This window comes from Niabella aurantiaca DSM 17617, from assembly GCF_000374125.1.
GTDB classification, from domain to species: Bacteria; Bacteroidota; Bacteroidia; order Chitinophagales; family Chitinophagaceae; genus Niabella; species Niabella aurantiaca.
In genome coordinates this window covers 230,687-288,357 of the sequence record NZ_KB893647.1, presented here as the reverse complement: position 1 = coordinate 288,357, position 57,671 = coordinate 230,687, and the positions used below count along the sequence as shown (strand labels likewise).

Annotated in this window: 48 protein-coding genes (2 of these 48 running past the window's edge); 31 read left to right on the top strand and 17 right to left on the bottom strand. The window is 50.0% G+C overall.

The features are described 5' to 3' along the window. Positions 1-402, bottom strand: partial view of a ParA family protein gene (locus tag B160_RS0125790; protein ID WP_018630859.1) — the 5' portion only. Its footprint begins 399 nt before the window's first position; 402 of the gene's 801 nt are visible here — the first part of the coding sequence; it begins with the start codon at positions 400-402; its stop codon lies off the left edge, out of view. 652 nt (positions 403-1,054) lie between these two features. On the opposite strand from B160_RS0125790, the gene B160_RS0125785 reads away from it, so the two are divergent. From B160_RS0125785 to lon, 3 genes are all read left to right on the top strand, one after another. Beyond that, positions 1,055-2,314, top strand: a complete 1,260-nt coding sequence (locus B160_RS0125785; RefSeq protein WP_018630858.1) for a metallophosphoesterase — start codon at positions 1,055-1,057, stop codon at positions 2,312-2,314. Between the two features lie 72 nt (positions 2,315-2,386). Next, positions 2,387-2,974: a porin family protein gene (locus tag B160_RS0125780; RefSeq protein WP_018630857.1), complete on the top strand. Its 588-nt coding sequence runs from the start codon at positions 2,387-2,389 to the stop codon at positions 2,972-2,974. Between the two features lie 284 nt (positions 2,975-3,258). Then, positions 3,259-5,658 (top strand): endopeptidase La, encoded by a 2,400-nt coding sequence (gene lon, locus B160_RS0125775; RefSeq protein WP_026310033.1) that lies wholly within the window; start codon positions 3,259-3,261, stop codon positions 5,656-5,658. Between the two features lie 199 nt (positions 5,659-5,857). Here the strand turns inward: lon and B160_RS0125770 are convergent, their stop codons facing one another. Continuing rightward, positions 5,858-6,565 carry a porin family protein gene (locus B160_RS0125770; protein WP_018630855.1) on the bottom strand — a complete coding sequence of 236 codons (708 nt, stop codon included), beginning with the start codon at positions 6,563-6,565 and terminating at the stop codon, positions 5,858-5,860. 46 nt (positions 6,566-6,611) lie between these two features. Next, complete coding sequence (gene rpe, locus B160_RS0125765; protein WP_018630854.1) at positions 6,612-7,259, bottom strand: ribulose-phosphate 3-epimerase; 648 nt, start codon at positions 7,257-7,259, stop codon at positions 6,612-6,614. A gap of 211 nt (positions 7,260-7,470) precedes the next feature. On the opposite strand from rpe, the gene B160_RS0125760 reads away from it, so the two are divergent. The 6 genes from B160_RS0125760 to B160_RS0125735 all read left to right on the top strand — a co-directional run bounded on the left by B160_RS0125760 (position 7,471) and on the right by B160_RS0125735 (position 11,697). Beyond that, the gene (locus B160_RS0125760) at positions 7,471-8,463 is read left to right on the top strand and encodes a PhoH family protein (RefSeq protein ID WP_018630853.1); all 993 of its coding nucleotides are present in this window, start codon (positions 7,471-7,473) and stop codon (positions 8,461-8,463) included. A 100-nt stretch (positions 8,464-8,563) separates the two neighbouring features. Next, entirely contained in the window at positions 8,564-9,112 is a 549-nt protein-coding gene (locus B160_RS0125755; RefSeq protein ID WP_169540137.1) for a YiiX/YebB-like N1pC/P60 family cysteine hydrolase, read from the top strand. Positions 9,113-9,249: 137 nt separating this feature from the next. Further along, a complete protein-coding gene (locus B160_RS0125750; RefSeq protein ID WP_018630851.1) occupies positions 9,250-9,909 on the top strand; it encodes a DUF4878 domain-containing protein in 660 nt (219 codons plus the stop codon). A gap of 35 nt (positions 9,910-9,944) precedes the next feature. Then, positions 9,945-10,355 (top strand): hypothetical protein, encoded by a 411-nt coding sequence (locus B160_RS0125745; RefSeq protein WP_157558227.1) that lies wholly within the window; start codon positions 9,945-9,947, stop codon positions 10,353-10,355. A 115-nt stretch (positions 10,356-10,470) separates the two neighbouring features. Continuing rightward, positions 10,471-11,019 carry an inorganic diphosphatase gene (locus tag B160_RS0125740; RefSeq protein ID WP_018630849.1) on the top strand — a complete coding sequence of 183 codons (549 nt, stop codon included), beginning with the start codon at positions 10,471-10,473 and terminating at the stop codon, positions 11,017-11,019. Between the two features lie 15 nt (positions 11,020-11,034). Continuing rightward, complete coding sequence (locus B160_RS0125735) at positions 11,035-11,697, top strand: hypothetical protein (RefSeq protein WP_018630848.1); 663 nt, start codon at positions 11,035-11,037, stop codon at positions 11,695-11,697. Here B160_RS0125735 and B160_RS0125730 read toward each other — a convergent pair. Continuing rightward, positions 11,690-12,469: a C40 family peptidase gene (locus B160_RS0125730; RefSeq protein WP_018630847.1), complete on the bottom strand. Its 780-nt coding sequence runs from the start codon at positions 12,467-12,469 to the stop codon at positions 11,690-11,692. The genes B160_RS0125735 and B160_RS0125730 overlap by 8 nt on opposite strands. Positions 12,470-12,715: 246 nt before the next feature. Here B160_RS0125730 and B160_RS32040 point away from each other — a divergent pair, with 246 nt between their 5' ends. From B160_RS32040 to B160_RS0125670, 12 genes are all read left to right on the top strand, one after another. After that, on the top strand, positions 12,716-13,699 hold the full coding sequence (locus B160_RS32040) for a hypothetical protein (protein ID WP_169540135.1): 984 nt from the start codon (positions 12,716-12,718) through the stop codon (positions 13,697-13,699). A gap of 13 nt (positions 13,700-13,712) precedes the next feature. Continuing rightward, entirely contained in the window at positions 13,713-16,376 is a 2,664-nt protein-coding gene (locus B160_RS0125720; protein ID WP_018630845.1) for a hypothetical protein, read from the top strand. Positions 16,377-16,403: 27 nt separating this feature from the next. Then, complete coding sequence (locus tag B160_RS0125715) at positions 16,404-18,890, top strand: hypothetical protein (protein ID WP_018630844.1); 2,487 nt, start codon at positions 16,404-16,406, stop codon at positions 18,888-18,890. Between the two features lie 11 nt (positions 18,891-18,901). After that, positions 18,902-21,067: a hypothetical protein gene (locus tag B160_RS0125710; RefSeq protein ID WP_018630843.1), complete on the top strand. Its 2,166-nt coding sequence runs from the start codon at positions 18,902-18,904 to the stop codon at positions 21,065-21,067. Positions 21,068-21,079: 12 nt separating this feature from the next. Beyond that, complete coding sequence (locus B160_RS0125705) at positions 21,080-23,350, top strand: hypothetical protein (protein ID WP_018630842.1); 2,271 nt, start codon at positions 21,080-21,082, stop codon at positions 23,348-23,350. A gap of 21 nt (positions 23,351-23,371) precedes the next feature. Further along, positions 23,372-25,609: a hypothetical protein gene (locus tag B160_RS0125700; RefSeq protein WP_018630841.1), complete on the top strand. Its 2,238-nt coding sequence runs from the start codon at positions 23,372-23,374 to the stop codon at positions 25,607-25,609. Positions 25,610-25,622: 13 nt separating this feature from the next. Continuing rightward, a complete protein-coding gene (locus B160_RS0125695) occupies positions 25,623-27,938 on the top strand; it encodes a hypothetical protein (RefSeq protein ID WP_018630840.1) in 2,316 nt (771 codons plus the stop codon). A 42-nt stretch (positions 27,939-27,980) separates the two neighbouring features. Then, positions 27,981-29,069 carry a hypothetical protein gene (locus tag B160_RS0125690; RefSeq protein ID WP_018630839.1) on the top strand — a complete coding sequence of 363 codons (1,089 nt, stop codon included), beginning with the start codon at positions 27,981-27,983 and terminating at the stop codon, positions 29,067-29,069. Positions 29,070-29,090: 21 nt separating this feature from the next. After that, positions 29,091-30,119 (top strand): GlcNAc-transferase family protein, encoded by a 1,029-nt coding sequence (locus B160_RS0125685; RefSeq protein WP_018630838.1) that lies wholly within the window; start codon positions 29,091-29,093, stop codon positions 30,117-30,119. Positions 30,120-30,430: 311 nt separating this feature from the next. Continuing rightward, positions 30,431-31,006 (top strand): RNA polymerase sigma factor, encoded by a 576-nt coding sequence (locus B160_RS0125680; protein ID WP_245562284.1) that lies wholly within the window; start codon positions 30,431-30,433, stop codon positions 31,004-31,006. After that, complete coding sequence (locus B160_RS0125675) at positions 30,999-31,361, top strand: hypothetical protein (protein ID WP_018630836.1); 363 nt, start codon at positions 30,999-31,001, stop codon at positions 31,359-31,361. The genes B160_RS0125680 and B160_RS0125675 overlap by 8 nt, the downstream gene beginning before the upstream one ends. 149 nt (positions 31,362-31,510) lie before the next feature. Then, complete coding sequence (locus tag B160_RS0125670) at positions 31,511-31,972, top strand: hypothetical protein (RefSeq protein WP_018630835.1); 462 nt, start codon at positions 31,511-31,513, stop codon at positions 31,970-31,972. On the opposite strand, the gene B160_RS0125665 is transcribed toward B160_RS0125670, so the two are convergent. Together B160_RS0125665 and B160_RS0125660 are read right to left on the bottom strand one after the other, a co-directional pair. Continuing rightward, positions 31,969-33,348, bottom strand: a complete 1,380-nt coding sequence (locus tag B160_RS0125665) for a UDP-N-acetylmuramate--L-alanine ligase (protein ID WP_018630834.1) — start codon at positions 33,346-33,348, stop codon at positions 31,969-31,971. The two genes, B160_RS0125670 and B160_RS0125665, sit on opposite strands and share 4 nt — an antisense overlap. A gap of 130 nt (positions 33,349-33,478) precedes the next feature. After that, positions 33,479-33,997 (bottom strand): DUF1905 domain-containing protein, encoded by a 519-nt coding sequence (locus B160_RS0125660; RefSeq protein WP_018630833.1) that lies wholly within the window; start codon positions 33,995-33,997, stop codon positions 33,479-33,481. A 74-nt stretch (positions 33,998-34,071) separates the two neighbouring features. Between B160_RS0125660 and B160_RS0125655 the strand changes: the two genes are divergently transcribed. Continuing rightward, positions 34,072-35,664: an NAD(P)/FAD-dependent oxidoreductase gene (locus B160_RS0125655; RefSeq protein ID WP_040680468.1), complete on the top strand. Its 1,593-nt coding sequence runs from the start codon at positions 34,072-34,074 to the stop codon at positions 35,662-35,664. A 38-nt stretch (positions 35,665-35,702) separates the two neighbouring features. Here B160_RS0125655 and B160_RS0125650 read toward each other — a convergent pair whose 3' ends face one another. Next, positions 35,703-36,692 (bottom strand): zinc dependent phospholipase C family protein, encoded by a 990-nt coding sequence (locus tag B160_RS0125650; RefSeq protein ID WP_018630831.1) that lies wholly within the window; start codon positions 36,690-36,692, stop codon positions 35,703-35,705. 87 nt (positions 36,693-36,779) lie between these two features. Between B160_RS0125650 and B160_RS0125645 the strand changes: the two genes are divergently transcribed. The 4 genes from B160_RS0125645 (at position 36,780) to B160_RS0125630 (ending at position 40,111) form a co-directional block, all read left to right on the top strand. Further along, the gene (locus tag B160_RS0125645; RefSeq protein WP_018630830.1) at positions 36,780-37,715 is read left to right on the top strand and encodes an ABC transporter ATP-binding protein; all 936 of its coding nucleotides are present in this window, start codon (positions 36,780-36,782) and stop codon (positions 37,713-37,715) included. A gap of 5 nt (positions 37,716-37,720) precedes the next feature. Next, positions 37,721-38,992, top strand: a complete 1,272-nt coding sequence (locus B160_RS0125640; RefSeq protein ID WP_018630829.1) for an ABC transporter permease — start codon at positions 37,721-37,723, stop codon at positions 38,990-38,992. A gap of 455 nt (positions 38,993-39,447) precedes the next feature. Next, a complete protein-coding gene (locus tag B160_RS0125635; protein WP_018630828.1) occupies positions 39,448-39,774 on the top strand; it encodes a DUF2752 domain-containing protein in 327 nt (108 codons plus the stop codon). Continuing rightward, a complete protein-coding gene (locus B160_RS0125630; RefSeq protein WP_018630827.1) occupies positions 39,734-40,111 on the top strand; it encodes a TM2 domain-containing protein in 378 nt (125 codons plus the stop codon). Before B160_RS0125635 ends, B160_RS0125630 begins: the two co-directional genes overlap by 41 nt. Here B160_RS0125630 and B160_RS0125625 read toward each other — a convergent pair. Beyond that, the gene (locus B160_RS0125625) at positions 40,108-42,099 is read right to left on the bottom strand and encodes a TonB-dependent receptor domain-containing protein (protein WP_157558225.1); all 1,992 of its coding nucleotides are present in this window, start codon (positions 42,097-42,099) and stop codon (positions 40,108-40,110) included. The two genes, B160_RS0125630 and B160_RS0125625, sit on opposite strands and share 4 nt — an antisense overlap. 163 nt (positions 42,100-42,262) lie before the next feature. Here B160_RS0125625 and B160_RS0125620 point away from each other — a divergent pair, with 163 nt between their 5' ends. From B160_RS0125620 to B160_RS0125605, 3 genes are all read left to right on the top strand, one after another. Then, positions 42,263-43,291, top strand: coding sequence for a LacI family DNA-binding transcriptional regulator (locus B160_RS0125620; protein ID WP_018630825.1), 1,029 nt, complete (start codon positions 42,263-42,265; stop codon positions 43,289-43,291). A 149-nt stretch (positions 43,292-43,440) separates the two neighbouring features. Next, positions 43,441-44,613 (top strand): DUF3298 and DUF4163 domain-containing protein, encoded by a 1,173-nt coding sequence (locus tag B160_RS0125610; protein ID WP_018630823.1) that lies wholly within the window; start codon positions 43,441-43,443, stop codon positions 44,611-44,613. 63 nt (positions 44,614-44,676) lie between these two features. Then, the gene (locus tag B160_RS0125605; RefSeq protein ID WP_157558224.1) at positions 44,677-45,279 is read left to right on the top strand and encodes a hypothetical protein; all 603 of its coding nucleotides are present in this window, start codon (positions 44,677-44,679) and stop codon (positions 45,277-45,279) included. A 383-nt stretch (positions 45,280-45,662) separates the two neighbouring features. Here B160_RS0125605 and B160_RS0125600 read toward each other — a convergent pair whose 3' ends face one another. From B160_RS0125600 to B160_RS0125555, 9 genes are all read right to left on the bottom strand, one after another. After that, positions 45,663-46,526, bottom strand: coding sequence for an outer membrane beta-barrel protein (locus tag B160_RS0125600; RefSeq protein ID WP_018630821.1), 864 nt, complete (start codon positions 46,524-46,526; stop codon positions 45,663-45,665). An 85-nt stretch (positions 46,527-46,611) separates the two neighbouring features. Then, positions 46,612-47,502 carry a hypothetical protein gene (locus B160_RS0125595; RefSeq protein WP_018630820.1) on the bottom strand — a complete coding sequence of 297 codons (891 nt, stop codon included), beginning with the start codon at positions 47,500-47,502 and terminating at the stop codon, positions 46,612-46,614. A 5-nt stretch (positions 47,503-47,507) separates the two neighbouring features. After that, positions 47,508-48,521 (bottom strand): anti-sigma factor, encoded by a 1,014-nt coding sequence (locus tag B160_RS0125590; protein WP_018630819.1) that lies wholly within the window; start codon positions 48,519-48,521, stop codon positions 47,508-47,510. 2 nt (positions 48,522-48,523) lie between these two features. Beyond that, on the bottom strand, positions 48,524-49,009 hold the full coding sequence (locus B160_RS0125585; RefSeq protein ID WP_026310029.1) for an RNA polymerase sigma factor: 486 nt from the start codon (positions 49,007-49,009) through the stop codon (positions 48,524-48,526). A 343-nt stretch (positions 49,010-49,352) separates the two neighbouring features. Then, positions 49,353-50,696 carry a rod shape-determining protein RodA gene (gene rodA / locus B160_RS0125580; RefSeq protein ID WP_018630817.1) on the bottom strand — a complete coding sequence of 448 codons (1,344 nt, stop codon included), beginning with the start codon at positions 50,694-50,696 and terminating at the stop codon, positions 49,353-49,355. After that, positions 50,693-52,825, bottom strand: coding sequence for a penicillin-binding protein 2 (mrdA, locus tag B160_RS0125575; RefSeq protein WP_018630816.1), 2,133 nt, complete (start codon positions 52,823-52,825; stop codon positions 50,693-50,695). The genes rodA and mrdA overlap by 4 nt, the downstream gene beginning before the upstream one ends. Positions 52,826-53,278: 453 nt before the next feature. Next, complete coding sequence (locus B160_RS0125565; RefSeq protein WP_018630814.1) at positions 53,279-53,812, bottom strand: hypothetical protein; 534 nt, start codon at positions 53,810-53,812, stop codon at positions 53,279-53,281. After that, positions 53,809-54,585, bottom strand: coding sequence for a rod shape-determining protein MreC (mreC, locus tag B160_RS0125560; protein ID WP_245562283.1), 777 nt, complete (start codon positions 54,583-54,585; stop codon positions 53,809-53,811). The genes B160_RS0125565 and mreC overlap by 4 nt, the downstream gene beginning before the upstream one ends. A gap of 153 nt (positions 54,586-54,738) precedes the next feature. Beyond that, the gene (locus B160_RS0125555; protein ID WP_018630812.1) at positions 54,739-55,764 is read right to left on the bottom strand and encodes a rod shape-determining protein; all 1,026 of its coding nucleotides are present in this window, start codon (positions 55,762-55,764) and stop codon (positions 54,739-54,741) included. 252 nt (positions 55,765-56,016) lie between these two features. Between B160_RS0125555 and B160_RS0125550 the strand changes: the two genes are divergently transcribed. Both B160_RS0125550 and B160_RS0125545 read left to right on the top strand, forming a co-directional pair. Then, the gene (locus tag B160_RS0125550; RefSeq protein WP_018630811.1) at positions 56,017-56,979 is read left to right on the top strand and encodes a transketolase family protein; all 963 of its coding nucleotides are present in this window, start codon (positions 56,017-56,019) and stop codon (positions 56,977-56,979) included. 412 nt (positions 56,980-57,391) lie between these two features. Next, positions 57,392-57,671: the 5' portion of an RNA polymerase sigma factor gene (locus B160_RS0125545; RefSeq protein ID WP_026310028.1), read on the top strand. Its footprint extends 272 nt past the window's final position; 280 of the gene's 552 nt are visible here — the first part of the coding sequence; the start codon lies at positions 57,392-57,394; the stop codon falls past the right edge of the window.

The following is a 57,671-nucleotide window of genomic DNA, read 5'->3' as shown; positions in this document are numbered from 1 at the left end:
CGTGATCAGCCCCAGCGACGGGGAGCAATCGATCACAATAAAATCATATTCATTTTGTACCACCTCCAGAATATTTTTCAGGACCATTTCCCGGTTGGGATAATTGATCATTTCGATCTCCGCACCCACCAGGTCGATATGAGAAGGAATCAGGTCAAGATTGGGAATATCACTTTTCAGGATCACCTCCTTTGCCGGTGCCTGATTGGCCATGCAGTCGTATAGGCTGTGCGTAACGTTGTGCAGGTCAAATCCAACGCCCGTAGTGCTGTTGGCCTGCGGATCTGCATCTACCAGCAGGGTCTTGTATTCCAGAACAGCAAAACTTGCCGCCAGGTTAATGGCCGTTGTGGTTTTGCCTACTCCCCCTTTCTGATTTGCTACTCCGATAATTTTTGCCATATTTCTTAATTCTGTCTCAACAGGTGCAAAAAAACACTAAAAAAGTTCAATTAAGCAAATGTAAAGTATTTGCTATTCTTAAAACTGATAAAAAAGCGAAAAGCGGGCTGGCCTTCAGCAACCGGTTGTCAGGGGTGGAATTGAGAATCGAGCGTTCAGACGTAGGCATCAGGCAACTTTCAGCGATCAGCCGTTAGCTTTCAGCGGAAGCACCATCCGGCGCTCCCGGATATCCCGTCGTTTTCAGCCTTTAGCAACCGGCTCCTGCGGGCAGAACCGGGGTTCTTACAGTCATCAGCAATCAGCTGTTAGCAGTGCGTGTTTTTTAGTCGCCAACATTTAATCATTGGTGACCAGGGGCCGGCTCCCCTGAAGTTTTGGCTGCTGGATTCCCGATGCAGGATGCCAGCAGCCACTGAAGCGCCGGGCGGTTTGTTCCAGCTTTGAAGCTTTACCTCCGATAGCTGTATCGGGGCCGCCGGGATCATGTTGAACCCGTTTTCATACCAGGCGGGAAATCTCAGGCCTCCCCCGGAATTCCGGGGCCCAAATCTCAAGACTGACTGATCGCTGATAGCGGACCGCTGATTACTGAAAACTGAGCACTGACCGCCGAATTTTACATAGTTTTGGCTGATTAAATCTCCCTGTTATGCGGAATACCTCTTTTTGGTGGGTGATGTTGCTGGTAATGCTGCTCATTGATCTCTACATATTTATTGCCATCCGTTCCTCCCTGTTTGCCTATTCTTCGCAAAAGAACCGGACCCTGTTTGCGGTCAGCTACTGGGGCGTCACCCTGCTTTCCCTGGGTACCCTGTTGCTCATTCCCTATCTGCCCGATCATGAGGGTGGGCGGCTGCGCAGGAGCGTTATCTTTACCATCATTTTTGCGCTGTTCCTCGGCAAAATACTGGCAGCGGTTTTCTTTCTTATGGACGATATCCGCCGGCTGGCGCAATGGGTAGGCGGCAAGCTCTTCTCCGCCAACAATGAAGTAGGTGAGGTTTCCGGGGCCGATCCCGAAACCATCTCCCGTTCCGGCTTCCTTACCTGGCTGGGGGTTGCTGCGGGCGGCACCATTTTTTCAAGCTTCCTGCTCGGGATGAGCAATAAGTACAATTATAAGATCAAAAAGATCGCCCTGACCTACCCGAACCTGCCACAAGGATTCAGGGGGTTCCGGATGGTACAGATCTCCGATATCCACAGCGGCAGTTTTAACAACAAGGCAGCGGTAAACCGGGGGATCGACATGATCCTGAAGGAGCAGCCGGACCTGATCGTATTTACCGGCGATCTGGTGAACAATATCGCCTCGGAAATGGAACATTATATCGATATTTTTTCCCGCCTCAAAGCGCCTATGGGTGTATTTTCGACCCTGGGAAACCACGACTATGGCGACTATCACCACTGGAAAGATGCAGCAGAAAGAGCGGCGAACCTGGAACGGCTGAAATCGATCCACACACAAATGGGCTGGCGGCTGCTGCTGGACGAGCACCTTCCACTGGAAAGGAACGGGGGCCGGATCGGACTGATCGGCGTACAGAATATCAGCGGCAAAGCGCGGTTCCACAGTTACGGAGATATGGCAAAAGCTGCCGCGGGAGCCGCGCAATATCCGTTTAAGATCCTGCTGAGCCACGACCCCTCGCACTGGGATGCGGAGGTCAACACCAAATACCCGGATGTGGACCTTATGCTCAGCGGCCATACCCACGGCATGCAGTTTGGAGTGGAGCTGCCCTGGTTCCGGTGGAGCCCGGTGCAGTACGTTTACAGGCAATGGGCGGGTCTTTATGAAAAGGGGAACCAGAAGCTTTATGTGAACCGCGGATTTGGTTTCATCGGCTACCCGGGCCGGGTAGGCATTCTTCCGGAGATCACTGTTTTTGAATTCCAATAATATTCCTGCTCCGGGTTGATCAACCGTTGGTATTTTTTGTCTAATTTTATTGCTTAAATATTTGACTCCTTTATGCGTGCAATAAAAACTACTGCCGTTTTCGTTTTCTTCCTTTTTGTAACCGGTACGCTGAACGCCCAGTTCCATATAGGCGCCAAAGCCGGTATCAATGCCACCAAGATCACTGGCAAGAGTTTCAAGGAAGAGTTCAACTACAATTACCTCGTGGGCTTTTTTGCCGAAATTGGCGTGGGTCAGAAGGTGAGCATCAATCCGGAGCTGATCTATTCCCAGGCCAGCTCCACCCGCGATACCAGCTTTAAAAATGTACTGCCTGACTTCAATAAGGATCAGACAAAGGCCAAGCTGAACTATATTTCCATTCCCATTTTGCTGAACGTGCAGCTGGCCGGTCCTCTGCATATTGAAGCCGGACCGCAGTTCGGCGTTTTGACCAGCTCCAATAAAACGTTGTTGCAAAACGGGGAAGAAGCCTTTAAAAAAGGAGACTTTTCCATGGTTGGGGGCGTGCAGCTGAAATTCAATGCCTTACGGGTTTCCGGAAGATATGTGATCGGGCTGAGCAATGTCAGCGACATCACCACCCAGGACAAATGGAAAAACCAGGCATTGCAGGTAGCAGTAGGATTTGCGTTATAACACCGGGTCATTGCCGGTGCCCTATATATAATAAATAACTAATTTTCAATACGGTTTACGCATAACAGCGGAAGAAGGGTTTTCGCGGCCATTTTTTTTTGAACCGCCCGGGGTCCGGCTCGCCGCATATTGTCCGGTCGCTGACAGAAGCATTTTTAAACATTAAAAACCGTCAATCTTTCCGCATTTTTGTTTGTGGCATTACAATTGACCTCCTAAAAGTCCTATTTAAAAAACAGGCGTATCCGGAGCGGCTATGCCAGTTTGTCCTGTTAAAAAAGATTATGAAGTTCGATATTAAATTTAGACCCGAGGATGAGATGGATTTTCTGCCAATTATTCCACTCAATGAGAACGAAGGTGATGAAAACCTGGATGAGATACCCGATGAAATTGCCATCCTGCCGCTGAGAAATACGGTTTTATTTCCCGGAGTGGTGCTGCCCATTACCGTTGGGAGGGATAAAAGCATCCTGGCAGTAAACGATGCATATAAAGGCAATAAATTTATCGGCGTGGTTGCCCAAAAAGACAGCAACCAGGAAAACCCCGAAGCGGAAGACCTGGAACAGGTGGGCACCATTGCCAAGATCATCAAGCTGATCAAAATGCCGGACGGAGGCACTACCGTGATCATCCAGGGGCGGAATAAGTTTTCTATCGACCAGATAAGCAGCAACGATCCTTATTTTAAGGCGGTTATCAAAAGGATACCGGACACCGAAACACCCGTGGACGCAGATTTTGAGGCGCATATCGCCAACATCAAGGACCTGGCCACCAATATCATCCAGCAATCGCCCAATATTCCTTCCGAAGCTTCGATCATTCTGAAAAATATTGAAAAGCCTTCTTTCCTGATCCACTTTGTAAGCAGCAATCTGAATACCTCGGTTGAGGAAAAACAGCAATTGCTGGAAATGAACGATATCCGGGAACGCGCCGGCAGCCTGATGCAGCTATTGCAGAAAGAGCTTCAGTTTGTAGAATTAAAGAATAAGGTAACCAACAAGACCCGTACAGAACTCGACAAACAGCAGCGGGAATACTTTTTACAGCAGCAGCTGAAAAGCATTAAAGAAGAACTGGGAGGCGATACCAACAGCCAGGAGATCAAAGAAATGCTGAAGAAGGCCGAGGCTAAAAAGTGGCCCGAAACGGCAAAAGAAGCCTTCAAAAAAGGGATCGAAAAGCTGGAACGAATGCACCCCAGCACCCCGGACTACTCGGTTGTGTACAATCATGTTGACCTGATGCTGGACCTTCCCTGGGAAGAATATACCGAAGACCGCTACGACCTTGGCAATGCAAAAAAAACACTGGACCATGATCATTATGGCATGGCCAAGATCAAGGAACGGATCCTGGAATACCTTGCGGTTCTGAAATTAAAAGGCGATATGAAAAGCCCCATCCTTTGCTTTCTGGGCCCTCCGGGGATCGGCAAAACTTCCCTGGGCAAAAGCATTGCCAGCGCGCTGGGCCGCAAATATGTGCGTTTAAGCCTGGGCGGACTGCATGATGAAAGCGAGATCCGGGGACACCGGAAAACCTATATCGGGGCCATGCCGGGGCGCATCCTTCAATCGCTCCGCAAGGTAAAAAGCAGCAATCCTGTGATCGTGCTGGATGAAATTGATAAAGTAGGGAACGATTTCCGCGGCGACCCCAGCAGCGCCTTGCTGGAAGTGCTGGACCCGGAGCAGAACAACAACTTTTACGATAATTACCTGGAGCTGGAGTACGACCTGAGCAAGGTACTGTTCATTGCAACCGCCAATAATATCCAGACCATTCAGCCGGCCCTGCGCGACCGGCTGGAGATCATCGATCTGAGCGGCTATGCGATCGAGGAAAAGATCGAGATTGCCAAACGGCACCTCATTCCCAAACAAAAAGAATTACACGGACTGACCAAAAACAATATCCGCTTCCCGGATAAGGTCCTGGCGCAGCTGATCGCCGATTATACCCGCGAAAGCGGCGTACGGGAGCTGGACCGGGTGCTGGCCAGCATCATGCGCAACCAGGCCAAAAAAGTGGCCATGAACGAAGTACTGAAATCGCCGTTGACAACCGATACGGTACAGGAAATACTGGGAAAACCCCGGTACACCAATGATCTGTATAAGACCGTAAACCTTCCCGGCGTAGCCGTAGGCCTTGCCTGGACCTATGTTGGAGGCGACATCCTGTTCATCGAATCCAGTCTCAGCGATGGCAAGGGCGAGCTGCATCTTACCGGCAACCTCGGCAATGTAATGAAGGAAAGCGCCACCACGGCGCTCACCTACCTGAAATCAAACGCGGGACAATACCATATTGACAGCACTCTTTTTCAGAAAAAGAACATACATATACACGTACCGGAAGGCGCCACACCCAAAGACGGCCCCAGCGCGGGCGTTACAATGATGTCTTCCATTGCATCCGCGCTGACCGGCAAAAAGGTAAAACCCTACCTGGCCATGACCGGTGAAATCACCCTGCGCGGGCAGGTATTGCCGGTTGGCGGCATCAAAGAAAAGATACTGGCTGCCAAGCGTGCCGGTCTTAAAGAAATCATTCTTTGCCAGCAAAACCAGAAAGACGTTGAGGAGGTGGAGCCCGGCTTTATAAAAGGATTGAAATTCCATTATGTAAGCAGGATGGAAGATGTACTGAAGATCGCCATCGGCGTTTAACAACCTGAACCGGTACTGTACATTAAAAGCGCGTTAAGCTGCCTTCCGCTCACGGAATACATGAGCAGGGAGTTGACGTGCGCACCATGGCCCGGAATGGCGGGCAATAACAAAAAACTACAGGGGCGGGTGAAAAACACTCCCCCTGCAGTTCCTTCTTTGATCCGTTACGCGGTATCCGAACCGGCAAACAGAAAGGCTAAAATTTATACCCTACAGAAAGGCCAAACTGCATATTCTTGATCACCTCTCCTGTTTCCTGGCCGTCAACGGTGGGAGCGATATTCAACAGCCCCAGCTGGCCATTGAGCTGTATTGAAATTTTTTGAGCAAATTCGAAACCGGCGAGCAGGTTGGCACCCAGGTCGAATGGTTTTCCATAAGGAAGCTTTTCAGGCAGGTCTTCGATATTTCCTCCAAACACGGCGCTGTCCAGCGAATAATCACGCTTAAATTCAAGCGATCCGTCCCGTTCAAACGAACTGCTCCCGCTTTCGGCTTTCAGCTTCCACCGGCCGCCTACGCCATAGGCGATATAAGGCCCCGCTCCCAACAGAAGATGACCGTTGCCCAATGCCGGTTTATAAATAAAGTTAACAGGTAATTCCAGGTAGTAAGGATGCTGGTTTAACGCCACCGTTACCGACGATTCCGACTGTTTGTACTGATATCCCTTGGTGTTGAACAACAGGGCGGGTTGCAGGTAAAATTCATCGGCGATGGCCATATCGGCGGTCACGCCCACATGAAAGCCCGGCAGCAGGCTTGTAGACATTTTATTGTCATCTGCATCTTTGGCTGTAACATTAGAAAAATTAGCGCCCGCGCGCACTCCAAATTGCACCTGCGCCATCGCAGTGCCGGCTATAGCAGACAATAGCAGCAGAAAGAGGGTTTTTCTAACCATAAGAGTTCTGTTTTAAAATTGAATAAAAAGATAAAGATATAATTTATTATACATTCTTCAGCTCGTGTATGGCCTTCAACGGATCCGCCGCATTGAAGACCGTGCTTCCGGCCACCAGAGCATCCGCGCCGGCAGCAATGATCTCTGCAGCATTGCCGAGGGTGACTCCGCCATCGATATTGATGAGCGCATGGGACCCTTTTTCCTGAATGAGTTTTTTAATTTCTTTTATTTTGTTCAGGGTATTGGGAATAAACTGCTGGCCGCCAAAACCCGGGTTCACACTCATCACCAAAACAATATCCACGTCCGCAATAATATCGCTCAGCAGGTGGGCGGGATTGTGCGGGTTAAGGGCCACCCCTGCTTTTAAACCCATTGCCTTTATCTGTTGAATATCCTGGTGCAGCCGCGGACAGGTTTCAATATGGATATTAATATGATCCGCACCGGCTTTCTGAAATTGCCCGAAGTACCGGGAAGGCTCTTCGATCATCAGGTGCACATCACAGACCTTTGTCGTCACTTTCTTTACAAACTCAATAACCATTGGCCCAAAACTGATGTTGGGCACAAACGATCCATCCATCACATCCAGGTGCAACCACTCCGCCTCGCTTTGGTTCACCATCTCCACCTCGTGTTGCAAATGAAGAAAATCTGCGGCCAGTAATGAAGGAGCTATAATTGCCATACAGGATTTTTGAGGCAAAATAACACTATTTATCGGTATCTCAGCTATCAGCAATAAGCTGGCCGTTAATGGCTGACCGCTGAAGGCCGATTACTGAAGGCTCCCCCACTTTTTAACAAAATACACACCCTGTGCATAAAATAAATTCATTATTTTACTTTGTGTTATATAAATTTGAGAAGAACGATTTTTAACTAAAACAAGGAAAACATTGACAGAAGCAATCATTAACCTGGAAACCGTGAACCCCATTGATTTTTTTGGGGTTAACAATGGCAAACTGGATATCCTGAAAAAAAAATTCCCGCTCCTTAAAATACTCTCCCGCGGCACCCAGCTAAAACTGAGCGGCGCTCCTGAACAGATCGCAGAGGCAAAAGAAAAGATCAACCTGATCGTGTCATACATTGAGCGCAACGGGCACCTGAGCGAAAACTATTTTGACCAGATCCTGGGCGGCGACGACATGGAAACGATCGATCATTTTCAGGAACGCAATCCCAACGAAGTGCTGGTATTCGGGCCCAACGGCAAGTCGGTGCGCGCGCGTACCGCCAATCAGAAAAAACTGGTGCAGGAAGCAGAAAAGAACGACATCCTTTTTGCCATAGGACCGGCAGGTACCGGTAAAACCTACACCGCAGTAGCCCTGGCAGTAAGGGCCCTGAAGAACAAGCAGGTAAAAAAGATCATTTTAACAAGGCCCGCAGTGGAGGCAGGGGAAAGTCTTGGTTTTTTACCCGGCGACCTGAAAGAAAAGATCGATCCCTACCTGCGGCCCCTTTATGACGCGCTGGACGACATGATCCCCGCGGATAAACTGGGCTACTATATGACCACGCGCACGATCGAGATCGCCCCGCTGGCCTATATGCGCGGACGTACGCTGGACAATGCCTTCATCATCCTGGATGAAGCGCAGAACGCCACGGACCTGCAGTTAAAGATGTTCTTAACCCGTATCGGGGCAAATGCCAAGGCCATCATTACCGGAGACATGACGCAGGTAGACCTGCCCCGTAACCAGAAAAGCGGCCTGCAAACCGCAGTACGGATCTTACGGAACATTCCCGGCATCAGCCATATTGAGCTGGACGAGGAAGACGTGGTACGCCACCGCCTGGTAAAAGCCATCATCAAAGCGTATCATAAGGAACATGAAGAACTGGAGCAGCGCTTTCCAAAAGAGCATACAAGATCGTAAAGGTAGAATATTCCATTTTACCTTTAAAGGGTGGCCTTGGGGCCCCCTTTTTCTTTTCCTGTGCCTGATCAGCTGCCGGCCGGATCCCGCCCGGACCCTTTTGGCCGCAAGGGTATTCCGGCAGCTGGACAGCCTTAAGCCGCTTTTAAAATCCGGCGATCTGGTTTTCAGGAACGGCACAGATGCGGTGAGCCTCGCCACCCGCAGGTTTAACCGCAGGGACACCTCCTTTTCCCATTGCGGCATCATTGCCATTGAAGGAGATACCGTATGGGTGTACCATGCCATCGGCGGCAGCTATAATCCTCCGCAATCATTAAAGAAGGAGCCCCTCGACAGCTTTGCCGTTCCCGGCGAAAACGACAAAATAGCGGTTTACCGCTATCCGCTTACCGGCAGGGAACAGGAACGGTTAACCGTTATTGTGCAGGAACATTATAAGAGCAGGCTTCCTTTTGATCTCTTCTTCAATTTTGATACCGATAGCCGGATGTATTGCTCCGAATTTGTGTTTAAAAGCATGAACCGGAGCATGCACGGCCGCCTTTCGCCAATCATCCGGCAGCAGCCGGAACCCGTCTACATTTCCATTGATGACCTGTTCCTGAACCCATACGCCACTCCTGTAAAAAAGATCGTGTACCGCTGAGGAGCATCCCGGACGCACCCCTGCTGCCTCTGCTTTCCAAACGGGCCGGAAGCCTCTGAAAAAAAATACCTCATATTAGCGAGCCCGGGGCACGGGCGTCTGTAAGTACGTACATTTGTACCCTAAAACCCTTTTACATGATAAAGAAAATAACCCGGCTGCTCCCAGTTGCCCTCCTGCTGGTAGCAGGTCTTATGAGTTGTCAATCCGGCAATGATCCTAAAACAGTACTCATCAGCTTTTTTAAACTGCTTGCCCAAAAAGATATCGACGGCGCAGCCAAGCTGGCTACGAAAGACAGCAAATCCACACTGGACATGATAAAGAAAGGAATGGACATGGCTCAGAAGATGGACACCGCTAACGCTCAGAATGATCCTGCAAAAGAGTTCCGGGATGCTGAATTTGGTGCAACCCGTATCTCTGGCGACACCGCCTATATTACGGTTTCCAGTAAAAGCAAAAAACAGGAATCATCCGAGATCTCCCTGGTCAAAGAAGACGGCCAATGGAAGGTAGATTTTTCGATGGCGGCACTGATGAAAATGGGAATGGATAAAATGAAGGAACCCGGCGGAATGGAAAGCCTCGAACACCCCAATATTTCCCCCGAACAAATGGAGCAGGCACAAAAGATGACCGACAGCCTACTCAAGAACGTTGATCCCAAAAAGATGAAAGAGCTACAGGAAATGATGAACAGCGAGCAGGCACAGAAAACAGCAGACAGCATCCTGAAACATATTGACCCGGAGAAGGTGGAAGCTCTTAAAAAAAGTCTTGAAAAGGCAAAATAAGCCGGGGAGAGCATAAAGTTGTTTATCTTGCAGGAATGAAAAGAATGCATTTTTACTTTTTATTCCTGCTTTTTTTATTGCCGGCCTGTTTGCCCGACAAGGCGGATAAGGATGAGCCGGGCGATTCTGATATAGATGCGGCACGGGGGTTCATACAGGCAGCCCTTAGAGGAAATTTTAAAAGTGCTGCAAACTATATGCTCCACGATTCGGCAAATGATGAGCGCCTCGATGCAGTGGCCCGCATGCCCCGTAGCCCCGATGAAAAGCAGGGCCTTTGGGATGCTTCCATCAACATTCATGAACGCAAACTGCTGAATGACTCCGTAAGCATTATCGTTTACTCCAACTCTTACTATAAAGACAATAAGGATACCCTCAGAGTAGTAAAAAAGGACGGCGCCTGGCTGGTAGATTTCAAATACCTCTTTGACCCCAATAAATAGAAGCAGCCGACAATAAATGGCTGCGGATAAACATTCCGATCAAAAAACTTGTTATTTTTGATTGAATGGAACCGCACGGCAGCGGTTCTTCTCTGACTAAAAATTAATGAACACGATGGCAACGATCACACACCCATGGCACGGCGTTAGTTATGGAGCAGGCGCACCCGAAATTGTAAATACGATCATAGAAATACCCGAAGGGTCGCGCGCCAAATATGAGATTGACAAAGAAACCGGATTGCTAAAGCTGGACAGGGTTATCTATTCATCCTTCCACTACCCGGTTAACTACGGATTTATTCCCAAAACCCTGGGGCAGGATCATGACCCGCTGGATATACTGGTGCTTTGCTCCCAAACCATCCGCTCTTTTTGCCTGGTAAGGGCCAAGGTGATCGGCAATATGCAGATGATCGACAGCGGCGAGCGGGATGACAAGATCATTGCCGTGGCCATCGACGATCCATCGGTGAATCATTACGAGAACATTGATGAGCTTCCGCATCATTTTCTGCTGGAAATGCGCAATTTTTTTGAGCAATACAAGGTCCTTGAAAGCAAAAAAGTAGAGATCGACACTTTCCAGGACAAGGAAACCGCGTTGTCCATTATCTCGGAAGCGATTGACTATTATAAAAAGAAATTTAAAGACATGCCTTAACACCATCCCTCTTAAATGAGATACCTGCTGCTCCTCATATATTTCTTATGCCTGGGAGAACCCGCTTCTGCACAGAATCGGTTTTTTAAGATCGTCAAAGATTATTTCCGGGTTGACCCATTTGCCGGCTCATTTTCGGCCTTTGTTGAGGCTGTTAAAACAGACCCGGAATTAGCCGTTACAGAAATCGTTGCCAAAACAGACAGCAGCCTGTTTTCCGTACAGGGACATTACCGTTCCTTTAATCCGTTTTCCATCCGGACCAGCAAGGTTGAAGTGCTGCTGGCGGAAAAAAAAAGAGTGATCCGGACACTGCAGCCGCGCCTGGATACGATCGTCCTTTACCAGATCACCGGCTTCTTCGATAGCACGAAGCAAACTGTAAAAGCCCTTCAGAAGGAATACAGGCGCATCAACAACAGGATCAGAAGGGACCTGCCGGTTCAGGGAGAAACTTCATTAAGTAAGATCAAAGGGATCCGTGACGGGGCCATCACCAATCATGCAATGCGTACGTCCCTGGCGGCACCGGTATCCGTAGGCTGGTACGTTACCGACGATGGCAGGCTGGCGCTGCTGTTGGTACTCCGCCTGAAATACGCCAACAACCGGGCGCTTGCAAGCGGCCTGGTTACCGACTACTACTATTTCAGCAACCGGCTCCTTGAGATCAACTAAGCGGCGGTATTCGTTTGATGAGCTTCAGCCGGTGGGTACGCTTCCCGGTTTCGCTGCTGGTGATCCCCTTTTTATCGATCATATCGATCCGTACTTTTCCTGATGCATGAATGATCCGGTCGGGGCCAAGCAGGATCCCCACGTGCACGATCTCCTGTTGATCATCAAAAAAAGCAAGGTCGCCCGGCCGGGCATCCTGCAGCTTCTTGACCACCTTTCCTTCCTGGGCCTGCTGCCAGGCATCGCGCAGTAAAGCAACCCCCGCCATTTTGAAAATGGTCTGTGCAAACCCACTGCAGTCCACTCCAAGGATGGTCTTTCCACCCCACAGATACGGAGCGTTTAGCCATTCCCGGGCGTATTTTTCAATCGAGGCCCGGATCTTTTCCGGACTTCCGCCAGGCTTCGTTGCCAATCCCCCGTAGCGGTATTCCCAGTCTCCGATCTTCCCGCTGTCTTTTCCTTCCGGTCCGATAAACGACCCCATCGGTATCTGCATTGGCATAGCATTTACCTCTATGGTATTGAGCAATGCTCCGGCAAGCAGCTGCTGCGGGTGCTTTGCAAGATCCTTATCGATTTCGCGGATCATATGATGGGTAACCCAGCCCTTATAACCATCGTACAGGCTTTTTATTTTATACCACCCCTTTTGTTTAAAGGAAAGGATGGCTACTTTTTCGCCAAACAGCAATTGGTTAACCATTTCATATTTATGATGCGGCTTTTTCCGGGCCGGCGCCGCAGGCACCACCACCATTCCATATTTCATATCTGCTCTTTTAAGAAGGTAAAGATAAACCAGTTTAGGATCGTTTGGAGATTGTTTTCACTCAAATTAGGTATTGACTTCAGCGGCGGATCGAACTAATATTGTACCGGATTACAAAACGATTTTAAAAAAAACTAAATACCTCCCGACGCTCCCGAACCGGTGATCCGCATTGAATCGCTTTGCCGCTTTCAATCATCTGTACCAGCCGGCGTCCTCCGATCAATGAAAATTGACAGCACCATATTGGACCACTTATGCGCAACATTTCATTACAATGTTCAGGCCGCGCCCACAGTTATCTTTGCCGTGCGCGGCTGCATGGCTGTAGGCGGCGCGCAAGCCGGATGGCACTTTGGCGGCGAATACACCTGTTTTCATGCGCAGGCCGTTCCTGTTAATTACACAACGGCCCGGTGCACCATCGGGCTGTGGAACCGGACAGCGGGCCGGATCACTGCATTTCCGGGCAGCACCCTTCCTTCCCTCACCTATTTAGCGGCTCACCCGTTAAAGCAGGCCACCTTCAATATTCTTTGTCCCGGTTTTTATGAATTAAGAAAAGGGCTGCACCCCCGCAGCGGGGGTGCCGGAGCCCATAACGCCCTGCTGATGGACAGCCACGGGATTGTTGAAGTTCCCGCGATCATCACCCGAAATAAGCAGGTCCGGTTTGCAAAGACGCCTAAAAATTACCGGGTGGTGCTCCCCGGCGATAACCTGCATGCCGCACGGAACGAGCCGGCGCCCGGCGGTACCGGCAGCGATATGCTGACGCTTGATTACAGCAGCTCCGGATGCATTACGATCTGCGGCAAGCCCAAAGAACTGGTCACCGGCGCGCACACCCATGTAACCTGGAACTACTGGCAACGCTTCATGGACAGCATCAGCAGCAGCGGGAACCTGTTTCCTTTCCTGCTTTTCAATGCATCGGAAGTACAGCACATGCCGCGCGCCGCGCAGGGCCTGCTGCGCTACGGTTCTTCGGGAAAACAGGTGCGACGCCTTCAAACAGCCCTGACCCGCATCACCGACAGCAAAACAGGGATGCCTTATTACAGCAGTGCCATCAACGACCAATTTACCAACGCAACCGTCCAATCATTTTTCCGGTTCTATAAAGACATTTCGGGGCAGCATGCCGGATATACACTAAAGCCCGACCAGCTATTTGGCAGCATCCGTCATTTTAAAATTGAAGAAAACCTCAATCAGTTAAACAACTAAACCTCTTTTTGCCATGTTATTTATTGATGATAAACGCGTGATCAACGGGATCACCATTTATCGGGACTTTCAAAACCGTAAACAATTCTTTTACCTTCCCTCCGATAAAGCCAAAATTGCCGACAACGGAAAGAAGATCCACTTTGTGGCCTATATAGACGGCGAGGTGATCGAAGGCACCGAGCCGGACTTTTCCAAAGACATCAAACGGGCAGGAGGCTTCCTGACACTGGAAGTAGAGCTCGGTCCCGATGAGAACCAGGTAAAAGATATTGAATCCCAGTTGAGTTCCGCCGAAGGCAGCGACATCATTCTCTCGCAGGTACCCTTTGTAGACGGAGCCGTGGAGCTGGTGCTCTTTGGAAGTGACGGGAAAGATGCCAACGATCCGCTGGAGATCACCATTGCCGGCTCCACCAAACCCTCCTTATACGGAATGCAGACAGCGGTGTTTTCACTGCGCCTGGGAGGTATGGAAGCCCAGATCATGTGGAATCTTTTAAAGAATGGAAAACAGACACAAGCCGCTGTAAAATATGAGCTGGACTACAAGGGGCTGATGCCGGTTTATAACCTTGAGATCACGGTTGATTTTAAAGCGACCGAAGAGTTCTGGCAGCATCACATTGATGCCGATTTCAATCTTACGTCTCCCTCCCTGAAAATCGTTTCCAACAATGATGTGGACCTGATCATGCGCGACCTGGTGAACAAGGGAGCCATTACCATCCGGGAAATCGATTTCACCGGTGGGGCCGGCGATGACGGGGGAAGCACTGCAGCCGGCTCGCTGGAGGATAAAATGAAAATTGTAAAGGAGCTGCTGCTTCCCACACTCTTTAACCCCAGCGCTATCCCCAGTGAAGACTACAATGTACTGAACAACACATTGCCCAGCGAGCGGGATAACCCCAGCCCAACGCCTACTTCCACGCCGCGCCCCACGCCCGCACCTACGCCGCCGCCCGGAACCACCGTTCCGCCGGTAACCACAACCCCGCCGCCCACTGCACCGCCGGAGACCACTACACCACCGGTGACCCATGGTCCGGTTGACCCTACGCCGCCCGACAATGACGGCGGAGAAACCACGGTGCCACCGCCCGCTTCTTCCACACCTCCGCCGCCGCGTACTTCCGCCCCACCACCGGAAACCACGACGCCACCTGAGACAACAACGCCACCGCAAACGACCACACCGCCGGAAACCACGCATCCGCCGGTGACCACAACCCCGCCGCCTACTACCACACCACCACCCACCACTACCCCGCCCCCGGAAAAAGTAGAAACACAGGTGTCGGTAAATGTAGGGTACCAGCTAAAGCACCGGTCCATTTCGCAGCAGGTTAAAAGAACATTTACTTATTCCAAGGCCGGCGCCATCACCAATAAGATCTATCCCGCAGGGTTGCTGACGCTTGAAGGAACGGCCTTTAAAGCGGCAGACCAGGTAATGCTGGTGCGGCTGGGCGAAGGCCCCTTTAAAGAAATAAAAATAGAGATCCGCTCAGCGTTGGACTTTGAAGAATTCCAGATAAAAGAAGCCATTGTACATATTTCGTACGGCTTCCGCAATGCGCAGGGCGATAAAACCAAACGCCTGCACCAGGGAAGCTATGCCGTCAGTCCCGAAAAGCCAAGAACCTTTATTGAGTTCTTCACCGATCAATACGGAACCCTCACTTACGACTACTATGTGGAATTCATTCATAAACCCGGCTCCATTATCGGTTCAAACGAAACCCGCATCCGTTCAAGAGATTTTACCGATGTTACAGAAAGGGATATTGCGGTAAATATTTCTGATCATTCCCCGCTGATCCCCGTTGAGATACAACCGGGCGCCATCAGCTTTTCCGACGACGGTGTTCAGTCCGTACAGGTATTTGTAGCACCCGAAAAAGACACCAATGGCAAAACGGTCATTTTTAAGCAGGACGCCACCGAGCTGAAAAAATTCCTCATTTTTCCAAAAGAGCCCAAAAAGTACGTGTACTACCGGCGGGACCTGTTCTTCTTCAAAGAAGATAAGATCGAGCAGGAGCGCAGCAACCAGATAGACTCCCAGGTAATCGTAAACCGCCCCGAAGCACGCACCTTGGCCATCAGCCCCATACTGGTGAACCCCGGCCAGCTGATCGCAAAAGCCATCGTCAAAGTCATTTACCGGAGTGCCGCCGGCGAGCAGTTTATGAAAGCGCTGGTGCTGAACGGGGAGAGCCAGGACCTGGCGCAGCAAAACTTTACGATCGTGGTAGAAGAAGATGACCCGAGGATATGGTCGGCGCAAACACAATTCATCCTGAAGAATGGAGATATTGTAGAAGGGCTGGAACGGCAGTACACCATCGAACAGCCGCCCATCAGCCTGGAAAACTGTGGCATCAAGGTCCTGAAGATCGCCACACTGCTGGGAGCCGACACTTTCAGCGCCGATATTGCCGCGGTGCAGGTGCAGCTCTTTGATACGGCAGAAGCCGGTGCCAACCCACTGGAGACCATCCTGCTGAAAAAGGACAGGCCCGAGGAGATTGTGGCCCTGCCCAAGGTGGATATTGCCGACCCTTTAACCGCTGTTGCGCAGATCATAAAAAAAGATGGCGGGGAAGAAACCCTGAATATGGTCATCCCGTCAGGGCTTAACGAAGTGCTCCTCCGCATCACCAATATTTAATAAATGAAACCACTAAACAATTGAACCATGATCATGCTATTTCCCACCATCAAAGTACCCGGCCTGGACGATATTGAAATTTTCCGGGATCATGAAAAAAGTGATACCTTCTATGCCCTCAGAGGAAGGCCCCGTATCGCTGAAGACGACAAAGGCACCCCGCAGCTCAGCTTTAACTTTTTTTCGCGCAACGCAGATATTGCCTACGCCAGCAGTGCCAATAAAGAGCTGGTAGAAACCCAGCTGGGCCAGCTGCTCTTTACCACTGACCTATCCATATCCGCAGAAGAGCACAAGACCATAACCGATTATCTTGAAAAAATGCTGGACAACAAAAATCATCTCTTTGTACGGCTTTATTCAAAGCTGGGCGGGGGAAAGAAAACCGTTGCGCCTGCCGCCGCAAAACCGGTAATAAAACTGGGTACCCCCAACACCTGGAAAGACGGCGTGGCCAAGCTGGAGATACTGGAAGGATTGGGCGATACGTTTAAAAAGCAATCCAGCGGCGAGGTAAAGCCCGCCCTGGTAGGCTCAAATGCCGCTGCCTTCTATGCCACTTTTGGCATTGAAGGGGCGCAGCTGATGTTTGACGCGCTCACAAAAGGATATGAAGGGGATAAAGAAAAAGACAATATCACCCCGCTGCAGGCCATTGTGCGCTATGACCTGAAAGGCTTTGCCTTTATTCCCAACCTTGAGATAAAGGTGACTGCAAACTCCACGCAAATTTTTGACCAGATGCAGTCCTACCAAACGGACTACAGCAAAAAGAGACGGGGAGGCATCAAAACAGAGATCGGCTTCTTCAGCTATAAGCGGACAGATACCCGGAGCGTCAGTGCCAGTAAAACAGAAATCGCCCGGATGATCCAAACGCTCATCGACCGGAAAGTGATCAATATAGAAATTACCGACTTTGGCGATGTAGCAGCAAACAGCGAGGAGATCAAGGAAATAGAAAACAGCCTGCGCACTTCCCTGCTCGATATGATCATGCAAACCATCATCCCCAATTTTTTCCAGACGGCATTTATCGGCGACAGCAATCCGCCCGCGGAGGGCACCACCGCTACCGACGGGCAGCCCCACCCCAATCCGGACACAGGCGTTACCGCAGCAGAAAGGGACCGCCCCAATGTTGAAGAGCACTACTACTTCCGTAATGATGTGGACAAAACAAAGATCACCTCCCTGAACTTTCATTTTAAAAAGAACGGGACCGTGGAGTTCCGCCGCTATCCAAATGGTACGCTGACCACCAATCTTTCGCAGGAAGAGCTAAAAGCCCTGGTGCAGGAGATAGACATCAGCAGCCCGAGGGTTCAGATCCTGGAATTACAGATCGGCGTAAATGCAGATTTTGCTGCAGACAATATTCACAGCATCATTGTAAACGTTTCCTACAAACAGCAGGACTCCGCCAGCAAGCAGGTGCGGGAGAACTCAAAATCCTATCTTTTCAAAACCGGTCAGGAGATCTACACCTTCAGGGTAACCATGGCACGCAATGAAAAAGGGGAACTGATCGACTTTTATACCGCCGAGGCAAAAATATCTTACATCGGCACCGCGGAGGCGCCACCTCCCATCCGCCTGGAAAACATCAGCGACCGCTCCCTGGTCGTATCCTACGACAAACTGGGCTTTGTAACGGTGAACTGTATTGCGGGCGATATCGACTGGACACTGATCAAAGAAGCGATCGTACAATTGGTTTATACGGCCGCACCCGATCAGCCAGATACCAAAAAGGAGATCCGTCTTACCAAAGACGCTCCAACCGGCAACTGGAGGTGCTACACGTATGGCAAAAAAGATAAAAGCTACTCCTACAAAGTAAAATACCTGTACAGCGATGGCCGGGAAATAGAGAGTGAAGAAAAGTCCGATACAAAAGGAACGCTGATGATCGATGACCTGCTTACCGGCAGGGTAAAAGCATCTTTTGATGTCATTATGGATACCAACACGGTTAAGACCGCCAAAGTGGAGATCCTGTATGAAGATGCGGCCAAAGGGATCAAAGAGGAATATTCCCACTGGTTCAACGGATCCGAAACCTGGGACTGGTCGGCCCGCACGCAACAGGGCGCCGGCAGCGCCTTCAAATACCGGTACTTTGTACAATACCAGGACGGCATTGTGTTCACCTCTCCCTGGCAGGATTCCGAAAGCGACAACGACATTCCACCCATAACCCTCGGACGCAAGCAAAAAACGCTCACCATTGACGGGGGGCTACTGGACTGGACCAAGTGGCAGGTGGTCTATGTGTCTGTTGAATACAATGAACCAGACCACAATTACCGGGCATCAAAAAACATACGCATCGATGCGAACGCGCCCCTGCAATCGTTTGAGGTAATGCCATTCGCAAATGACTCCGTTCCCTTCCTGTATTCATTACAATTTGCCAAAGCAGGTGCCGCGCCCGTTTCCGTAGCGCAAAAAGAAAACACAACCGGCCTGCTGCTGCTGGAAGATCCGGTAGCTCCTCCCGTTCAACCATAAAACGCTTTACCATGCCCGATCTGAAAGGAATACAACTGATTTCCCGGCGCGTACAGCTGAATTATAAGCCGATGCTGACACAGGTACTGCAGCTGTACGACAACAATAACCGGCTGGGCGAGGCCCCTTCCGACCCGGATAAAATATATAGCTACGAGGGGAAAAAATACGGCCAGCCAAAATTCAGGATAAAAACCAACCCGGCTACCGAGCTACGGCCGGCCAGCGACGCATTCTCATTTGAGAAAGACGAAAAAACCGGAGTGATCACCCTCCGTTGTGTAATCGAGGTGTACAGGGACGAACCAGACGTTATTCCGCTGAAGATAAAAAATCCCGGCATCAGCCTCGAATTTGACGCCGCCGGTAAAAAAATAACCAGGCAGCTGACCATTACGCAATCGCCCGCCATCAATGCCGTAAACCTGCTGCAGGACCTCCACGCACAAACGGCCGTTACCTGGGAAGAGATCCAGGGGCTTTTTACGCACTTGAGAGAGCCGGGTAATACCGCCGCTTTCCAGTTTACCGCAACGGCCGAACTATGGTGGGAGGAGCTCATAAAAACCGGTGGCACTGCGCCTTTCCGGCTGTTAACCGTTCTGGAAACAAGCAGCCTCCTGGCAAAACCCGTTACTACCGTCAAACCCTTTTCAGGTCTTGTGGCCCGTGTACGGGATCACCGGGGTACGGTGATCAGGCCAACCATAAAACCCCGGCCAACCGTCCGGCCCACACCGGGCCCCGCAGACGAAAATCCAAAATTCAAACCGGCCCAGAAACTGGATATAAAAAGCATCATTGTACGGTCCTATACAAAAGACGACACACTGATCTTTGGTCCCTTTGCGGAGCAGCTGAATGTAAAAGATCTCAGCTGGCAGGTTGTCAATATTCCCAAGGCGGGGGAAAACTATACCATTAGCTACCAGCCCACCTACCAGGCGGATGTATTTAATTTTCTGCCGCAGGTATTCCGCATCAAAGCCAAAGAGCAAAGTGGCGAACCGCGCATCTCCATCAGTATGAATGCAGGAGCAGATGAAAAGCCGGAAAACTATAAAATAAATATTGCCCTTACACTGATCCCCTATTACAATGCGCTGGCCAAAAAAGATCTCTACCGCGAGCTGAACCGCATTACAAAGGGGGTGACCCGTTTTTGCGAGCTGCGCCTGGGAGGGTATAAATCCGCGAGATTTGAACTGCGCTCTGCCTATGCCGGGGAAAACGCCGTATTCACCGGCAAAATGCCCGCTTCCATTGATGTGATCGATCCTGTGAACGGCTTTGTCCTCAACGTGGAATGTACCCTGGAGTCCTTTGATTATTTCCGCAGGGAGATCAGCGAAGGAGACGGCATCATCATTGGCGATATTGTTTTTGAGCTGGTATCCGGTAAGGGTGATACGCCCCAGACCAGCCTGCAGCGCATCCCCGTGGAGCTGAACATCGGTAAGCTGGCGGGCATCCCCGTTGCCATTAAACCCGATACCGAAAATGTAGATGATGTGATCGACATAAAAGGATTCACCATCTATAATGAGAACAGTTTCCCGGTTTCGATCAAAGGCATTGATGTAACCCTGCTCTCACAAATAGAAGAAACGGTTTATGAAGCAGAATATGACCCCGATCTGCAGGCCGCCTGGCCGCTGGACCTGCCGGACAATGCCACGCAGCAGGTACTGCTTGTAGGCCAGCAGACCGAAGAGGAAGAAGCTTCTTTCTGGACGCAGGTGGTCTGCGAACCCTATGGAGTATCTATTAAAAAAGAGGCAGACGAAATACTGGAACGCATCATCGACTATGCTACCGGCGATCCCCAGCTATGGAAGCTGGAGATCAGCTGCCCGCTTTTTGAAAAATGGGGCCAGCTGGACGATGCCACCATTACGCCCTTTAAGCAGGTAAGCCACCTGATCGTGGAAATAAAGAACGAAAAGGGAGCCACGTTCTCCGTAAAGCTCGATCAGCAAAAACCGGTGGCCACCCTCGAAATGTCGCGAAGCATCAGCGAAATATTAAAGACCCAGCAACTTACCGGGCGAAAATACCAGTATCGTATAGGCACCAACTACATCATCCAGTCTGCCCACTGGACGGAGTGGAGCGATCCGGAAAGTACCGCTTCCGATTATTTAACCGTGATACCCCACGCATTATCCCAACCATAAAAACCTTTCATCATGATTACGATTCCCAGTGTGCTCAACTATAAAAATGTTTCCGTTTATCCGGACGATGAAGACTGCAATCTTTTTTATACGTTTAAAAACTCGCCGGAAATAACCCTTCAAAACGGGCAGCCGGTCTTCAGTGGCCTGTTCTGGACCGATGCGGCAGATGGGGCTGCGACCAGTGTGGCGGGCATCGCCGGCGGCTGGATCAATTTTGACGCCAACCTTGCCGTGCCGCAGGACCTGCTGAACGAAATTTCCGAAAAGCTGAAGAGCGCCCGGGTACAGGAGAACCGGCGCAGGACCCTGATAAAAAGCGAAAAGGAACGGCTGGCGCTCATTGCAAAAGCCTCCGGGGCAACCACGATCCCGGATCCGGACATCCCGCCCGTGGGTGAGATCCGGTTTGGAGCAGTAAACTTTACCAAGGGCACCGTAACCCTGCTCGAAGAACAGGGCGGCGACCTGGTAGCCTGGTCATCCGCCGGCGGGCCGGCCAGCCTTATCGGCGATAATAATGCTGCCTTTGCACTCCGTTTAAGTCCTACCGGTGCAGCCATCTGGTACAAATCCCTCAAGGAAGGTCAAAAAGCGATCAGCATCCGCTATGAGCTGAAATTCCAGCTAAGGCTGCCCAGTCTTGAAATACGGGCCTGGGCCGGCTCCTCCCAATCCGGGGAGATCAACCGGGAAGTGGAACGGAAGATTATCAACATGGACCAGGGCTGCAGCGATGCAGACGTGGAGCGCATTGATGTAAAGTCCGTTACCCGCACTCTTATGGAGACCGGCCTGGTGAACATCGAAATAAAAAAAGGCGCCACCGAGATCTCCGATGAAAATGTAAGCCAGCTGCGCAGCCTGGCCATCGGCCTAATTGAAGAAAAAGTAAAGGAGATCATCAAAAGCCGCATCCAGGGCATGAGTGAAGAAGAACGGAAGAACTCCCTGCTGCAACTGGTAAAGGAAGAAGTGAACTCCTTCGTGGAACTCCGCTTTACACAACAGGACGTGGTCGAATGGAGCATCAACCCTCAGGGCACCATTATGAACTTCCTCGAAAAAGTTCCGGAGTCAAAAAAACAGGCGATCACCAGGCTGGTCGATATGTCGGAAAAGGAAGTAGAGACCATCTCCTTGCAAACAAAAGTAAACGCCCCCTGGGAGGAAGAACCCTTTGTCAATACGGTTAAGGTAAATATTGCTTATCCTTCAGCCAACGAGCATCATTCCTTAATTTTCAATAAGGACAGCCCCATTGACACCTGGCATTTCAGAAGGCCAAAAAAAGATGACGGCATTGCCGAATACACGGCCGAGGTCTTTTTCAAAGGCCTCTCCCAACCGCTCGTGACCAAAGGGAAAGCGGCATACCAGGACATTGTGATCAATGTGGCCCGCAAAGGCATGTTCGACGTAAGGTTTAAGCCCCATCCCATTTTAAGCACCCTCACCGGCGATAATGAAATAAAGATCATCCAGATAGACCTTTCGTACAAGCAGGAAGGAGATCCGGATCATTTTTCGGAGACCCTTGCGCTGAAAACAGAGACGCCGGACGGCGAGCAATTTAGGCGCCTGATCGGGAAAGAAATTGATGCCCCCCTTGTGTACACAGCCAAATACTATTCAAAAGACGGGAGCTTTATTGAAATGCCCGAGAAAAAATATTATGCCACCGAAAATGCCGGCGCTTCCATCTTTGTAGAATCGCCTTATCAGAATACGCTGAATATTCCCGTAGAGCTGGCACAGTTACCGGATGAGTCCGTGAAAAAGATCATTGTTGAATTTCAATATGATGATGCCGCAAACAAATTTTCCAGCGCCGACAGAATTGAGCTGACAGCTGAAGACAGCTGGGAGGCTGTTACCGCCACCCTGCTCCTGATGAACAAGGACAAAGCCGATTTCCGTTATCAATACAAGATCGTTTCCAATGCAGCCATTGCCAAATCAGCCTGGATCAATGGTTCGGGTGAGGAAACCATCATTCTGCCCTACTTAAAAGTGCGGATCGACCCGTCCCTGCTGCAATTAGGTACCCGCTACGTCAATGCCCTGCTCACGATGGAGTACCAGAACGGGGACGCGGCGATAAGCCAGGAGTTTTTGCTCAACCAGCAATCTGCGGCCGCTCCGGTTAACTGGTACCTGCCCCGCTCCAATACCAATGCCGTGGAATACACCTACAAGCTGGTACTGATGGACGCCGCCGGAGCGGAAACAGAAACAGGTGGAAAAGGAACCGGCAGTATCCTGATGCTGAAAACTGCATAACCTCAATTAATTAACGACCCAATGTTAAGTTACAAACCACCGTTTATTGAAACCGGCCCGCTCACGCTTTTTGGCGATGATGTAAACCCCGATGTATTTTACTATGTGTGTATGCAGCCCAATGTTTTGCGCAACGAAGATCACAACCCCCAAATGGAGGCCTATGCCATCATTCCCGAATCGGGCGTAGGCGAAAGGGACGGTATTCTTGAATCTGCCCTTATGATGGACATAGGGCTGGCGCCGGAGGAAGCGGACCTGAAGGAGGCCGAAAAAGCGATTCAAAAAATAACGGGCAGAAAACCCAAACTGCTGGCGCCGGCGCCCATCCATGATGCCAAAGTACAGCTGATCGTTGCCGCCGCCGGCGAAGAGCCCGATCCCAAAAAATGGTTTGTCACCAAGGAGATCAATGCATCCGTACTGGGCAACAATAATGCAGCACTGGTAGCAAGAGCCACCGGCAATGACGCCAAACTGTTGATCGCTGCGCTGGATGCTGATGTAGTGGCCGCAAGTGTGCATTACAGCCTGACGATGCTCGGCATTGCGCCCGTTTTCAAAGCAACGATGAAAGCCGACTGGAAAAAGATCTATCATCATTTTGAAAAATTTGATAAGACCAATTTCATTTTTTACACCGATGAGATTTCTGAGGCCGTTGATCAGCTCCGGGAAACCAACGCCATAGAGATAGAGATCCAGGAACTGGACCCCGATATCAAAAGCGAAGCCCTGAAAAGCCTGATGAACGAATTGAAGTCAGAGGTCTTCAAAAAGATCTTCCAGCCGGCTGCATCACCACTGAGTGCCGGCAGCAATTGGGAAGACCGGATCGCTTCCGGTGTAAGCCGTGTACTGGGGTCGCTGGCGATCGGCGCCCATCATATCCGCCGCAATATCGACGAGAGTCAGCTCTTCTCCACCGAGATCAACCTGTCGCAAAAAAATGTAAAGACCTATCCCTTTTACCCTCAGGCCCTCCTCAGTTCCCTGTTACAGCGGGCAGGCGGTATCAAAGAGCGTATCCGTTGGATACGCCTGGACGAGATCCCGTTCATCGATCAGAAAGTAGAAGTGAGCCTGGCTGCCGATATCTTTACCAATTCCAATATAAAATCAGTGCAGGTTGCATGCAGGGTGCGGGACGGAAATTCCGGGCAAATAAAGATCCAGCAAAGCCTGGTATTTGATTCCGATGAAAAAAATAAAAGCACCTTCAATTTCACCCGCGAAAAGCTGGTGCCCTATCAATACGAATACAAGGCCACTATTTTTATGCAGCCGGCCGCAACAAGCCTGCCGGACAAACTGGAAACCGACTGGAAAACAGAGGCCAGCCCTTATATTTACCTGAACCCCGCCAGCTATTTTGGAACAAAAGAACTCTCCATAAATGTGGACGACACCGGCATTTTTGATACGGCCCATTTGATCGAAGCCGTGCTGAAGGTTGTAAAAAAAGAAGTGCTCGGTCCCGTGGCACAAAAAACATTTCTTTTCAGCAGCGCCGATTTTCAGCAGAAGGCCTTTACATTGATCGCCGACAAATCCCTCGACCTGCAGTTCAATATTGAGCTCACCTATTTTCTGAAGCAGGCAGCGGAGCACAAGGCGGTTTATGAAAACGTGGATACCGGGCTCTTCTTCATCCCCAACCCCTTTGAAAACAAATGGTCGGTAGACCTGATCTGTCATGCCGACTGGTCGCAAACGCAAAAGGTGATCCTGGAAACCCGGATCAGGGATGCGGAACGGGAAGACCTGCTGACCAATAAGTTCGATTTTACAAAAGACAGCACTGAAACCAAACTGGCAGCCTCCGTAAGCCTGCGCACGCCCAAAGAAACTTTTGAATACCGGGTAACAACGGTGGACGGCAACGGCAATATCGTACAGGGACCGTGGAAAGAGCAGGGCGGGCCGGTACTGGTGATCACCGATAAGATCCAATCGCAACGCATTATCCGGGCCACACTTACCCGTTGTCCCGATTTTGAAAAGAACGAGATCAAACAGGTGACCATTGAATTTGTATATGATGACAAAGCCAACCAGGTACACGCAGAAAGCGGCCGCCTCGCCTTTGCAAAACCCGGCGATGTGGCGGCCTTCACGCACGCCATGCCCGATTTCAACCATAAAGAATTTACTTATATGGTGCGGGTAAGAGGCAAAGGCGGCCAGTCGTACAAATCAGAATGGATGAAGGACACCACCGACAAAATCAATATTGAAATCCCGGACAAGATCTGGTAAACATCAAATAACCATGCTCGATTTATCAAAACCACTGGGGATCCACGAAGGGCTTATTTTTTACGGTGATCATGAGCTGCCGGATCTGGTTTATTATTTCCCCGACGAAGTAGGCCTGGCTCCACAAAAAAACACACCGGGCCTTTATGAAATGTACCTCCAGGCTTTTAGCGAAGGGGATGTGAGCGAAGGCGGTATGGAGGCTCTGAGAAATTCAGCGGGCTCCATCCTGTCCCTGGGCGTGCAATGCACGGTATCGGAAAAAAGACTTCAGAAAGCGCTGGGCGGGGTAAAAGGCTCCGGAACGTTCCCGGATACCTTAAAAGCCACCCTTCCTCCCTGGCGGGATGGCTCGGTAAACCTTATCGTACTGGACAGCGACAACAGCGATGCCCGTTCCATAAATGCCGAAAGCTTTGTAAAGAGCATTGTAGGATCAAAGAAACCCTCGCTGATGTCTTCCACCCTGGACAGTGTTTTCAATGTGCGGCTCGACCGCCGCGGCACCGCTATTGTAATGGCCGCGCTTGAAGGAGATACCGGCAATGTTGCAGGCGTATTGTACGATCTTAAATTCAATGCCCTGCGCCCCGCGCTGGATATGCGCATATGGGCGAATCTTGACCGGTGTTATGAAAGCGTCTCCCACCAGTTGGGTGTAAAAGTGGAAGGGCAGATCTACGTGGTAAAAGCCTCACTTGGAGCAGACTTTGGCTGGCTTACAAAAAAGCTGGAAGAGGATGGTGACCTGAAAATAGAGGTCATCAGTCAGGCAGAAGACGCCGAAACCAAAAAGATGATGGATGAAATGATCAGTGATTTTAAAACAAGCATCCTCCGCGAAATGTTTGCCCCCTATATAAACCCCGAAATACCCGGGGCGATTGCTGCAGGAGCCGCGTCGGTGTCCTCATCTCTTGTATCTGTGGGGGTCAGTTACCGGTTCACCAAGGAAAACATCACGCACAACAAGATCATAGAAGTTGATTACCGCGAGCGTTCGGCCATTGTGCGTACACATAACCCCCAGGCGCATTTGTGGGTGGTGGGAAAGCAAATAGCGGCCCATATAGATACATACATCCAGCAGATCCGTTTTGGAGCGGTATGGAGTGAACAATCGCTTTCCATCAGCCTTCAGTACGATTTTGAACAGGAGGGGGCAGACCTGCTCAGCGCCGAAGTAATGGTCTGGCGCTTCAGGGACGGCCTCGATGAGCAGCCCGGAGAGGGGCATTTTTCCATTCCTGCCGGCGCCGATGCCCTGTACAGCGTTACGTTTCATAAAGGCAATAAGGAGCCAAAGAACATTGCCTGGAACTATGCAAAAGAAGAGCCCTTTGGTTATTACTATCAATTGCGCTTTGTATATCAGCCCGCCCGGCAGGACGTAAGCAGTCCGCCGGAGATCATGCTCCCTCCCGTTTACAGCTCCGGCAATGACCTGATCATTTTTCCCGACACCTATACCTATTACCGCAAAATAATGGTAAGACCCGGCAATATCGACTTTGCAGACAGCAATACCGTAGACGTTACTTTTCGCTTAAAAGACCAAAAGGGCCAGGTGGCAGATGTGAAACTCATCACGCTCAGCCAGCAAAACCAGAACCAGGTCTGGACGGTAAGAGGGAAAGACAGGAACAACCTGTTTATAGAAGTAAGCAAAGAATACCATTATACGGACGGGCGGCCTTCACTATCTACAGAAGCTGTTTTTTTACAGGATGACGAAGTGATCATTAACAAGCCCTTTTTACGCTCCGCGTTCAGCCTGGTGCCGGTAATTGCCGGCGCCACCGATACCGTGGCAGAAATACTGCTGGAGATCACCGTTACGTCACCGGCGTTCACGGAATCTCTAAAGAAATTATACCGGATCGCCGGACCGCAATTCAATACGGAACCCTTAACCATCAATCGCAGCACGGCGCAGGATGTATTGTCCTACGCGGTCAAAGCCATCACGAAAGAGGGGCAGGTCCTTCCCCTGGAGGAAGGAACCCTTACCTCCAATGCATTGGTGATCGACCTCAACAAGGTACACCAGCGCCAGGTGATATTTAACTGGAACGGGCGGTCTCCGGCTTCCCTGGGCATCAAAGAGCTGAAAGTGGAGTTCAGAAAGGAAGGTGAAGAAGGCGCAGTGCCGGAAGCCATCCTGTATTCAGGCGCTGTGATACCCCAACCCGTGGCAAGGACCTTTGGCAGGAACGACCGGATCGAATGGCGGATCAATAAACGCTTTCAAAACGGAAGCAGGGAAAAAAGCCCCTTTCAGCTTCTGACCGCCGATGTCATCACGATTGAAGCAGAAGAGCCGCTATAGCCCTGTCACCCAAAGTTCATCACGCAGGAAAAAGATCAGCAAATGAAAAAATATATCATACTTGTTGCCGGATACGATTATGCAAACAGCGGTGTGGATTTTGCCTACATCGCCGATAAAAGAAAAAATTACCTGCTGAAGCAAAACCCCGGCTGGCAAAATGATGTCCAATGCATCTTCATCCGTATCAACACAAGAACGGGCGCCATTGAACGCAATTTAAGCGACGACCGTTCCCGCTGGGTTGTTGAAGCAACGCCTTATGAAGCCATACGCCGCAGTGTACACTACCGGAACAACCAGTTTGTTGCTTCAGAAAACCGGATATTGTCTATTGAAGATTGTTATGCCTATACCGCCCGCATCGGCGCCGATGAGCCTGGCAGTGTAAAGGAGCTCAGCCTCCTGGGACATGGCTGGTTTGAGGGGCCGATACTGGTGAATTCATTTCAACGGCAGGAGTACAACGCTTCCGGAGCCAACTCCTTACAGAGAGACCCCTGGGATAAGGATGGAAGGTCTAAAGATTTTTTTTCGCAAAATATGGAAGAAGCAGCGTGGACCGGTTTCCGGAATGCGTTTGCTTCAGACGGGTACTGCTGGGTTTGGGGCTGCCTTTTTCCGCGGGCCTATTACAACATCCTCTATACGGTGGTGCGATCGGCCGCTTACCGGAGCAAAGCACCCGGCAGCCATACAGACGATCAGCTGTTCCCCATAACCGTTAGCCAGTCATTTGCCAACGACCATTACCCTACAGATCCGCAATTTTTTCCATCCGCTGCCGGTGAGCGAAGTTTCAGCAGATCCCTTCGGGATATAAAACAATTTGTAAAACGGGGCATCCTGCGCTGCTATCCGGGCCGGTTTGCGCTGGACAACGGGATCAGCTGCCGGGCCGCATATCTGGGCGTCTATGCAGACTATGAACGGGCGCGCGGCAATATCCGCGCCAATGAAACCGTAATGATCATCCCGCGGAACAGGGAAACCTATATGATCGATTTTTCGGACATCATCGATTTCTATAAAGCCTACCTGGGGCTGCAGGAAGATCCCGAGGGCAGGGGTTATGGCATCTATTCGGGCGCTCAGGCACATAGCTGGTGGAACGAAACAACCGGCTCCTGAGCCGCCCCCAAAACAAAGCACATGCAAGCAATACAAAGAGGAAAAGACCTCATTTTCGTACAGATCGCCTCCTACCGCGATCCGGAACTGAAAGTTACTGTAGCGGACCTGCTCCGTACCTGCAGCAACCCCGACCGGCTGCGCATCGGCGTATGCTGGCAGCATACCGATGCAGACTCCTGGGATGATTTTGGAGCCATCTATAAGGCCGATCCCCGGTTCCGCGTCCTGGACATCCCCATTCATCTGTCAAAAGGTGTTTGCTGGGCCAGGAACCTGGTACAGCAGGAGTATGATGGGGAAACGTACACCCTGCAACTCGACTCGCACCACCGCTTTGTACAGGACTGGGATCTGATACTGGAAGATATGTACCGGCAGCTGCAGCAGTCGGGCTATCCCAAACCGCTGATCTCTGTTTACCTACCCTCTTATGAACCGGACAACGATCCGGAGTCGCGCTCTTATGAATTCTGGCAAACGAGTATCTGCGGGTTCTCGGAAGAAGGGATTGTTACCTTTCGCCCCACAAGGATACCGGATGGCATTCCTTTACACAAACCAATACCTGCCCGGTTCTATTCCGGACACTTTGCTTTTACCACCGGCAAATTTTGCGAAGAAGTGCAGCACGACCCGCGCTATTATTTTTTGGGTGAGGAGATCAACATCACCGTAAGGGCTTTTACAAATGGATATGATCTCTTTCATCCCAACCGCGTCATCGCCTGGCACGAGTATACCCGGAAGAACCGCACAAAGCAGTGGGACGATGACAAGGACTGGTGGCAAAAAGACCTGGTGGCAAAAAAAAGGAATAAAACCCTTTTTGGAATAAACGGGGAAATACCGGCTTATATACTGCCGCAATACCGCCTGGGTCGCACACGGACGCTTCAGAACTACGAGCAATATGCCGGTATTTATTTTAAAGAACGTATGATCACAGAACAGGCCCGGAACGAAACGCCGCCCTCACTCTATCATTTATTTTTACCCCGGGCAACATGGAAAGAACAATTGATGCCCTTTGTGCAGGAAGAAAAATAGCAGCATCGATCCGCTCCCGCCAAAAAACCATGTGCAGGGCTCCGGTTCATGTCTCCCGGAATCCGCCCGATGACGGGCTGAAACACTGAAATGCTGAAGACTTTTTGCCGTTTGAGATGGCGACAGGAGCACAGTCGTAATATAAAAAGGATCTGTGTTTCTTGGCCATGGAGCTTGTCCCCACGCGCCATCCGTACAAAAACACCGTGCTGATGACCCACCTTACGGAGGATCGTCATGGACCCCGGAATTTTTATTGTGGAATCTGCCGGATGCTGCATCTTATCAATAGTTTAAATACCTTTATTTGCGTGAATAACGGCCGCCATGACCATATAAGTGACCAGGAACTACTCCGGCGATATCTGAAGGAACAGGACCGCTCCTGGCTGGGGATCCTCCTGGAACGGTACACCCTCCTTCTTTTTGGGGTATGCATGAAATACCTGAAGGACGAAACACAGGCCCAGGACGCCGTTCAGCAGATCTTTCTAAAAGTGATCCAGGAAGTACATAAATACAAGATCGATTATTTCAAGTCCTGGCTGTACACCGTGGCAAAAAATCATTGCCTTACCGTGTTACGCGATAAAAAACGGAACATCCCTGTAGCATTAACGGAAGACAGCCAGATCGCCGCACCGGAGGAGGAGCCGGAAAAAGAAACCATAAGTCCCGAGCTCTTAAAAGATGCCCTGGATGCGTTGAGCGTGGAGCAGCGGCAATCAGTAATTTTGTTCTACCTGAAAAAAAAGAGTTACCAGGAGATCAGCGCATCGGAAGGATACAGCCTGTTACAGGTAAAGAGCTATATTCAGAATGGAAAAAGGAACCTGAAATTGCTGATCCAAAAAATGCTTAAAAAAGCAAAAAAAGAGAATGGCTGAAGAATTAAAAGACATATTGTCCCATTTAAATAAAAATATAAGCCAGGAAACCCTGCTTCAATACCTCAAAAAACAGTTGAGCAAAGAAGAGCAGCATGAAGTGGAGCAACAGCTGCTGGATGACCCTTTTTTCAATGATGCGGTGGAGGGCTTGCAGGACGTGGAGCACCCGGACCGCCTTTCGCTGATCGCCGAAGCACTGAACCAGGACCTGAAAAAGCGAACACAAAAGAAAAGGACTGCTCAGGCCAGGCGTCAACTGCGGCCCCAGTGGTGGCTCTATTTTTCGATCCTGATATTACTGATCCTGCTCGTACTGGTTTACCTCGCCCTCCATTCAAGAATGGGTAATTAACTAATAATCAACCGACTATCCTTTCATTTTATTATATTGTGCATTGTATGTGCAAAAAATGAACACAATATTAAGTTTACATTAATTTTCTAAAATTCGCATCCAGGCCGCCTTCGTCCATCGTATTTTTGCTACATAAATTTTTTGTTATGCAATGGAAGACTATTACATCCAGCCTTGGGAATACCGGATTTGGATTGTGGTACAATGGTCAAAAAATGCTAACCCTTGCCTATAAACCGAAATCCGATTCGGTTTATCTGGAGTCAAGAGATGGAGAAAAAAGACTGTTTCACTATAGAAAGAAGGGGCTCTTTAAGAATATGCGGGTATTGCAGAACGAATATGGCGCGGAACTGGGTAAAATTTCCCGTGAAGGACGGCAGCAATACATCGAAGTGGATGACAAACGCTTCTATCTGAATTTTAAAAACGATGACCACAAGATCATTGAGATCATCGACGAAGCCCAGCAGCAGCCGGTAGCGGTCTGCTCCGTAGAGGGGGAGAACCCCAGTGATGCCACCAATTACAGTCTTTTAATGGTCATGTGCTTTTACCTTTTTCAGCCGAACAACTACAAGATCCTTACGGCCAGCGCTGCACTTTAAAGCTCCCGATAAATCTTTTTGGCAAATTGCTCCAGGGATGGGTCTCTTGCGCCCATCAGCAGTAAAGTAGTGCCTGGCTGCAGATGGCTGCCTGCCGCTGCCAGCAGTTGGTTCCGGTCTTCAACAAAAAAAGCATTTTTGCCCCGGGTTTTCAGGTCATTGATCAGGTCCTGGGCCGAAATATCCTTTGTGGTAGTGCCGCCGGCATAAAAGATCTCGCTCATCCAGATCTCATCCTGGGATCGTAATGCATTGCCTATTTCCTCCACGAACTCGTTACGTAAAAATTTGGTGGGCGTATAACCATGAGGTTGAAACCAGGCCACCACTTTACCGGAAACAGGCTGGCATGCCCGGATGGCGGCGGCACATTTAACCGGGTTATGCGCAAAGTCATCCACGACCCAAATATCTCTTTTTTGCCCCAGCACCTGGGCGCGGCGGTAAATGCCTTCATAGCCCTTCAATGCGGCGGCGGCCTCTTCAAGGGAAACGCCCGCAGCCGCAGCTGCGGTAGCCGCAGCTACCGCATTTTCCATATTATGACGGCCAAGCAGGTTCAGGTCAAACGGATGGCCATTTATTTTAAAGGATATATGAAACCCGTTCTGAACAAAATCGGATGCCTGGAACCCGGCCCCGGGGCAGGTACCACTCACACAAAAATCATTGGCCGGATCTGCGGATAATTTCTCCGAATGCACATTTGACCGGTTCACACAAAAACGGTTGCTGTTCTGCTTAAAGATCCCGAATACCTGCATCAGTTCTTCCAGCTCCTTATGATCCTTTTCAATATTCAACAGCAGCCCGATCTCCGGGTGGTATTGCACAATCGAACCGTCGCTTTCATCCGCTTCGATGATCAGCCAGTCGCCCGTGCCCACAAACGCATTTCCAATTTTTCCCTTTTTTATCAAGCTCACCAATCCTGCCCCACTGATCACTGAAGGATGTTTTCCCCCGGATTGAAGAATATCGAACAACATACCCGTGGTGGTGCTTTTCCCGCTGGTACCGCCTACTGCGATGGTCTTTTTGCTTGCAGCGATCAGCGCGAGCAGCTCCGAACGGCGGATAATGGGGATCTGCAATTCTTTTGCTTTCCGGATCTCTACAACCGTATCCTCAATAGCTGTGGAAGCCACTACCAGATCCGTACCGGGCGTGATTCCCTCTCCATCCTGTAAAAAACACCGGATCCCTTCCGCCTCCAGTTTCTCTTTTATATCCCCGGCCTTCCCCTCATTAAAAAAACGGTCGCTTCCGGAAACCTCCATTCCCGTACCCTGTAAATATTGCGCGATCGCGCTCATCCCCGCCCCTGCAATACCGATGAAGAACGGCTTTCTTATTTTTTCCAAGCTGGCTACCATAGAAAGCAAATGTCGGTAAAGCTCCACTTTTAACAAAAAGCGGATATGAAAAAATACGTTACAGGCAAAGATTTGCCATTGCCGTACTTTTATTAACCCGCCGTGCCCAGGCCCTGGCCACCCGGTTCGATCATTTCTCTTTGAAAAACCGGACCGTTTGTCCATAATCCCATTTACGCTGCAGGCCAAAAATGCACCGGGTAATGCGTGTTATTTTTGTGGCATCTGTTTTGGCTGCGTCCACCCACTTACTGAAATAACGCTGGCGCGATGGGACCAGGGAGCGGAAATGTGCAAGCGCTTCGGGCTCTTCTGCCAGGCAGTCCATCAGCTCTTTATTGAGCTCGTACTCTTTCGTATCCAATTGCAGCTGCACCGCCACCATGGCTCCTTCTTTTTTACAGATACCTTTCCGCATCGTTGCATTCACCGGTAGGATAAAGTTCCCTTCTCCCATGGGCAACAGGGAAGCGCTGGCGATCTGGTGACCATCGATCCGGCCCTTCACCTGAAAGATCTTTTTATTGCCCGGCAACAACTCCTGCGCCAGATCCGCCGGGATCTCGATATACGTCCAACCGGTTTTTTCGCCATTTTCTTCAAACTTCTGTAACCGGCCGGTTAATGAAATGGTGGTTGGCTTTTTCATAGTGATAAAGTTCCGGCATCTGCCGTAAAATTTCCATTTCTTTGTACAAAATTTTCCGGATAAAAATCGGACATATGCAACAGACCGTTACGCTTCGTGTAAAACCGGAGGAAGCAGAAAATACACCGCTGCTCCACCAGGCCATCGCAGCATCCACCGCCATCGCCACAGGCCGGATCTCCGGCTTTACTATCTTAAAAAGCTCCATCGACGCGCGCGGACGTCAGCCTTTTATACAACTGCAATTACTGGTTTACATTGACGAGCCGGCAAAAGGACGGGCCATTCAGCAGGCAGTATACCGGAACGCACATCAGGCCGCCAGCCGTATTCTGATCATTGGCGCCGGCCCGGCCGGGCTTTTCGCCGCTCTGCAGCTTCTTGAAAAAGGAATAAAACCGGTGATCCTGGAGCGTGGAAAGGATGTACGTGCACGCCGGCGCGACCTGGCAGCGATCAATAAACAGGGCATCATGAATCCTGAAAGCAATTATTGTTTCGGAGAGGGTGGAGCGGGCACTTATAGCGACGGAAAACTATATACCCGCAGCAATAAGCGGGGCGACATTCAAAAGATCCTCAACACTTTTGTTCGCTTTGGGGCAGATGAAAAGATTCTATACCAGGCACATCCCCATATAGGCACGAATAAGCTCCCCCAGATCATTACCGCCATGCGGGAACAGATCCTTGCCTGTGGCGGTGAGGTGCATTTTAATAAAAAGGTTACCGACCTGGTCATTGAAGACGGCACTTTGAAAGCCATAAAAACGGCCGACGGGGATGCGTTTGCGGCAACATCCGTGATCCTCGCCACGGGACATTCCGCACGCGATATTTTTCATTTGCTTTATGCCAAACAGATCCTGATCGAAGCCAAGCCCTTTGCATTAGGTGTGCGGGCAGAGCATCCGCAATCGCTGATCGACCAGGCGCAATATAAATGCGCTCCCCGTGGCGAATGGCTGCCTCCTGCATCGTACAGCCTGGTACAGCAGGTGCAGCAGCATGGCGTCTTTTCTTTTTGCATGTGCCCCGGGGGGATCATTGCACCGGCGGCCACCGGCCCGGGCGAGATCGTCGTGAACGGATGGTCGCCCTCCAGGCGCAATAATCCGCACGCCAATTCCGGCATTGTGGTACAGGTAACCGAACAGGATGTAGCTGCCGTTCCCGGATTCAAAAAACAATACAAGAGCAAAATGGACAGCCCTTTATTGATGCTGTACTTTCAACAATGGGTGGAGCAACGGGCTTTTGAGGCCGGCGGCGGAAAGCTGGTGGCACCGGCACAGCGGATCGCCGATTTTTGTACCGGCAAGATCTCGCAAACATTGCCGGATTGTTCATATCTGCCGGGCATTCATGCGGCACCGCTGCCCGAAGTATTGCCCCCCTTTGTAACCACGGCGCTGCAACAGGCATTTAAGCTGTTTGGCAATAAAATAAAAGGCTACTATTCCAATGATGCGGTGATCGTAGCTACCGAATCCCGAACGTCGTCGCCGGTAAGGATCCCGAGAGACGGCAATACATTGCAGCATCCCCAGGTAAAGAATCTTTATCCCTGCGGGGAGGGCGCCGGTTATGCGGGAGGTATTGTAAGTGCAGCCATGGACGGCGAACGGGTAGCGAGGGCGATCTGTTTACAGCTGGAAGGGATTTGAGCGGTCAGAGATGAGCATTGAGCTATCAGCACTCAGCATCAGTCCCTCGTCCGGAAATTATTACTGATCAGCCATCCCTTTTTGATCAATTGATCTTTGCGGTAAGCTTTGCGCTCCTTACGGAAACTGTGGCGTTGGTAGGGCTTATGGAGCAGGCCGTTCAGGTCCGGTTTGCCCGCATCCACCCAGGCCGTGTACCAGAAATCAGCCAGGGCATTACTGCTCCGGATCAGCTGGTCGTTGATGGAACCTTTCAGTACTTTGTTAAAGGCAATGGCAAATTCTTTGGAATAAAACCGGCGGTTCTTTCCCCAGCGGAACTCCCAGCGATACTTGCGGGAAGTGTCCGGGAAACTTTTGGATACTTCCTTTTCTGCGGCAAACATCGCCGGAAGCAAGGCATGCGTATGTTTCAGAATATCCCAGATAGCCGTTTCTACTGATCCCAGGTATTTTGCCTTATGACGGCTCCGGATGTTGAAGGCCGTCAGCTCCGCTTCCGGCACAGAAGTTTCCCAAAGGTCGTGCATCCCCCGCTGGCCGGTCAGCTGTCCGTCATAATTCAGCGAAGTATGCAGCGGCACATGCGCGTCCCCGATATAATGCCCCAGGTCTGTTGCATAAAAAATAATGCTGTCCCCATCCCTCTTTTTAAAAGCTTCGGTCAGTTTTTTTTGTGTTTCCCCGATCACATACGGCAGGGTGCCATACTTTTTCAGCGTGTCTTCGGAGTATTTTGCCACGGCGGCGTCCCAGCTGCGCGGGATGCTATCAAAAGCATGCTCGCCATAATATTCGCCGTCCAGGAAATGTTTATTGCCTTCGGCCGGATCTACATTCCTTCGCTGATCCGGCCGCGGTGCATTAAATACCAGGCTATCTATATTGGTGTAAAAAAAGGGCTGCATTTTCTTCGGCAATCCGTAAATGGCCAGCTGGTTTACGGTGCGGTGTACCAGAAAGCCCCAGCTGCTCAGGCTGGTTACCAGCACCATCAACAGCATTCCGATCCAATTGTTTTGCTTCATATTTTAGAATAATGCTGCAAAGGTGCAGTAAATTCTGCAAAGCAAAACCGGTGGCGTTTGTTATATTTACACTATTAAATTATTTGTATGGACTTACTGCAGGTTGCTCATCTTAAAAAATACTTTGCTACGCAAAAGGCAGTAGATGACATCAGCTTCACCATTTCAGAAGGCCAGATATTCGGGTTGCTGGGACCCAATGGCGCGGGAAAGACAACGCTGATCCGCATGATCACCGGCATCTTTTATCCCGATGCCGGAACCATCACCCTGGACGGAAAGCTGTTTGATCCCGTCAGCGATATCGGAAAGATCGGTTATATGCCGGAGGAAAGAGGGCTTTACAAGAAAATGAAGATCGGCGAGCAGGCCCTGTACCTGGCCCAGTTAAAGGGACTGAAAAAAAAGGATGCGATCGAAAGTTTAAAAACCTGGTTCGAAAAGCTGGAAATGGAATCCTGGTGGAATAAAAAAGTGGAGGACCTTTCCAAAGGTATGCAGCAAAAGTTGCAGTTTGTGATCACCGTCTTACACCAACCACGGCTGATCATCCTCGATGAGCCCTTTAGCGGGCTGGACCCGGTGAACAGCACCCTCATCAAAGACGAGATCTTCAACCTTGCCCGCAACGGGTCTACGGTCATCTTCAGCACCCATCGCATGGAACAGGTAGAAGAGATCTGTGATCACATCATCCTGGTGAATAAAGGACAGAAACTGCTGGATGGCACCGTACACGGAATAAAACAGGCATTCAAGGAGCATCTTTACAAGATCACTTTTGCGGCAGCACCTCCGCAGGACACAGCACCGGACCTGTTTGAGGTCAAGCAGACCACCGCGGATACGCTGGTGATACAAAAACACCCGGATGTCAACAACAACCAGGTGCTGGCTCATTTTTTAAACAGGGGCGATGCCATTGAGTCCTTCAATGAGATCCTTCCGTCATTGAACGATATCTTTATCCGCAAGGTAGAAGGCACACCACTGGCCCGCCGATTTCAAACGCTTCAAGACTGATTTACATGAATAAGATCACATTAATCATACAACGGGAATACCTGAGCAGGGTACGCAAAAGAACGTTCATCGTTACCACCCTGCTGTTTCCCCTTTTATACCTGGGGCTGATCTTCGGCACCTCCTATCTGTCTGAAAATGCCGGAACAAAGCTGAAGATCGCGATCGTGGATTCTTCCGGAAGCTTTACCCAACAACGCATTGACAAGGCCAACAAGGATTTCCCCAACAGCACCCTCACGCTGGTAAAGGAAGACCCCGCCACGCTCAGCAAGCACTTTGACCAAAAGGGTTTTGACGGTTATCTCATTATTCCTGCTGCTACGATGGTCTCTCATTCTCCGGACCACCTGGTGGTAAAGTCCAAAAGAACACTGGGAACCGTTTCCGATGTACAGACCAAACTGAACGCCATCTGGAGCGATATCAAATATGAGGATCTTGGTATCGACACACTCAAACAGCACCTGCTCAGTCAGAGCCAGCTAAAGGTAAAATCGGAGAATACTGCTAATAAAACGGCGGATGCCGGCCTGGCTTATGCCACCGGCTTTGCCTGCGGCATGCTGATCTATTTCATTGTACTACTCTACGGCACCCAGGTAATGATGGGGGTAATGGAAGAAAAGACCAGCCGCATTGCGGAGATCATGGTTTCCTCCGTAAAACCGTTCCAGTTAATGGTAGGGAAAATAATCGGGATCGCCCTTGTGGCGCTTACCCAGTTCCTCCTGTGGATCGCTTTCGTTTTTATTATTTACAATGTAACAAAAGCAGGGATCGGCAGCAATAATGCTGTATCCGGTGTTATTGGCGGTGTGCAGGAAATATTCTCCAGCATCAATATCCCCATAATCCTTTTCCTTTTTGCATTCTATTTTCTTGGGGGATTCTTTTTTTACGCTTCCATTTATGCCGCTATAGGCAGTACGGTTAGTGAAGATGTACGCGAATCGCAATCATTGAGCTTCCCGGTTACCCTGATCATTGTATTTGGTTTCTTTATTATGATGGTAGCCGCCAAAGACCCCGGCAGCCCGATCGCGGTATGGGGTAGCCTGATCCCCTTTACCTCTCCGCTGGTGATGATGGCAAGAATCCCCTACGGTATGCCCGGCACCGTGCCCTACTGGCAACTGGCGTTAAGTATGGGCCTGCTGGTGGCTTCGTTCCTGTTTGTAGCCTGGTTTGCCGGCAAGATCTACCGCACCGGCATCCTGATGTATGGCAAAAAACCTACCTGGAAGGAAATGGTACGCTGGGCTATGCGGAAATAACTTCATTCCCCCGAGAGGGAGCTTGAAAGATCAGGTTATACACTTTTGTTCACGTTTAAAGTTGAAATTCATTTAACGTTGATGAACAGACAGCAGAAGATGCTTGTTGGGGGTTGCTGGGCGGAGACCAGGACACCGCTTGAAACCTGATATTGATTGCTGAAGACGGACCGCCGATTGCTGTCTACTGAACGCTGACTGCTCCGTGTTTGTTTTCAGTAAGGTTGGATCCGGTTTTCTTACCCGATACCCAATCCCCCTTCCTGATAGAAGTCATCGGGATGTTCACAGAGCCGTTTGTTCTGGCTGGTTAAGTGCTCATATCCACATTCCCAGATTTTCAAATTCTCAAATCCCTCCCCGTTAACCTATGATCTTACCGATTAACCGCCGTTTGCCCCCCGCTTACCGATATCGGTTTTTTAAACTGTGCCGGAGTTTAGTAGATTTGTTATATGAACCTGCGATCATTGATGTTAAAATACGGGGAAGCAGTCACCTGGGGTGTGGCGCTTATCCTGTTATTTTTTATGAATACCACAGGTACCTTTTCGCTCTGCCCGTTCAAAGCCATCGGCATCAGCTGGTGCCCGGGATGTGGTATCGGGCATTCGATCCATCACACTCTCCATCTCCATTTTCGTGCGGCATGGCAGGAGCATATGCTCGGCATACCGGCCACCGCAGTATTGATCTGGCAGTTCATCAAATCGCTACCCATAACCAACAAAAACAATAATTATGAACCAGGAACAAGTATTACGGGTCATACCGGATATTGAATACGATGAGTTAGTAACGGTCCTCAACATCACCAGGGAGATGAGTGAAGCGCAGCAACAACAATTCCTGATGCTTTACCAGCGCAGGAGAAAGAACCGCCAGGAGCTGCTGCTGCTGTCATTGCTGGGGTTTGTGGGCGTTGCGGGGATCCATCGCCTCATCATCGGAGACATTGCGCTGGGGATCATCTACCTGCTTACCGGCGGACTTTGTTTGATCGGAACGATCGTAGACATCATCAATATCAATTCGCTCACCACCCGCTACAATGCAAAGCAGGCCTACGAATCAGCAGCACTGGTGGCCGCAGCCTTTAAGCAGCCCCACCAATTCTAATTTTTTTGTAACCGTATCGCGGCACCCACATAGTAGTTTCTCAGCGGTGCCGCGTTATAGTACCGGCCCCCGGCGGCATTGATATCATTACCCAGGCTGTAGGTTTCATTAAACAGGTTATCAACACCCGCATACATATTCACCCATACCGTCCGTATCTGCTTTTTGTATCCCAGCTTTGCACCCAGCAGGTGATAGGCGGGCGCTTTCTCCGCATTGGCATCATTTAAAAAAACAGAAGCGGCGGTATAGTAATTCACATCGGTATAGATGCCTGGTTTCGATACCAGGCCCAGTTGCGTGTTAAAGGTATTCATGGGCACCCCGGGCACCCGGTTGCCGGAATAGTCCTGCGTTGTTTTTACAAAATCTCCGTACTTGAAATGGCTGTACGCATAGTTGGACGTAACGTTCACATAATCCAGCAGGCCTGCTCCAAAAGCATGGATATAACTGGCGTACAGCTCCACTCCTTTTTGCCGGATATTCCCTGCATTGGTAAAATAATCGGCCCCTGAAGAATCCCTGCGCTGTACCAGGGCCTGGCTCAGGTTAAAATAAAAACCGGTAGCCTCCAGGCGCAACCGGCCGCCGAGGAGATTTTTTCTTGCCGTAAGCTCGTAGTTCCATCCGTGCTCCGCCTTCAGATCGGGATTGATAATGGTGGTGGAGGGCAGCACTTCCGCCACTGTTGGCGGCGAAAAGCCCCGGGATACGGTTGCCAGCAGGTCCAGCGGCCGGAATTGTTTCAGCACCGTGAACCGGGGCGCCACTTCGTTATTGTAGCGGAACACCTGTTCGGTAACCGGATACTCGTTGAGACGGGAGAATAACAGCCGGCTCCGGTTCAGGCTTACACCGCCCGTGTAGCTCCAGCTTTTCCAGGAAAGAATGCCCTGTGTAAAAATGCTGTAAGTACCAATGGTTACATCATCGTCTGTTTGCAGGGTATCCGGCCGGCCATTTTTATTATCCGATACATGGATGGTGGAATACCCCTGCTGGGCCTCCACGCCTGTACTCCATTGAAGGTTCGTCTCTCCCCATTTTTTTTCAAAATCAAATACCGTACGTCCGCCAAAATGCGGTTCCTTCCGCTGCTCAAAGTTGCGCACGGCGCTGTTTTTAACCAATGCATAGGAACCATATCCCATTGTGGTATTGCTCCAGTAAGATCCGAATTTTTGTTTATGTGTTACGCCGGCTGTGACCGTTTTCTGCCAGATGGCCGCATTGATCTGTTCCGCTCCCGGAAAAGCACCGGCTTTGGGACGTGCCGCCCGCGGATCCTGTTCAAACTCCTTTAATGTTAAAGCACCCGGCGTCTGGTAATACAGATCCGAAAAAAGAACGGAGGCCATCAGCTCCTGATCGTTCCATTTGAGCCGCGTGTTCCAGCTGAAATTATTACGCCGCATAGCCGATTGCGCGCGGTACCCGTCGGACTCATCGTGGGCATAGGTAATGGTATTGGTGTAGTTATCTTTTGCCCAGTTGCCTTCTGCCAGGATATGGTGGGCATTGTAGCTTCCTGTAAAATATTCCACCCCCACACCGTTCTTTGTTGCCCGGGGTGACTCTACCAGGATCAGTCCGCCCGTACCGGCGCCATACATGCTGGAGGCTGGGCCTTTGAAAACCGAGATTGAATTAAAATTGTTAAACGCCAGCTGGTTAAAGTAGGTGTTACCGCCGGGGTCCGTAAGCGGAATGCCGCCCCAATATACTTTTACATTCCTTACACCAAAGGGCGACCGTAGTGAACTGCCCCGGATATTGATACGATAACTTCCGGGAGAACGTTCTTCCATACGCACCCCTGCGATCGTATTAAGCGCTGTAACCAGCGAAGTTTTGCTTCCCGGAGCAGCTATTTCCACATGGCGGGTTGCTGCCGTTATCAGATCAGCCTTTTGCTGGAAAGCCCTGACGGTAACGGGCGCTATCGTTTTAACGGAATCGTTTTCCTGTGCAGTGGTTCGCTGCATGTTCAGAAGGAAAAAGAAAAGAATCACATACCTCACGCTATAAAAATGCAACTTTTCGGGCAAACAAAAAAGATTCTGCAAACCAATATGCAGGGTGGCATATCTATACACAGATTTCAGTACCTTCACCACCCGGACTTTTACTATTTGCTAAACCGCGAGCATGAGCCGTTTTACTACCATTAAAGACATCGCCAAAAAGCTGAACCTCTCCGTTTCTACTGTTTCCCGAGCATTACGAAATACCTATGATGTAAACCGCGAAACAAGGGAAAAGGTCTTAGCTGTGGCCAATGAGCTCCACTACCGGCCGGCCCTCCCGGCCACGGGCCTGGTTAGCCGCAGTTCCCACAACCTTGCGGTGATCCTGCCCTTTGTAGGCGGCCACTATTTTTCAACGGTGATCAGCGGCATACAGGAAGTTGCTTACCAGCATGATTATAATGTCATCCTGCACATCACCAACGACTCGCCCAAACGGGAGCTTTCCCTGATCCGGAACCTGGCGGTACCCAACCTTGACGGCCTGTTAATTGCCGTTTCTTCGGGTTCAGAAGCCACGGCCCATTTTCAAAAAATAATGAATACCGGTACACCGGTTGTTTTCTTTGACCGCGTACCGGACACCATTAAGGCCTCCCGGGTCGTGCAGGATGACTACCTGGGCGCATTCGAAGCGGTAGCGCATCTCGCTGGTCGGGGTTATCGGCATATCGGGCATATTGCGGGTCCGGAAGGATCGGATCTTGCACAAAAGAGAAAAATGGGCTTTCTGGATGCCCTGAAAAAGCATGGTCTCCCCGTAAAGAAACGATGGATCATGCATTCCGGCTTTTCGCAGGAGAATGGACTGGCGGATACCGCAGCGCTGCTAAAACAGAAAGAACGGCCGGATGCCATTTTTGCCGTGAACGATCAGAAAGCCATTGGAACCATGATCGCCCTGAAAAATGCCGGTATTACGATCGGGAGGGAAATAGGTCTGATCGGCTTTGCCAACGACCCCGCAGCCGCCGTTGTTTCACCCACGCTTTCCACCATTGCCGAACCGGCTTTTGAGATCGGGAAAAGAAGTTGCGAATTATTGCTGAAGCACATCGGCAGGCGCAGCTTTATACCCGAAGACGTTCTCCTGCCCGGAACACTGATCGCCCGGGAATCGACCCTGCGCGAACCGCCATTGCCTCAGTAAAGATCCGTTTTTACAATGTTTTCATGGCTGCCGGGGAATAACACCCGCGGACTCCCGTTTTTAAACAATGTGATTGCTTTTTATTTATCGTTCATAAATAAGGATGATGCTTTAATTTTGCCCCCGGGTTTCTACTAAACGAAAGACGCATGAAAAAAATACTCCTCCTGTTCTTCTTTCTTCCGGCATTACTCTTCAGTTGTAAGAATATCGATAAAAAAAGCAACACGGCATCCTCCGGTGAAGATTCGCTCTCAGCAGCACAAACTACCGGTAACTACTATATGCAATATGAAGGAACCATTGGCGGTCAGCCGGCAATCATGCACGTGGTAAAATTTGGTGCCACCTATGATGTTAACTATACCAATAGCGGGGGGTTGACGGTAGACCTGCTGTTCCAGAAAGACAGTCTGCTCAAAAATGACAGCCTGTTCTTTACCGAGTTTGCGCCGCGCGCTGCCGGTGAAGACCAGGACGGCACCGATGCCATCCTGCACCTGGTCATCCGGCCGAACGGGGTCACCGGCCTGAAGATAAACAGCAGCAAAGAGCCGCTGCCGGTACAGCTTCATCCCCGGGAAGGTGGCAATGCCTTCCTGCCGGTAGGCTATCTCGATTCGATCCGGATCACCGGGTTTAAAAAGGATACGCCTACAGCCTTTACCAGCCTGGTATTGTTGGAGCCGGCAAAAGCGTCTGCCTCAGACAGCTGGTTTACGGAACTGTTAAAGAAAAATATCCTGGGCGCGCAACGACCCGATTCCGCATCCCTGCAAACCGCCATGACCCAATTCGGAAGAAGCTTTATTGAAAATTTCCGGGACGACATCGATACCATGAAGGCAGCCGGCAACGAAGACGAAGCCCCCGTTTCGATGATGCACTATGACCAGCAGATCAGCTCCAACCTTATATACAACAGCAACGGTTATGCGGTACTTAGTGTAGGGAACTATGCCTACACCGGCGGTGCGCACGGGATGTACGGGCAAACCATGCTGTGCCTGGATATGAAACAAAAGAGAGCACTGGTGCTTCAGGATCTGCTCAATATTGACTCCGCTACCCTGCAACCCCTGTTGGAACAGCATTTCAGAACCCGGTATCAAATAGCCGGCAACAAACCCCTGACGGAAGTTCTATTTGAGGACCGGCTGGCGCTCACCGACAACTTTTATTTTACACCCGGGGGTATCGGATTTATTTACCAACCTTATGAGGTAGCTGCATACGCATTTGGCCTGATCGATGTTTGGGTGCCCTATACCGACCTCAAGCCTTATCTTCAGCCGGGGTTTGCGCAACGGATGGGACTCTAAAATTAGTTTTCTTTAACAAAAATCGATCGATCCTGTAACCAATTTGATAGTATCTTAGCGGCAATGGGAAAACTGCTTACACTATGTTGCTGCCTGTTGTTTGCGTTGAAGATTTCAGCGCAGTCCGACACCATTGCCCACCTGCAGCCTGCAGGCGCTTCCCATAAAATGAGCGATTATATTTCGGTTAAAAAGAAGAACGGCATCACTGTCCGGAGCTTTTATACCGGTATGGACATCCGGTTTACGGGCACTGACGGATTCACCTACGAAGGCCCGATCACAGCGGTTGCCCACGACAGCGTTTTTATTGCTTTTTATAAAACCACCCGGTATGAGAACATCCTGGGCTATATCATTACAGACACGCTGCAAACAGAGATCATTCCCTTTCATTACAAACAAATAAAAACCATTTATGTGCCCAAACGCAGGGGCAGGAAAAGCCTTTTGGTACCCCTTGGGGGGCTGATGGCGCTTGGAGGCTTCGGGTACGACGCCCTAAACATCATCAATGGTCTCCGGGCAAATGAGCCCGTTTTTAAAGGGGCAAACCTCACCCGCCTGGGAATTGCCACCGCTACCGCTGTTGCAGGCGTCTGGATATTGAAAAAAACAACAGGCATGAAAAACCGCTACCGGATCGTGTATGTGAATATGCAGTAATAATAGACCGGTATCAATTTTACTAAAATGGTATCATCTTACAGGACTGACCAAAAACCTGTTTATTGAAGATTGTCGTTCTGAACTTGTTTCAGAACCTATTCAAAAACGCCTCTTTCAGATGCTGAAACAAGTTCAGCAAGACAAATGAGGGCTTTTTAGTCAGCCCCGGACAACAAACCGGAAATAATGTGAAAATTGAAGATCAGACCTGAAACCAGGAGCATAAACCTTAAACAGCGATCAGCCTTCAGCTATCAGATTTGAGATTTTGAGTATCATGGAATTGAGAAATGCACACAGGCAGCGAACGAGCCCCGACCTCGAACATCAGACTTCAAACTGCTCAAACCGGGAACTTCAAACAGCTTTTCGCTGGCAACTCAATTCTGGATCTTTCCAAAAAAGTCCGCAGGGCGCAGCCGGATGCCAAAATTATACGGTGTATGATCCAGCCCCCGGCTATACATGCTCCTGAACGCGTAGGATCCGTATAAGGTAACCACTCCCAATGTAAGATCCCCCACGTATGACAGCTTCCAGGGATCCAGGTCAAAATCACCCTTTGCCTTCTGCTTCCCCTCATCAGAGGTAATGGTTTTATTTCTCGCAGCATAAAGATACCCCACGCTGACCCCTGCACTGATCTCAAAGGGATACAAACGGTCCGGCGTCAGGTTAAAATTCAACATCAGGGGCACCGTTATATAATCCGCGGCAAGCTTGTTCTTCCGGTATTCGCGGCCCGGCGTTGCATCCATGGAGGCAACGGGAGGATTGGAAATATCCGTTGGTGGCCGGGGATTAAAACGCACCGGGTTCTTGAACCGGTAGTTGTTCAACTCCAGGCCCAGGCCGTATTGCAGGTTCACAAAGTGGCGGACCAGGTTATAGCGCTGTGTCACCAGCCAGATATTGATGTTGCGGGATTTGAAAGCCTTTGTGGCAAACCATTGCTCATTACTGCCGGGCGCATACGCCGCTGCCGCGTCTTCCCCGTACTGGGTACCATCCACAAAATTCGACATCCCGATATCGACCATGCCCCATTCGGTAACGATGCTCTTTGGCTTCCTTCGGGTATGGATGCTTTTAAAAAAGCTTTTCTTCGGCTCCTGCTCCACAGGTTTGTTATCCCGGATGATGGTAATGCCGTTGATCACCAGGGTATCCGGTTTATCCTGGGCGCCGGCAACGGCTGCCCAAACCATCATAAAAGTCAGCAGTAATGTTCTTTTCGTCTTCATACAAATCAATGGCATTACGAAATTGGTTTGCTACAAAATCTGGTTTATTTAATGCCTAAAGATAGGAAAGAACTTGTTTAGAAAACTATAAACCTAAACGGAGACCAACGGTATAGGGTGTCATGTCCAGACCGCGTTTAAACATATTTTTTGTAGCAAATGACCCGTACACCCCCAGGTAACCCAGGTTCACCTCGCCTACATAGGAGATCTTCCAGGGGTTCAAGCTGAAATCGTCTTTAAATTTATGCTTTCCTTCATCTGAATTGATGTATTTGTTTCTTGCAGAATACAGATAACCGGCGCTGATCCCGGCGCTGATCCCAAACTCTTTGCTTGCCTTTATCCGTATATTTTTCCGGCTCACCTCAACCACTTTCCTTTTTGCCGGAATGGTAAAATTCAGCATTACCGGCACGGTCAGGTAATCTGCCGCAAGTTTGCTTTTGCGGTAGGTACGTCCCGGCTCTTCATCCAGATAGACCACCGCAGGTATGGCGGCATCTGTGGCCGGTTTCGGGTTCAGCCGTACCGGGTTCTTAAACCGGTAGTTGTTCAATTCCAGGCCCAGGGAATATTTTAGATTTACCACATGCTTTATCAGGTTAACCTTTTGGGAAAGCAGCCATATGTTCACGTTTATCGATTTGCCGCTCCTCAGATCCAGCCAGGGATCGGTAGCACCCGGAGCAAAAGCCTGCGCGGCCGCATCCGTATAAATGGTATGATCCACAAAATTGGCAAAGCCCAGATCGATACCGAACCAGCTGGTAGTCACATTTTTCCCCCGGGCGGCTTTTACCCAGGGTTGCCCGTTATTGCTGAGAATTACAGAATCTTTGCGTTGCTCGGAGATCACCCGCACCGTTATTTCGGTAGTGTCAATTCTCCCTTTGCTTTTTCCATTATGCTGTGCCCGCAGACAACAGGGGGTCACCAAAATTGTAAACAATACAATTATTCTTATCGTCTTCATTGTTTCTATTTTACATTAACCGCAAAGCCTGCGATGTTCACCTGGCCCTCATTATCCGTGAGCGTTTCCGTGACCCGCTCTTCGATACGCCGGGTTAATTTTTTAAATAATGATTTTTTTGCTTTTGATTGCTTTTCATCCCCGGTCATTGCCATTGTGCGCTGCGCGGACGGATCCTGTGCTGTTGCAGCCGGCAGCGGGGACTCCTGTTTTACCACGAGCGGTTCGGGTGCTGGTTGGTGCAGTTCCTCGGTTTTGCGCGAAGCCGGCGGGGGCTGTTCGGAAACATCGGGTACATGCCGGGCAACCGCAGGCAGCGGCGCAGATACCGGGGATTGGGCTTTTTCTGTCCGTTTACCGGTTGTACGGTCGTCACGGTAATCCGCAGCAGGCGCGTCCGCCATGTCTTTTTCTGCATTGCCGGCAGAGGGCAGGGTATCAGCAGGGGCTGCGTCAGGAAGGGCGCGGGCGATCGCCGCCCCGGAAGCCGTATCCGGGTAAAGGTCCGTGCCTGCCAGGCCTGGCAGCTCCTTCCGGTCCTGCATCCATATGGTGGCTCCCACGGCTATTACAACTACAGCCGCTGCCGCCATACCCCATTTTCTGAATGCTATCAGCTTCGGATTCCGGTACAGGCGGGTCTTATCCGGAAAAACGATGTGCATCTCCGGTTCAACCCTGGCTTCTTCAAACGCCTGCAACCGTTTTGCCAGCTCCAGCGAAGGATGCTGCAGCTTTTCAAGCACCGTTTCCGGAACCGTTTCTTTATCCAGATAAGACAACAGCTCGTCGTCGGTAACCTCCCGCGTTGCGTCAAAGAATAATTTTGATCTATCCGGAAAAACGATCAACGGATCTATGTCCTGCCGGGTACGCATCAGCGCTTCCAGCAAAGGTCCGGTCTCCGGATGCTGCTGAAGGAACGCTTCTACCGCTGCCCGCTCCGTGTTGCTCAGTTCGTTGTCAACATACAAAAGAAAATAAGCTTCACAATTGGCCGGATCTATTCTTCCCTGCATGATTATAACACGTTTTCTATTTTAACCAAATAATCCTTCAACTGCAGCCGCGCCCGGTGGAGGTACACTTTTACCTGGCTGGCAGACAGTCCTGTTATGCCCCCGATCTCCTCATAACTATACCCTTCATAGTCTTTTAGCAAGACCAGTGAACGCTTCATATCGTCCAGCCGTTCGAGGGCCCGGTTCAACACTTCCTTCAAATTCCGGTTACCCTGTTCCGTACCCCGATCATAATTACCCATCGATTCGTCATAGACCATCCTTTTATGCTTACGGATATGATCGATCATCTTCCGGTAAGCAATGGTAAACAGCAGCGATTTTGAGCGCTCAAAATGTACTTCTGTCCTTTGCTCCCATAATGCCTGAAACGAAGATTGTACCACATCTTCCGAATTTGCTGCATGTTTCAGGTTTTTTAAGATAAACCGGTACACATTATCAGCATACATTTTTACACATTCGTTATATTCCTTATCCGTCATAGATCCTGTAGCAGGTCTGCCTGCTCGGCAGACAGGGTTGTAGTTATTTATTTTTGAACCGGTTTATAAGTAATACGGATCAGAATATGAAAAGTTACAGAAAAATGTGAAAATGTGGAAATGTGAGAATGTGGAAATGGGTACATTAAAAGACGATAGACGTTAGCTCTTAGACAATAGACCAATAATACCGGGGGCTGCAGCTTCTGCCTGGAACAATCGACCCTTGACTTCTATTGACCTCCCGATGGCTTCCGGAAGATCATTGACACGCGCTCTAAATATCGGACATGAAAACGGTTCCAGAAACCTGAAACTTTAAACGTCAAACCTGAAACCAATGCTACCGCAGCACCATCTGGCGGTCCGCATCCAGGCGGATCAGGATAAACAGCAATATGGTGAATGTAAGCAGCGAAGTACCGCCATAGCTGATCAGCGGCAATGGGATGCCGATCACGGGGGCCAGCCCGATGGTCATGGCTACATTTACGGCAATATGAAAGAAAAATACGGATGCCACGCCGTAAGCATAACATCTGCTAAATGTGCTGCGCTGGCGCTCCGCGATCCGTATGATCCGGAACAAAAGCAATATATACAGTCCCATCAATATGACACTGCCCACAAAACCAAATCCTTCTCCAATGGTATCAAAAATAAAGTCGGTACGCTGCTCCGGCACAAAGCCATAGCGGGTCTGGGTACCGCTCAGCAGTCCTTTTCCCATCAGTCCGCCACTTCCCACTGCAATTTTGGATTGTTTTACATTATAATCGGCCGTATTGCTCTGCTTTCCGGTTTTTGCATTAATCTCCCCCATATTTCCTTTCAGATATTCCTGGGGTATTTCTTTTCCGATGGTGCTGTAAATACGTTCCACCTGGTGCTTGCCCAATACATGCTCAAACAGGAAGGGAACTCCAAAACGCTGGATACCCACGCACAATGCCCAAACAAGAATGATCTTTAGCAACAGGGTCTTATTTTTCTTGATCTGCCGCAGGCTGAATAAAACCACCAGGCCGGCGATAACGGTCAGGATGATGGCCAGCACATTTTTATCCAACAGCAGCGTAGCCACCACCAGGGCGGCTATGGCAAACCCGATCACCAGGATGATGGCAGGAAGCCCTTCCCGGTACATTACAAAGAAGAAGGAGCAGAATACCAGCGCCAGGCCGGTCTCCTTCTGAAAAACGGTCAGCACCGCCGGCGCCAATACAATTGCCGTTGCAATCAACTGGGAACGGGTCCGGCTAAAATCCAGCTCGGGGTTCGACAGGTATTTGGCCAGGGTAAGGGCCACCGTTACCTTGCAGAATTCCGCCGGCTGAAACTGGAACCCGCCGACGCGGATGATGGATTCCGTTCCCTTAACAGCAGAGTGAAAGGGAAATACCAGCAATAACAGCAAGATGCCTCCGGCATACCAGAGATTGGCCGTAGCCGGAAAAAACTTACTATCCGTTAACAGAATGAAAAGGCCCAGCACCAGCGATATACAGGCGTAATAGAACTGCCGGCTATAATCCGTTTTAAAGCCGAGAAAGGTTTGTACCACCGGATCGCCTTCTGTATAGGTAACCCCAAAAACAGCCATCAACCCAGTGCACACCAGGATCAGGTACACAACAATGAGTATATAGTCTACCCCCTTTGATATTTCAGCTTTTTTCTGGCTCATATGATTTCTCCGGATGCCGTAACGGGTCTGTAGTATTTTCGATCATCTGTAAATAATGCAACAAGGGCCGATGGCTTTTTCTGCTTCGGCTTTTGATCTTGCGGTTTCCGATCCCGGGCCTGTGCTGAATCCTTTTTGGGAATAGCCTTAGGTGCCGCTCCTTTTTTCAGGTAACGAAGCAGCTGTGTGCTGTCCCTGCGGATCTTTGCCCATTGCTCCGCCCTGGCCGAGTCTGTTATATACTGCAGCCGGTTGTAATAAGCCGGCATCAGGTTGGTATTGGAGATGCGTTCAAAGTCTGCCTTGCTTTTATTGGTCAGACTGTCCAGCAGATATTTTTCCATCAGGATACGGGCGATCGGGCCGGCCCAGGTAGCACCATAACCTGCATTTTCGACCGCAACGGCAATGGCAATCTTCGGGTTTTCTTTTGGCGCAAAGCAAACGAACATCGAGTTATCCTTCAGCTTGATCCTTTTCCGGTCCAGGATTGTATAGTTTTCGGCCGTACCGGTTTTGGCACATACATTAATGCCGGGGATCATGGCAACCCGCGCGGTTCCACGTGTTACCACATCATTCATCCCGTTGATAATGGCATTATAGGCCGTATCGGAGATATGGGTAAGCACCGCATGTTTTTCCCGGTATTTTGCCAGTATGCGGGCATCCGCCGCCGTTTCCCCGTCAATGCTGTCTACAAAATGGGGAATATAGTAATAGCCTTTGTTGGCAATGATGCTCATGGCATTTGCCAGTTGCAGGGGCGTTGCCAGCATTTTGTCCTGCCCGATGCCCAGGGTAAGATTGGTACAGGAGGTCCAGGATCCCCGGTATTCTTTATCATAAGTGGCAACCGACGGAATATTGCCCTTGTCCTCGCTGGGCAGATCCACGCCCAAACGCACGCCCAGGCCAAACTTATGCATATAATCCATCCAGTCCTCAAAGCCTTTGCGCATACTTCCCGCCCGGGGGTTGTCAACGGCCATCCGGTACACCTGTACAAAATACGAGTTACAGGAATTGGCAATGGCCAGGCGCAGGTTGGCAGCGTGCCCTCCCCCTGCATGTGTACATCCCACCCTTCTGCCGCAGGCATAGTACCCCCCGCCGCAGGGGTACCCATAAGATGGTGTAATGACCCCCTCATCCAATGCTACCAGCCCTCCCAGGGGTTTAAAGGTGGAGCCCGGGGGATAGCGTCCCTTAATGCCCCGGTTCAGCAAAGGCGCCCGTACATTCAGCAACAGTTTAGCGTAGTTGGCATTTTTATCCGGACCGGTCAAGTCATTGGGATTGAATACCGGCCCGGATGCCATGGCAAGGATGCCGCCGGTTCTGGGATCCAGCGCTACTACAGAACCCACTTTATCCTTCAATAATTTTTCCGCCAGCACCTGCAGTTCCACGTCCAGATGGGTCTTTAGCCCCCTGCCGGCTACGGCCGTGGTATCAAATTCACCATTCTCATAATGTCCTACCAGGCGGTTCCTGTTATCCTTGATCATGTATTGCACCCCCCGCTGGCCCATCAGCACTTTCTCATAAGTATATTCCAGCCCGTTTTTACCAACATAGTCTCCCATGCGGTAAAAATTGCCTGAGCGCTCGATATCCTTTGCATCCACCTCGCTGATATAGCCCAGGATGTGCGCTCCAACATTATACGGGTAGGTACGCACGGGGCGCTGCTGCAATACAAAGCCCGGAAAACGCCAGCTGTTCTCTTCAAACCGGGCCTGCATTTCGGGCGTCAGCAGCGAATGAAAAATAGAAGGCCGCACCCTCGAATTTTTGATAATGGCAGTGATAATGCGCGCCCGGAATTCGGCCGTGTCGATCTGCATCAGGCTGCAAAAAGCCGTCGTGTCAAAATTTTTAACCTCTGCCGGCGTCACCATCAGGTCAAACATGATGGTATTGTTCAGCACGGCCTTTCCGTTGCGGTCGAAAATAATACCTCTTTCCGGGTAAATGATCTTCTCAAACACGGCGTTATTCTTGGCAAGTTCCAGGTATTTATTGCTCACCAGTTGCAGGTTGGCCAGTTGTGCAATGATGATTATAAATACAGACAGGAAAATAATCCGTATAATATAACTTCTTGATTTATTGAACACCGACATACTTAAAACTAAGGGAACTTTTATAAAGAAAAATCAAAAATAATACAAAACTGTTTAAGAAGTCAGATTTGAGATTGTGGGAATGCGGAAATATGAAAATGAGAATCAGGGGTCGGGCACGAAACCGGGTCTGACCTTACTGAAAATAAACACGGAGCAGTCAGCGGTCAGCCTTCAGCAATCAGTGCCTAAACAGTCTCCCGGATCATCTCATCCGAAAAAACCATTGATCACTGACAGCCAACAGCATTCATGCCCGGCTCCCGGTCCCGAAATCCCGAACCTCAAATCCGGATTCTCGATTCCCGTAACACAGATGTGAATTGTTATCGGAGGAAATTACTGAATGGCAATGAAAGGGCTATTTTTTTACAATCTTTCATTCGATATTTTATATTACCGAAGGCGCACTCATTTTCACATTTCCACATTTTCAAATTGACATTGATCGGCCTACGCTGTATTCGTACGGTAGCGCTGCTTCCGGAAGAACAGCAGCTCGGTAATAAAGATCAGCAGCATGCTGATGGCTGTAGTGCTCAGCACTTTCATCATAAAATTGATAAACGCGCCAAAAGACAGCCATTCTAAAAAGAGAAGATAAAAATTGTGCGCAAAGGAAAGGATCAGCGCGTACAGGCTGTAAGCACTCCATCCCATGGCCCGGGGTGAAGGCTCCTGGTAAGTGTATCCGGCAGCATCCTTTGGTGAAAGCAGGTGAATGATCAGTGGCCGTAAAAAGGCTACCAGCACACAGGCGGCCGCATGCAGCCCGGGGGTCATGGTAAAATAATCGACCGTCATTCCCAGCAGGAAACCCAGCAGCAACAGCCAGCCCCGCTTTATGGAAAAAGGCAGCCACAGGAGGTATAAAAAGTACAGGTAGGGGGTGATCAGTTCGTGCAGGTGCGGCATCACATCAAATACATATACCTGTATAAATACAAATAGCGAAAAACGGATAATATTTTTTACAAGATCGCTCACTTGTTTCCAGATTTTGCTTCTACTTTCCTGTCGGTTTCATCGCTCAGTTGCTGCAGCGTTGCATAATTCAGGTTTTCCACCACAAATACCTGCTGCAGGCTTCCAAAGTTAGCCGCCGGTTTTATTTTCAAAATAAAAAAATTGGTCGCTTCGTCCCTTAATACCCTTGCTACTGTACCCACCATCTTACCGGGCGGAAAACTGAGTGAATAGTTACCGGTGAGGATCGTATCGCCCACATGGACCGAGTCCGTTTTCGGAATGCCGTTCAGTGTAAGCTCCGTTGGTGTTTTGCCGTCCCAGGAAATGATGCCGGTATTGCCCGTTTTTTTGAGCTGCACACTGAGCTTATTCATCACGTGCAGCAGCGTCATCACCTCGCTGAAATCTTTTCCAGCATTCACCACTTTGCCTACCAGGCCGCCGTTGGAGCTGAAGACGCCCATATCACCGGTCACGCCCGAGTTGGTACCCCGGTTGATCTGCAGGTAGTTCTTATCGCTGTTTACGGTAGCATACAATACCTGTGCGGTCCGCCAAACGTAGCGCCGGGCTTTTCCGGTCGTATCCACGGACGCCGTATCATGCACCAGGATCGCATCCGTATCGATCTGCACAAAGTTCTCCTTCATGAGGTTCATGAGGGAGTCGTTCACCTGGTGTACCCGCTTGTTCTCCGCCTTCATTCGGAAAAAATCTTCGAGGGAATTGAACTTTGAATTGAAATAACTGGTTACCCGGCCTGCGGCCTCAAGACCTTTGACACGATGCAAACGATTGTACGTAAACAGGTTGTACAAGCAGATTCCCTGTAGGATGAGAAAGCCTATGAAAACCGAAAACCGCCTGATGAACAAAAATATATTACGCACCGGGTGTTAGATTTAACGCCTGTTTCTCCAAGCGAGAACAAAACGGTTGATGATTTAACGCATTACAAAAGGATAACGGTCGTAATTTTTCAACGCTATGCCCGTTCCTCTTACCACACTCTTCAACGGATCGTCTGCTATATGAACCGGTAATTTTATTTTTTGGCTCAGCCGTTTGTCAAGGCCCCGCAGCAGGGCGCCACCACCCGTAAGATACAACCCCCTGCGGTAAATATCGCCAGCCAGTTCCGGAGGTGTTTGTTCCAGGGCCTTTAAAATGGCCTCTTCTATTTTAAAGATGCTTTTATCCAGGGCTTCTGCAATTTCCTGGAAGCTTACCAGAATTTGTTTGGGGATCCCTGTTACCAGGTCGCGCCCGTTCACCGGGATATCATCCGGCGGATTTTCCAGGTCCTTCATCGCTGCTCCAACCTGTATCTTGATCTGTTCCGCAGTGCGCTCCCCGATCAGGAGGCTGTGATAGCGACGCAGCGCTTCCATGATATCTGCGGTAAATTCATCTCCCGCAATGCGGATGCTTTGGTCACACACAATGCCGGCAAGCGCAATTACCGTAATGCCGGTAGTGCCCCCGCCGATGTCAATGATCATATTACCCACCGGCTCCTCCACATCAATTCCGATACCCAGGGCAGCCGCCATGGGCTCATGGATCAGGTAAACCTCTTTGGCGCCAGCCTGCTCGGCGCTGTCTCGTACCGCTCTTTTTTCTACTTCGGTAATGGAAGAAGGAATGCAGATCATCATCCGCCAGCTGGGCGGAAACAGTGGTTTTTTGGGATATACCAGTTTGATCAGCTCCCGGATCATCAGCTCCGCAGCGTTAAAATCGGCAATCACCCCGTCTTTGAGCGGGCGGACCGTGCGGATACTTTCATGCGTTTTTTCGTGCATCATCAGCGCACGCTTGCCAACAGCCAGCACTTCTTTGGGATTATTGCGGTTCAACGCCACAATACTGGGCTCATTTACAGCCACTTCATCATTATGTATAATGAGGGTATTTGCCGTACCCAGATCCATTGCTATTTCTTGTGTAAACCAGTTAAACAGTCCCATTCCTTAATAAATAAATTTCTTGTGTTTTCGTGAGGAGCAAAGGTGAAGTAAATAATCCAAATTAACAAAGCAAAACTCCATGTACAGAAAGGATTTTTAAGCTTATCCTTTCATTAACAAAAAGCCCTGCAGATCCAGGTATTTAAATTGCTCCGGCGATGATGTAATTTCCTCAAATATAAATCATCTGTTCTAAAACTTATGCCTGATTCTTTAGGAGAAACATTACTTTTGTAACCTCAAAAACAAATTATGGCGTTAAAGGACATTCAATCTACAGGAAAAAAAGATACCCGCAGCGGTTTCGGCGACGGAATTGTGGAAGCTGCCCGTAGCAACGATAAGATCGTGGCATTAACTGCAGACCTGCTCGGTTCGATGAAACTGAACCAGTTTATCAAGGAATTTCCTGACCGTTTTGTACAGTGTGGCATCGGCGAAGCCAATATGATGGGGGTTGCAGCGGGGCTGACCATTGGCGGTCACATCCCTTTTACCACCACATTTGCCAACTTCAGCACCGGCCGTGTATATGACCAGATCCGCCAGTCCATCGCTTACAGCGGTAAAAACGTAAAAATATGCGCCTCGCATGCCGGGGTAACCCTGGGTGAAGATGGCGCTACCCACCAGATCCTGGAAGACATCGGTATGATGAAAATGCTGCCGGGCATGTCGGTAGTGGTTCCCTGCGACTATACCCAAACCAAGGCGGCCACCAAGGCCATTGCGGCGATCGACGGACCCGTATACCTGCGTTTCGGACGCCCCTCCTGGCCGATCTTTACCAATGAATCAGATTTTGTGCTTGGTAAAGCTCAAAAATTCTCCGAGGGAACGGATGTAACCATTTTTGCCTGCGGGCACCTGGTATGGAATGCCATCCAGGCCGGTGTGATCCTGGAAGAAAAAGGCATCAGCGTGGAAGTGATCAATATCCACACCATCAAACCCCTGGATGAAGCAGCAGTGATCGCTTCCATCAAAAAGACAAAATGTGCCGTAACTGCAGAAGAACACAATATTATCGGGGGTATGGGTGATATGGTCGCACAGGTTGCTGCCCGGAACTTTCCCATCCCGATCGAATACGTAGGCACGCTGGATACATTTGGCGAAAGCGGAACGCCCGACCAGTTATTAAAAAAATACCACCTCGACGTGCCGGACATCGTAGCGGCAGCCGAAAAAGTGATCGCAAGGAAGAACGGTTAACAACAGGATTGATGACAGATAAAAGGGCCGGAAGTATCACGTGGTGCTTCCGGCTTTTTTGTGTCCCTGCTTCCCGAAGAGAATGCCCTGAAATGCACTCCGGTGGTTTCTCCTGAACAATCTGAAAGTGTGAGAATGGGAAAATGGGACGCAGTTCGCGAGCCATTTCAATCCAGGGCTCCGCTTAGCCGTCAGCCATCAGCTTTAGCAAAAGAGCATTCAGCATAGAAGAGCCTGGAACTATGAGGCGCATCGGGCTGCGAACGAATCCCCGACTGGAACTTTAAACCTGAAACTCTAACCTCAAACCGGAAACGTCAATAATCGGGTATAAACCCGGAACCCCGACCCGAAACTTGAAACATCTTAAACTTTTCCCTATCTTACCCGTCCAAGAATACCAGACGTCTGAATGGAACAGTTTCAAAGTGATGAATCTTTGTTGGCCCTTTTTCGAAATCCCGGCACGAAAGAGGCGGCCTTTACTGCTATTGTAAACAAATATAAGGAACGGCTTTACTGGCATATACGGCGTATGGTCATTATACATGAGGATGCAGACGATGTGTTGCAGAATGTGTTTATGAAAACCTGGAAAGGGCTGGAGCAATTTCGTGCAGAAAGCGGGCTCTACACCTGGTTGTACCGCATCAGTACCAATGAAAGCATTACGCATCTGCAAAATCAAAAGA

Coding starts and splice junctions, on each gene's coding strand:
- B160_RS0125785 (WP_018630858.1), top strand. CDS start 1,055: ATGCGGAATACCTCTTTTTGGTGGGTGATGTTGCTGGTAATGCTGCTC.
- B160_RS0125780 (WP_018630857.1), top strand. CDS start 2,387: ATGCGTGCAATAAAAACTACTGCCGTTTTCGTTTTCTTCCTTTTTGTA.
- lon (WP_026310033.1), top strand. CDS start 3,259: ATGAAGTTCGATATTAAATTTAGACCCGAGGATGAGATGGATTTTCTG.
- B160_RS0125770 (WP_018630855.1), bottom strand. CDS start 6,565: ATGGTTAGAAAAACCCTCTTTCTGCTGCTATTGTCTGCTATAGCCGGC.
- rpe (WP_018630854.1), bottom strand. CDS start 7,259: ATGGCAATTATAGCTCCTTCATTACTGGCCGCAGATTTTCTTCATTTG.
- B160_RS0125750 (WP_018630851.1), top strand. CDS start 9,250: ATGATAAAGAAAATAACCCGGCTGCTCCCAGTTGCCCTCCTGCTGGTA.
- B160_RS0125745 (WP_157558227.1), top strand. CDS start 9,945: ATGAAAAGAATGCATTTTTACTTTTTATTCCTGCTTTTTTTATTGCCG.
- B160_RS0125740 (WP_018630849.1), top strand. CDS start 10,471: ATGGCAACGATCACACACCCATGGCACGGCGTTAGTTATGGAGCAGGC.
- B160_RS0125735 (WP_018630848.1), top strand. CDS start 11,035: ATGAGATACCTGCTGCTCCTCATATATTTCTTATGCCTGGGAGAACCC.
- B160_RS0125730 (WP_018630847.1), bottom strand. CDS start 12,469: ATGAAATATGGAATGGTGGTGGTGCCTGCGGCGCCGGCCCGGAAAAAG.
- B160_RS0125720 (WP_018630845.1), top strand. CDS start 13,713: ATGTTATTTATTGATGATAAACGCGTGATCAACGGGATCACCATTTAT.
- B160_RS0125715 (WP_018630844.1), top strand. CDS start 16,404: ATGATCATGCTATTTCCCACCATCAAAGTACCCGGCCTGGACGATATT.
- B160_RS0125710 (WP_018630843.1), top strand. CDS start 18,902: ATGCCCGATCTGAAAGGAATACAACTGATTTCCCGGCGCGTACAGCTG.
- B160_RS0125705 (WP_018630842.1), top strand. CDS start 21,080: ATGATTACGATTCCCAGTGTGCTCAACTATAAAAATGTTTCCGTTTAT.
- B160_RS0125700 (WP_018630841.1), top strand. CDS start 23,372: ATGTTAAGTTACAAACCACCGTTTATTGAAACCGGCCCGCTCACGCTT.
- B160_RS0125695 (WP_018630840.1), top strand. CDS start 25,623: ATGCTCGATTTATCAAAACCACTGGGGATCCACGAAGGGCTTATTTTT.
- B160_RS0125690 (WP_018630839.1), top strand. CDS start 27,981: ATGAAAAAATATATCATACTTGTTGCCGGATACGATTATGCAAACAGC.
- B160_RS0125685 (WP_018630838.1), top strand. CDS start 29,091: ATGCAAGCAATACAAAGAGGAAAAGACCTCATTTTCGTACAGATCGCC.
- B160_RS0125675 (WP_018630836.1), top strand. CDS start 30,999: ATGGCTGAAGAATTAAAAGACATATTGTCCCATTTAAATAAAAATATA.
- B160_RS0125670 (WP_018630835.1), top strand. CDS start 31,511: ATGCAATGGAAGACTATTACATCCAGCCTTGGGAATACCGGATTTGGA.
- B160_RS0125665 (WP_018630834.1), bottom strand. CDS start 33,348: ATGGTAGCCAGCTTGGAAAAAATAAGAAAGCCGTTCTTCATCGGTATT.
- B160_RS0125660 (WP_018630833.1), bottom strand. CDS start 33,997: ATGAAAAAGCCAACCACCATTTCATTAACCGGCCGGTTACAGAAGTTT.
- B160_RS0125655 (WP_040680468.1), top strand. CDS start 34,072: ATGCAACAGACCGTTACGCTTCGTGTAAAACCGGAGGAAGCAGAAAAT.
- B160_RS0125650 (WP_018630831.1), bottom strand. CDS start 36,692: ATGAAGCAAAACAATTGGATCGGAATGCTGTTGATGGTGCTGGTAACC.
- B160_RS0125645 (WP_018630830.1), top strand. CDS start 36,780: ATGGACTTACTGCAGGTTGCTCATCTTAAAAAATACTTTGCTACGCAA.
- B160_RS0125640 (WP_018630829.1), top strand. CDS start 37,721: ATGAATAAGATCACATTAATCATACAACGGGAATACCTGAGCAGGGTA.
- B160_RS0125635 (WP_018630828.1), top strand. CDS start 39,448: ATGAACCTGCGATCATTGATGTTAAAATACGGGGAAGCAGTCACCTGG.
- B160_RS0125630 (WP_018630827.1), top strand. CDS start 39,734: ATGAACCAGGAACAAGTATTACGGGTCATACCGGATATTGAATACGAT.
- B160_RS0125625 (WP_157558225.1), bottom strand. CDS start 42,099: ATGCAGCGAACCACTGCACAGGAAAACGATTCCGTTAAAACGATAGCG.
- B160_RS0125620 (WP_018630825.1), top strand. CDS start 42,263: ATGAGCCGTTTTACTACCATTAAAGACATCGCCAAAAAGCTGAACCTC.
- B160_RS0125610 (WP_018630823.1), top strand. CDS start 43,441: ATGAAAAAAATACTCCTCCTGTTCTTCTTTCTTCCGGCATTACTCTTC.
- B160_RS0125605 (WP_157558224.1), top strand. CDS start 44,677: ATGGGAAAACTGCTTACACTATGTTGCTGCCTGTTGTTTGCGTTGAAG.
- B160_RS0125600 (WP_018630821.1), bottom strand. CDS start 46,526: ATGAAGACGAAAAGAACATTACTGCTGACTTTTATGATGGTTTGGGCA.
- B160_RS0125595 (WP_018630820.1), bottom strand. CDS start 47,502: ATGAAGACGATAAGAATAATTGTATTGTTTACAATTTTGGTGACCCCC.
- B160_RS0125590 (WP_018630819.1), bottom strand. CDS start 48,521: ATGCAGGGAAGAATAGATCCGGCCAATTGTGAAGCTTATTTTCTTTTG.
- B160_RS0125585 (WP_026310029.1), bottom strand. CDS start 49,009: ATGACGGATAAGGAATATAACGAATGTGTAAAAATGTATGCTGATAAT.
- rodA (WP_018630817.1), bottom strand. CDS start 50,696: ATGAGCCAGAAAAAAGCTGAAATATCAAAGGGGGTAGACTATATACTC.
- mrdA (WP_018630816.1), bottom strand. CDS start 52,825: ATGTCGGTGTTCAATAAATCAAGAAGTTATATTATACGGATTATTTTC.
- B160_RS0125555 (WP_018630812.1), bottom strand. CDS start 55,764: ATGGGACTGTTTAACTGGTTTACACAAGAAATAGCAATGGATCTGGGT.
- B160_RS0125550 (WP_018630811.1), top strand. CDS start 56,017: ATGGCGTTAAAGGACATTCAATCTACAGGAAAAAAAGATACCCGCAGC.